At 70.4% G+C, this 57,671-nt stretch carries 51 protein-coding genes (2 of these 51 cut by a window edge); 24 read left to right on the forward strand and 27 right to left on the reverse strand.

Features of this window, described 5'->3' with window-relative positions; genetic code table 11:
• The 8 genes from rsfS to ACGF7Y_RS19290 form a co-directional block, all read right to left on the reverse strand.
• Window positions 1–167, reverse strand: the start of a protein-coding gene (rsfS, locus tag ACGF7Y_RS19255) for a ribosome silencing factor (RefSeq protein WP_393235573.1). Its footprint begins 244 nt before the window's first position; 167 of the gene's 411 nt are visible here — the first part of the coding sequence; it begins with the start codon at window positions 165–167; the stop codon falls past the left edge of the window.
• Window positions 168–195: 28 nt separating this feature from the next.
• Complete coding sequence (gene nadD, locus ACGF7Y_RS19260; RefSeq protein ID WP_084499312.1) at window positions 196–837, reverse strand: nicotinate-nucleotide adenylyltransferase; 642 nt, start codon at window positions 835–837, stop codon at window positions 196–198.
• Between the two features lie 103 nt (window positions 838–940).
• Window positions 941–2,902, reverse strand: a complete 1,962-nt coding sequence (locus tag ACGF7Y_RS19265; RefSeq protein ID WP_393235577.1) for a hypothetical protein — start codon at window positions 2,900–2,902, stop codon at window positions 941–943.
• Between the two features lie 2 nt (window positions 2,903–2,904).
• Window positions 2,905–4,755, reverse strand: coding sequence for an HSP90 family protein (locus tag ACGF7Y_RS19270; protein WP_393235580.1), 1,851 nt, complete (start codon window positions 4,753–4,755; stop codon window positions 2,905–2,907).
• 53 nt (window positions 4,756–4,808) lie between these two features.
• Window positions 4,809–5,150 (reverse strand): MmcQ/YjbR family DNA-binding protein, encoded by a 342-nt coding sequence (locus ACGF7Y_RS19275; protein ID WP_040865518.1) that lies wholly within the window; start codon window positions 5,148–5,150, stop codon window positions 4,809–4,811.
• Window positions 5,151–5,159: 9 nt separating this feature from the next.
• Complete coding sequence (locus ACGF7Y_RS19280) at window positions 5,160–6,587, reverse strand: VWA domain-containing protein (RefSeq protein ID WP_393235583.1); 1,428 nt, start codon at window positions 6,585–6,587, stop codon at window positions 5,160–5,162.
• 3 nt (window positions 6,588–6,590) lie between these two features.
• Window positions 6,591–7,472 carry a MoxR family ATPase gene (locus ACGF7Y_RS19285; protein ID WP_040865516.1) on the reverse strand — a complete coding sequence of 294 codons (882 nt, stop codon included), beginning with the start codon at window positions 7,470–7,472 and terminating at the stop codon, window positions 6,591–6,593.
• A gap of 90 nt (window positions 7,473–7,562) precedes the next feature.
• Window positions 7,563–8,828: a glutamate-5-semialdehyde dehydrogenase gene (locus ACGF7Y_RS19290; RefSeq protein WP_393235587.1), complete on the reverse strand. Its 1,266-nt coding sequence runs from the start codon at window positions 8,826–8,828 to the stop codon at window positions 7,563–7,565.
• Window positions 8,829–8,937: 109 nt separating this feature from the next.
• Here ACGF7Y_RS19290 and ACGF7Y_RS19295 point away from each other — a divergent pair, with 109 nt between their 5' ends.
• From ACGF7Y_RS19295 to ACGF7Y_RS19325, 7 genes are all read left to right on the forward strand, one after another.
• The gene (locus ACGF7Y_RS19295; protein WP_393235589.1) at window positions 8,938–9,816 is read left to right on the forward strand and encodes a ribokinase; all 879 of its coding nucleotides are present in this window, start codon (window positions 8,938–8,940) and stop codon (window positions 9,814–9,816) included.
• A 51-nt stretch (window positions 9,817–9,867) separates the two neighbouring features.
• Window positions 9,868–11,238, forward strand: coding sequence for a glutamine synthetase (locus tag ACGF7Y_RS19300; RefSeq protein ID WP_393235591.1), 1,371 nt, complete (start codon window positions 9,868–9,870; stop codon window positions 11,236–11,238).
• 1 nt (window position 11,239) lies between these two features.
• On the forward strand, window positions 11,240–12,319 hold the full coding sequence (locus tag ACGF7Y_RS19305) for an amidohydrolase family protein (protein ID WP_393235593.1): 1,080 nt from the start codon (window positions 11,240–11,242) through the stop codon (window positions 12,317–12,319).
• A 93-nt stretch (window positions 12,320–12,412) separates the two neighbouring features.
• The gene (locus tag ACGF7Y_RS19310; RefSeq protein ID WP_393235595.1) at window positions 12,413–13,636 is read left to right on the forward strand and encodes an RtcB family protein; all 1,224 of its coding nucleotides are present in this window, start codon (window positions 12,413–12,415) and stop codon (window positions 13,634–13,636) included.
• A gap of 335 nt (window positions 13,637–13,971) precedes the next feature.
• Window positions 13,972–14,904 (forward strand): alpha/beta fold hydrolase, encoded by a 933-nt coding sequence (locus ACGF7Y_RS19315; protein ID WP_393235597.1) that lies wholly within the window; start codon window positions 13,972–13,974, stop codon window positions 14,902–14,904.
• A gap of 128 nt (window positions 14,905–15,032) precedes the next feature.
• Window positions 15,033–15,518 carry a hypothetical protein gene (locus tag ACGF7Y_RS19320; RefSeq protein WP_393235599.1) on the forward strand — a complete coding sequence of 162 codons (486 nt, stop codon included), beginning with the start codon at window positions 15,033–15,035 and terminating at the stop codon, window positions 15,516–15,518.
• Window positions 15,519–15,588: 70 nt separating this feature from the next.
• Window positions 15,589–17,712, forward strand: coding sequence for a RecQ family ATP-dependent DNA helicase (locus ACGF7Y_RS19325; RefSeq protein WP_393235601.1), 2,124 nt, complete (start codon window positions 15,589–15,591; stop codon window positions 17,710–17,712).
• Window positions 17,713–18,110: 398 nt separating this feature from the next.
• On the opposite strand, the gene ACGF7Y_RS19330 is transcribed toward ACGF7Y_RS19325, so the two are convergent.
• Window positions 18,111–18,419 carry a hypothetical protein gene (locus ACGF7Y_RS19330; protein WP_393235603.1) on the reverse strand — a complete coding sequence of 103 codons (309 nt, stop codon included), beginning with the start codon at window positions 18,417–18,419 and terminating at the stop codon, window positions 18,111–18,113.
• Entirely contained in the window at window positions 18,416–18,655 is a 240-nt protein-coding gene (locus ACGF7Y_RS19335) for a DUF6364 family protein (protein ID WP_393235605.1), read from the reverse strand. The genes ACGF7Y_RS19330 and ACGF7Y_RS19335 overlap by 4 nt, the downstream gene beginning before the upstream one ends.
• A 111-nt stretch (window positions 18,656–18,766) precedes the next feature.
• Here ACGF7Y_RS19335 and ligD point away from each other — a divergent pair, with 111 nt between their 5' ends.
• Window positions 18,767–19,735 carry a non-homologous end-joining DNA ligase gene (gene ligD / locus ACGF7Y_RS19340; protein WP_393235607.1) on the forward strand — a complete coding sequence of 323 codons (969 nt, stop codon included), beginning with the start codon at window positions 18,767–18,769 and terminating at the stop codon, window positions 19,733–19,735.
• A 110-nt stretch (window positions 19,736–19,845) separates the two neighbouring features.
• Window positions 19,846–20,796: a D-isomer specific 2-hydroxyacid dehydrogenase family protein gene (locus tag ACGF7Y_RS19345; RefSeq protein WP_393235609.1), complete on the forward strand. Its 951-nt coding sequence runs from the start codon at window positions 19,846–19,848 to the stop codon at window positions 20,794–20,796.
• A 190-nt stretch (window positions 20,797–20,986) separates the two neighbouring features.
• Here the strand turns inward: ACGF7Y_RS19345 and ACGF7Y_RS19350 are convergent, their stop codons facing one another.
• Window positions 20,987–21,568, reverse strand: coding sequence for a GrpB family protein (locus tag ACGF7Y_RS19350; RefSeq protein ID WP_393235611.1), 582 nt, complete (start codon window positions 21,566–21,568; stop codon window positions 20,987–20,989).
• Between the two features lie 79 nt (window positions 21,569–21,647).
• Here ACGF7Y_RS19350 and ACGF7Y_RS19355 point away from each other — a divergent pair, with 79 nt between their 5' ends.
• The 6 genes from ACGF7Y_RS19355 to ACGF7Y_RS19380 all read left to right on the forward strand — a co-directional run bounded on the left by ACGF7Y_RS19355 (window position 21,648) and on the right by ACGF7Y_RS19380 (window position 27,996).
• Window positions 21,648–22,634 (forward strand): alpha/beta hydrolase, encoded by a 987-nt coding sequence (locus ACGF7Y_RS19355; RefSeq protein WP_393235613.1) that lies wholly within the window; start codon window positions 21,648–21,650, stop codon window positions 22,632–22,634.
• A gap of 1 nt (window position 22,635) precedes the next feature.
• Window positions 22,636–23,538 carry an SDR family NAD(P)-dependent oxidoreductase gene (locus ACGF7Y_RS19360; RefSeq protein ID WP_393235615.1) on the forward strand — a complete coding sequence of 301 codons (903 nt, stop codon included), beginning with the start codon at window positions 22,636–22,638 and terminating at the stop codon, window positions 23,536–23,538.
• A gap of 10 nt (window positions 23,539–23,548) precedes the next feature.
• Window positions 23,549–24,469 (forward strand): hypothetical protein, encoded by a 921-nt coding sequence (locus ACGF7Y_RS19365; protein ID WP_062977520.1) that lies wholly within the window; start codon window positions 23,549–23,551, stop codon window positions 24,467–24,469.
• An 11-nt stretch (window positions 24,470–24,480) separates the two neighbouring features.
• On the forward strand, window positions 24,481–25,986 hold the full coding sequence (locus ACGF7Y_RS19370) for a flavin-containing monooxygenase (protein ID WP_393235617.1): 1,506 nt from the start codon (window positions 24,481–24,483) through the stop codon (window positions 25,984–25,986).
• Between the two features lie 93 nt (window positions 25,987–26,079).
• Window positions 26,080–26,862, forward strand: coding sequence for a MerR family transcriptional regulator (locus tag ACGF7Y_RS19375; protein WP_062977487.1), 783 nt, complete (start codon window positions 26,080–26,082; stop codon window positions 26,860–26,862).
• Between the two features lie 39 nt (window positions 26,863–26,901).
• A complete protein-coding gene (locus ACGF7Y_RS19380) occupies window positions 26,902–27,996 on the forward strand; it encodes a methyltransferase (RefSeq protein WP_393235620.1) in 1,095 nt (364 codons plus the stop codon).
• Between the two features lie 52 nt (window positions 27,997–28,048).
• Here ACGF7Y_RS19380 and ACGF7Y_RS19385 read toward each other — a convergent pair whose 3' ends face one another.
• On the reverse strand, window positions 28,049–28,402 hold the full coding sequence (locus ACGF7Y_RS19385) for a hypothetical protein (RefSeq protein WP_393235622.1): 354 nt from the start codon (window positions 28,400–28,402) through the stop codon (window positions 28,049–28,051).
• Window positions 28,403–28,664: 262 nt separating this feature from the next.
• Between ACGF7Y_RS19385 and ACGF7Y_RS19390 the strand changes: the two genes are divergently transcribed.
• From ACGF7Y_RS19390 to ACGF7Y_RS19400, 3 genes are all read left to right on the forward strand, one after another.
• On the forward strand, window positions 28,665–29,369 hold the full coding sequence (locus tag ACGF7Y_RS19390; RefSeq protein WP_393235624.1) for an ESX secretion-associated protein EspG: 705 nt from the start codon (window positions 28,665–28,667) through the stop codon (window positions 29,367–29,369).
• A 93-nt stretch (window positions 29,370–29,462) separates the two neighbouring features.
• On the forward strand, window positions 29,463–29,837 hold the full coding sequence (locus ACGF7Y_RS19395) for a hypothetical protein (protein ID WP_040865501.1): 375 nt from the start codon (window positions 29,463–29,465) through the stop codon (window positions 29,835–29,837).
• Window positions 29,834–31,165 (forward strand): hypothetical protein, encoded by a 1,332-nt coding sequence (locus ACGF7Y_RS19400; protein WP_393235626.1) that lies wholly within the window; start codon window positions 29,834–29,836, stop codon window positions 31,163–31,165. Before ACGF7Y_RS19395 ends, ACGF7Y_RS19400 begins: the two co-directional genes overlap by 4 nt.
• 350 nt (window positions 31,166–31,515) lie before the next feature.
• Here the strand turns inward: ACGF7Y_RS19400 and proB are convergent, their stop codons facing one another.
• The 11 genes from proB to ACGF7Y_RS19455 form a co-directional block, all read right to left on the reverse strand.
• Entirely contained in the window at window positions 31,516–32,616 is a 1,101-nt protein-coding gene (gene proB / locus ACGF7Y_RS19405; protein WP_357045326.1) for a glutamate 5-kinase, read from the reverse strand.
• Between the two features lie 175 nt (window positions 32,617–32,791).
• The gene (gene obgE / locus ACGF7Y_RS19410; protein ID WP_393235628.1) at window positions 32,792–34,246 is read right to left on the reverse strand and encodes a GTPase ObgE; all 1,455 of its coding nucleotides are present in this window, start codon (window positions 34,244–34,246) and stop codon (window positions 32,792–32,794) included.
• Between the two features lie 121 nt (window positions 34,247–34,367).
• Entirely contained in the window at window positions 34,368–34,634 is a 267-nt protein-coding gene (rpmA, locus tag ACGF7Y_RS19415; protein WP_043688634.1) for a 50S ribosomal protein L27, read from the reverse strand.
• A 22-nt stretch (window positions 34,635–34,656) separates the two neighbouring features.
• The gene (gene rplU / locus ACGF7Y_RS19420) at window positions 34,657–34,968 is read right to left on the reverse strand and encodes a 50S ribosomal protein L21 (RefSeq protein WP_062977502.1); all 312 of its coding nucleotides are present in this window, start codon (window positions 34,966–34,968) and stop codon (window positions 34,657–34,659) included.
• 330 nt (window positions 34,969–35,298) lie between these two features.
• Entirely contained in the window at window positions 35,299–38,535 is a 3,237-nt protein-coding gene (locus tag ACGF7Y_RS19425; protein WP_393235631.1) for a translation initiation factor IF-2 N-terminal domain-containing protein, read from the reverse strand.
• Between the two features lie 469 nt (window positions 38,536–39,004).
• On the reverse strand, window positions 39,005–39,421 hold the full coding sequence (ndk, locus tag ACGF7Y_RS19430) for a nucleoside-diphosphate kinase (RefSeq protein ID WP_062977506.1): 417 nt from the start codon (window positions 39,419–39,421) through the stop codon (window positions 39,005–39,007).
• Window positions 39,422–39,519: 98 nt separating this feature from the next.
• A complete protein-coding gene (locus ACGF7Y_RS19435) occupies window positions 39,520–39,936 on the reverse strand; it encodes a DUF4233 domain-containing protein (RefSeq protein WP_040865495.1) in 417 nt (138 codons plus the stop codon).
• The gene (locus tag ACGF7Y_RS19440; RefSeq protein WP_393235634.1) at window positions 39,933–40,055 is read right to left on the reverse strand and encodes a hypothetical protein; all 123 of its coding nucleotides are present in this window, start codon (window positions 40,053–40,055) and stop codon (window positions 39,933–39,935) included. Before ACGF7Y_RS19440 ends, ACGF7Y_RS19435 begins: the two co-directional genes overlap by 4 nt.
• Window positions 40,052–41,422: a bifunctional folylpolyglutamate synthase/dihydrofolate synthase gene (locus ACGF7Y_RS19445; protein ID WP_393235747.1), complete on the reverse strand. Its 1,371-nt coding sequence runs from the start codon at window positions 41,420–41,422 to the stop codon at window positions 40,052–40,054. Before ACGF7Y_RS19445 ends, ACGF7Y_RS19440 begins: the two co-directional genes overlap by 4 nt.
• 92 nt (window positions 41,423–41,514) lie before the next feature.
• Entirely contained in the window at window positions 41,515–44,193 is a 2,679-nt protein-coding gene (locus tag ACGF7Y_RS19450) for a valine--tRNA ligase (RefSeq protein WP_393235636.1), read from the reverse strand.
• Window positions 44,194–44,507: 314 nt separating this feature from the next.
• A complete protein-coding gene (locus ACGF7Y_RS19455) occupies window positions 44,508–45,434 on the reverse strand; it encodes an NAD(P)/FAD-dependent oxidoreductase (protein WP_393235638.1) in 927 nt (308 codons plus the stop codon).
• A gap of 90 nt (window positions 45,435–45,524) precedes the next feature.
• Here ACGF7Y_RS19455 and ACGF7Y_RS19460 point away from each other — a divergent pair, with 90 nt between their 5' ends.
• Complete coding sequence (locus ACGF7Y_RS19460) at window positions 45,525–46,118, forward strand: helix-turn-helix domain-containing protein (protein ID WP_393235640.1); 594 nt, start codon at window positions 45,525–45,527, stop codon at window positions 46,116–46,118.
• Between the two features lie 156 nt (window positions 46,119–46,274).
• Window positions 46,275–46,943: an AAA family ATPase gene (locus ACGF7Y_RS19465; protein WP_391467470.1), complete on the forward strand. Its 669-nt coding sequence runs from the start codon at window positions 46,275–46,277 to the stop codon at window positions 46,941–46,943.
• A gap of 10 nt (window positions 46,944–46,953) precedes the next feature.
• On the opposite strand, the gene ACGF7Y_RS19470 is transcribed toward ACGF7Y_RS19465, so the two are convergent.
• Together ACGF7Y_RS19470 and ACGF7Y_RS19475 are read right to left on the reverse strand one after the other, a co-directional pair.
• Window positions 46,954–47,895: a YegS/Rv2252/BmrU family lipid kinase gene (locus tag ACGF7Y_RS19470; protein ID WP_393235642.1), complete on the reverse strand. Its 942-nt coding sequence runs from the start codon at window positions 47,893–47,895 to the stop codon at window positions 46,954–46,956.
• The gene (locus tag ACGF7Y_RS19475) at window positions 47,892–49,469 is read right to left on the reverse strand and encodes an FAD-binding oxidoreductase (RefSeq protein ID WP_393235749.1); all 1,578 of its coding nucleotides are present in this window, start codon (window positions 49,467–49,469) and stop codon (window positions 47,892–47,894) included. The genes ACGF7Y_RS19470 and ACGF7Y_RS19475 overlap by 4 nt, the downstream gene beginning before the upstream one ends.
• 176 nt (window positions 49,470–49,645) lie before the next feature.
• On the opposite strand from ACGF7Y_RS19475, the gene ACGF7Y_RS19480 reads away from it, so the two are divergent.
• Together ACGF7Y_RS19480 and ACGF7Y_RS19485 are read left to right on the forward strand one after the other, a co-directional pair.
• The gene (locus tag ACGF7Y_RS19480; protein ID WP_393235644.1) at window positions 49,646–50,275 is read left to right on the forward strand and encodes a TetR/AcrR family transcriptional regulator; all 630 of its coding nucleotides are present in this window, start codon (window positions 49,646–49,648) and stop codon (window positions 50,273–50,275) included.
• A gap of 42 nt (window positions 50,276–50,317) precedes the next feature.
• Window positions 50,318–51,859 (forward strand): glycerol-3-phosphate dehydrogenase/oxidase, encoded by a 1,542-nt coding sequence (locus ACGF7Y_RS19485; RefSeq protein ID WP_393235645.1) that lies wholly within the window; start codon window positions 50,318–50,320, stop codon window positions 51,857–51,859.
• A gap of 13 nt (window positions 51,860–51,872) precedes the next feature.
• Here the strand turns inward: ACGF7Y_RS19485 and ACGF7Y_RS19490 are convergent, their stop codons facing one another.
• Entirely contained in the window at window positions 51,873–52,391 is a 519-nt protein-coding gene (locus ACGF7Y_RS19490; protein WP_393235647.1) for a GNAT family N-acetyltransferase, read from the reverse strand.
• Window positions 52,392–52,434: 43 nt separating this feature from the next.
• On the reverse strand, window positions 52,435–53,106 hold the full coding sequence (locus tag ACGF7Y_RS19495; RefSeq protein WP_393235649.1) for a TetR/AcrR family transcriptional regulator: 672 nt from the start codon (window positions 53,104–53,106) through the stop codon (window positions 52,435–52,437).
• Window positions 53,107–53,805: 699 nt separating this feature from the next.
• Here ACGF7Y_RS19495 and ACGF7Y_RS19500 point away from each other — a divergent pair.
• Entirely contained in the window at window positions 53,806–54,996 is a 1,191-nt protein-coding gene (locus ACGF7Y_RS19500; RefSeq protein ID WP_393235652.1) for an FHA domain-containing protein, read from the forward strand.
• 543 nt (window positions 54,997–55,539) lie between these two features.
• Window positions 55,540–57,671 carry the 5' portion of an FdhF/YdeP family oxidoreductase gene (locus ACGF7Y_RS19505; protein WP_393235653.1) on the forward strand. Its footprint extends 166 nt past the window's final position, so 2,132 of the gene's 2,298 nt are visible here — the first part of the coding sequence; the start codon lies at window positions 55,540–55,542; the stop codon falls past the right edge of the window.

Here is a 57,671-nt window from a genome sequence, read left to right on the forward strand (position 1 = left end):
ACGATGGCGTTGACCTGGCGTTCGTTGGGCGCCGACGCGATCACGAAGCAGTCGGTGATCACCAGCTGCTCGGACACGTCGAGCACCACCACGTCCGACGCCAGCTTCTCGTCCGCGGCCAGCGCGGCCACCTGCGCGATCTCCACCGACTCGGTCGACGCCGTCATGCCCGCACCTCGCTGCGCTCGCTCACGCTCAGCTACCTTCCGCTGCTCCGGGCACATACAGGTGCCGCTTCGATATGTACTGCACCACGCCGTCGGGGACGAGGTACCACACCGGCCGGTTCTCGGCGGCGCGGCGACGGCATTCACTCGACGAGATCGCCAGCGCGGGGACCTCGATCATGGTCACCGCATCCGCCGGAAGATCCCGCAGGTGCTCTTGAAGGTGATCGATGTTCAGCTCGTACCCCGGACGGCTCACCCCGACGAACTTCGCCAGGTCGAACAGTTCCGCCCAATCCTGCCATGTCAGGATGCTGGCCAACGCGTCCGCACCGGTGATGAAGTACAGCTCGGCACCGGGATGCGCCGATTGCATCTCCCGCAGGGTGTCGACGGTGTAGGTCATCTTGCCGCGATCGATGTCCGCGCGGCTCACCGAGAATCGCGGATTGGACGCGGTCGCGATGACGGTCATCAGATACCGGTCCTCGGCCGGGCTGACCTGTTTGTGCGATTTCTGCCACGGTTGCCCGGTCGGGACGAAGATCACTTCGTCCAGGTCGAACCGGTGCGCGACCTCGCTGGCGGCGACCAGATGCCCGTGGTGGATGGGGTCGAACGTGCCGCCCATCACCCCGAGCTTGCGGCCGCGCCGACCTCTCTCGTGCATGACTGCCGAGCTTAACGGGTCCCGCACGGCCCGCACGGGCCGGTCAGTGAGGGGCGGGCACCGAACTGTGGACACCCGCCCGCAGTCCGGTCCGCCGCAAGCCTCAGGCGCTGGTTTCCGGGACGCCGCCGATTCTCAGCATGCGAGCCAGTTGTTCGCGGGTATGCGCGAGTTCCTCCGCCGCCTCGGCCGACCGTTCGGCCAGCACGGCCAGCTCGGCGGTCAGCGTCCGCATGGAGGTGAGCCAGGGTTCGGGATCTGCTCCGGGGGACACCTGGAGCCATGCGGCCGACCGTAGGCAAGCCGCCCGCGCCGCTACCGCGTCCAGCCGGGCCCACAGCTCGGCGGCGCGGTGGTAGGCCGCCACCGCCTCGTCGTCCTGCCCGCAGTGCTCGAGCGCGCCTGCGGCCGACGACGCCAGCTCGGCGTGCAGCTTCGTCCGTTCCGGATCGTGCTCGACCAGACGCGCCCCCTCGAGGAACTGCCGCGCGGCTTCGCGAGGGCGGTCGAGCGCGTCCAGGGAGCGGCCGAACTGCGCGCGTACCACCGCCAGTTCGCCGGACGGATACGGGAGGGCACCGCCGGCCAGCGCCTGTTCGAAGAGGGCGACCGCCTCGCCGTGGCGCTCGGCGCGGTGGAACGCGCGCGCGGCGACCACGGTGTGGTGCAGCACGTCCGGTTCGGACAGTCCCTCCCAGCGCGCGGCGGCGCGCACCGCGACGTCGGCCAGATCGAGCTCGCGGTCCGGCTGGCTCGCGATGGCGATGACCAGCTGCGCGCCGAGTTGGGCGGCCTCCTCCCCGGTCAGCACCGGCGTGCCCAGCGCCAGCGCTTCCCGTAGATGCGCTTCCGCCTCCTCGGGCGTATCGGCGAGCCGGGCGGCGCCGAGTTCGGCCAGCCTGCGCACTTCACCGGCTCGATCGCCGGAGAAGTCGTCGGCCGCCGGACCGCTGTCCGGCATGTGCGCAGCGCGGGGCAGCGTGCTGCGGACACCGAGCGGCAGCCGCTCGAGCAGCGGCTCGGCGGCGAGCCGGGCGGCCGTGCGCAGGCTGACCGCGCTGTTGCCGTTGCGGGCGTCGTAGCGGGCGCACAGCGCGCCGATCTCGGTTTCCAGCCTCGCGCGCACCGATTCCACCGTCCCGTCCGCCAGCGGAAGATCGCCCAGCCGCAGCGCGACCAGCCTGCGCAGCAGCACGCACACACCGGTCGCGAACGCGAGCCGCGCGCCCGCGTCGGCGCCGGAATCGGCCAGCCAGCTCGCGTGTTCGGCGAGGATCTCGAGCCCGCGCGCCTCGTTGCCGGTCAGCGCGCAGAATTCCACGTGCAACGCCACCGAAGGACGCAGGTCCTCCGTGTGCCGGACCAGTGGGTACCCGGTCAGGTGCGCGCCGCGCGCGGCCGCGACGCGCCCGGTGCGCACCAGCGGGAGTAATGCCTCGGCCAGCACGCGGTGCGGTTCCTCGGCACACGACCGGTCGCCGTCGAGCACGGGTTTCCACTGCGCCAGCCCGGCCTCGTCGTCACCGAGGTGCACGCTCGTCACACCCCACTCGCTGCGCTCACAGGCATCGCAGTCGGACATGCTGTCGCGCGCGGCGGCCCTGGCCTGCGCCAGCCACGCGGCGGCGGCCGCGGTGTCACCGATCTCGCGTGCGAGTTCGGAGCGCAGCGCCAGCACCGGGCGAAGGCTGTAGCCGCGCTGCCGATAGCGGTTGTCCAGCTCGTCGAACCAGCGATCGATCGTGGACAGCGGTATCGAGGGGTTGTCGATCATGCCCCAGGTCATCCATTTCAGGTACCAGTGCACCGAATGCGTCATCGGGCCCAATTCGGCGGGATGATCGTCGTAGACGCGCAGCAACCTGCCGTAGACGACGGGCACCAGATCGCGTTCGCCCGCGTAGGTGTAGGACTGCGCCAGCTCCAGCAGGACCCTGCCTTCGAGCGCGCGATCCGGACCTGTTTTCGCGGCCGCGGCCAGGGTCTCCAGTCGCTCGGTCCGCGTCCGGCCGTGCGGCAGCGCGTAGATGTGCGCCAGTGCGGCATTGATCTCGGCGGCGTCCATGCTCACTCCGTCTCTTCGCCGCGGTCGGCGGCGCGTTGGGTGGCCCAGCCGAGGAATTCGCCGAAGGCGCGGTTGAGCAACGCCGTGTCGGCCGCGCTCAGCGGACGGTGGGTCATCAGCAGCGCTTGGCCGTAGAGCGATTCGACCGCGGTTCTCAGGAAGGCCGGGTCGCCGATGCGGGACAACCTGCGCACGATCGGGCTGTGATGGTTGAGCACGAGCTGAGCACGCGGCGTCGTGACCGCCAACGCGCCGAGGATCTCGGCCCACAATTCGTCGGCGTCCTCGGCGGTCTGCGCCCTGGCGCGTTCGTTGCGGGCGGCGCGGCCGTCGAGGTAGAGCGCGGGCACCGTGACCGGGTGGAAGGCGCGCACGATCACATCGCACGCGAGCGGGTCGAGCACGGTCCGCGCCAGCGCCAGCACCGGGGCCAGGGCCAATTCCTCGCCGGGGTCGACCGGGTCGAGCGCCGCGGTGATCGCGCCGACGTCCAGGTCCACCACCTCGACGCCGGGTAGCAGCCGGGGTAGCTGCGCGACCAGCTCGCGGTCGTAGGCGTAGCCACCGTTGACGACGCCGATCCCCTGCGCGGCGGCGGTGGCCGCCACCTGACGGAACTCCTCGACCGTCGCGGTCACCCGCACGGTGCGGTGGTTGCGGGTGAACTCGGTGAGCGGCACGCGCCCGTCGGTGGTCTCGAAATGCAGATGCGGCAGCATGATCCGCAGCAGGTCGGCCGAATGCCTGGCCATCGCCTTCACTCCGAGCGCGTGTACGGACAGGAACGCGGCCAGCCGCTGGGGCTGTTCGGCGGCGATCTCGGTGAGCCAGTCACGGATCCGATCGCCGAGCACCTCACGCACCACGGCGAGCCGCTCGTCCTCGTAGAGCCCCTCCCGCGACGCGGTGGGCCGCAGCGTGTCGGTGTCGATCACCCCGCGCACGAAGAACGCCCAGTCCGGCAGTACGCCGCGCACCGCGTCGCCGAGCAACATTCCCTTCAGGTACACCCGGTGCGCACTGCTGTCGGACGGGTTTCCCGGCTGGGACAGCACATAGGCGACACCGCTGACCCCGGCCGCACCGGCCTCGAGTTCGATGACGTCGAGCGGGGGGAAGCCCAGCGTCCGGCGTCCGTATTCGAGCAGGGCGGCCCTGCGCTGGTCCGCCGACGCGAACACGCGCCGCCAGACCGGGACACCCTCGGTGACCGTCGTCACCCCTGCGTCCGACTCCACCGTCACCTCGTAGGGCAGCAGCGACCCGAACTCACGCGCCAGATCGGTCACCCGCCGTGGCTGGAACCACTCCTGCGCTCCCCCACGCGCGGTGAGCCATACGGAGGTGCCCGGCTCGGCGTAGTCCGCCGGGTCGAGCGCGCGCACCGAATAGGTACCATCGGCCGAGGCCAGCCACTCGACGGGCGGCGCCGTCGGGTCGATGGCCGATCGGCTGACCACTCGGATGGTCTCGGCGACGGTGAAGCAGGCCAGCAGGCCGATCCCGAACTGCCCGAGGAATTCCCGTCGAGCGCCTTCGATGTCGTCGCGCTTGGACGAGCGGCCGATGGTGGCGAGGAACCGGTGGACGTCGCTCTCGGTCAAGCCGATGCCGGGATCGCTCATCCGCAGGCCGGTTTCGCCTACGGTGAGCCGAATCGCGGTGGGCGCCAGCGGATCCAGTCGGTTGCGAGCGGTGACCGCGTCCACAGCGTTCTGCAACAGCTCGCGGAGAAAGACCCGAGGGCCGGAGTAGAGGTGATGCGAGAGCAGATCGACTATCCCGCGCAGGTCGACCTGGAACGAATAGTTGTTGTGCACCGCCGCCGGATCGCGCGGCGTTCTGTTCACCATGGCCGCCGATCTTGTCGGCGCACGCCAAAGGTTCGCTTAACGAACCCTTTCGGTCAGAGGGTCGGGCGCTTGCTCTTCGGCAGCTTGCGCACGACGGCCTCGTAGGAGAGATCGACCAGCTCGTACAGTTCGTTATCCGAGACGGCGCCGCCGAACTGGATGACGTTCCAGCCGTATCGCCCGATATAGGCCGAGGCCGTCACGTCGTCCGGATACACCCGGACCAGCTCGTCGGCCTCCTCACGAGTCCGTCCGCATTTGAGGCCGACCGACGTCGCACCGAGAAAAGCGAAGATCTTGTCGCCGACCTTGGCGACCACGTCGCCTTCCCACGGCTCGTCCTGCCAGGCTCCCGGCTTCGCCAGGCAGTAGCTCAGCAGCGCGGAATCGTCCATGCCGGTCTTCTACACCGGCAGCAGCCGCGAGACAACCGCGGTGAGCTGTTTGGCCGAGCGGCATTCGTGCATCTCGATCACATCGCGATATCTGTCGGCGGCGGAATCGCCGGAGCCCCACTGGCTGCGCGGTTCCGGATTGAGCCAGTGCGCGTGTTTGGCGACCTCGACCAGCGACCGTAGCGTGTTCAACTCGGGGTCACGATAGTTCGTGCGGGCGTCGCCGAGGATCAGCAGCGAGCTGCGGCTGGTGACGGCATCCGGGTAATCCCTGGCGAACCCGGCAAGCGCGTTGCCGTAGTCGGAGTGCCCGTCCAGCCCGACGACGCTCGCCTCACCGAAGATCCTGGCCATCGACCGATCCAGCTGGGTGTGCGGGTCGAAGAATCGGGTCACCTCGTCGATCTGGTCGACGAACGCGAAGATGCGCACCCGGGAGAACTGTTCGCGCAGCGCGCTCACCAGCAGCAGCGTGAAGTTGCTGAAGCCGGCCACCGAACCGGAGACGTCGCACAGCAGAACCAGTTCCGGGCGGCCCGGTCGCGGCTTGCGGTGCACCAGATCGATGGGGACCCCGCCGGTGGACATGGACGCGCGCAGGGTCCGGCGCAGGTCGATGGCACCGCGGCGGGCGTGCCTGCGGCGCGCGGCGAGACGCGCGGCCAAGATGCGAGCCAAACGCTGGGTGCTGCGCTTGAGTTCGGAGAGTTCGGCTTCGGAGGCGCGCAGGAAATCGACTTCTTCGGCCTGGCGGGCCACGCCGTAGCTCGCCACACGTTCGCGGCCGATCCGCTCGGCGACCCGCCGCCTGGTCTCGGCCTCGACGGTCGCGCGGAAACCGGCGATGCGCTGCCGGGCCGCGCGGCGGGCGATCTCGGCGTCGAACTCGCTCGCGTCCGGCCCGAGGGCCATACCCGCGAGGATCTTCGCCAGCAACGTCTGCGGCTGCACTTCTTTCAGCGCCTGATACGACGAGAAAGACGGGCCGCGGGCGGATTGGTACTGGCCCAGCTGCTCGACCAGCTGCGCGGCCAGCGCCTCCAGCTGCGGGGTCGCCGACTCCTGCGCCAGCAGTTGCGCGAGCAGTTCGCGCAGGGCAGGGATGTCCACATCACCCGAGCGGGTGTGCGGGATCTCGAGCTCGTCCCCGGCCGCGGCGCGTTCCCCGACGGCGACCGGGAACCACAGGTCGAACAGGCCGTCGAAGGTCGCCCGGTGGGTGGTGCGCCGCAGCAACGAGCACGCCAGCCCTTCGCGCAGGACCTCGCGGTCCATCAGGTCGAGCACGGTCACCACACGGCCCGCGTCGACCGTCTCCGAGGGGCCGACCGGTATGCCGCGCGCCCGCAGCGCCTCCACGAAGCCGACCAGATGCCCCGGAATACCGTGCGGCGCGCTCAGCGACGCGACCTCGGCGGGGACCGACCCGGCCGCCACGGCTCAGGCCAGCTTCAGTTCGGCCAGCGCGCGCTGGTGGTCGCTCTGGTGTTTGAGGACCACACCGAGAGTGGCGCGAACGGTGGTGTCGTCCAGGTCACGCAGGCCCAGCGCCAGCAGCGTGCGGCCCCAGTCGATCGATTCCGCGACCGAGGGCAGCTTCTTCAACTGCATGCCGCGCAGTACGTGCACGATCCGCACCAGCTGCGCGGCGACGGCCGCCGACAGCTCCGGGACCCGGCTGGCCAGGATGCGCCGCTCCAGCTCCTCGTCCGGGAAGTCCAGGTGCAGATACAGGCAGCGGCGCTTGAGCGCCTCGGACAGCTCGCGCGTGGCGTTCGAGGTGAGTACCACGAACGGCTTGCGGCTGGCGGTGATCGTGCCCAGCTCCGGCACCGTCACCGCGAAATCGCTGAGCACCTCGAGCAACAGGCCCTCGATCTCGACGTCGGCCTTGTCGGTCTCGTCGATCAGCAGCACCGTGGGATCGGTGCGCCGGATCGCGGTCAGCAGCGGGCGCGACAGCAGGAATTCCTCGGTGAAGACGTCGGCCTTCGTCTCCTGCCAGTCGTTCTCACTGGAGGCCTGGATGCGCAGGATCTGCTTGGCGTGGTTCCACTCGTACAGCGCGCGGGCCTCGTCGACGCCCTCGTAGCACTGCAACCGCACCAGCTCCGCGCCCGAGGTCTGCGCGACAGCGCGCGCCAGCTCGGTCTTGCCCACACCCGCCGGTCCCTCGATCAGCAGCGGCTTGCCCAGACGATCGGCCAGGAACACCGAGGTGGCGGTGGCCTTGTCCGCCAGGTAGCCCGTGCTCGCCAACCGTTCGAGCACGTCTTCCACCGACGAGAAGACCGGCTCCTGTACTGCGCTCTCCGACACCACCCGGCACCTTTCTTCCGAACCATCCCCCACGCTACGGCAGCGCGGCGCGGACACCGACTCGGCATCGTCCGCGGCCGCCGCGCATACCGGTCAGACCGGCCGGATCTGCCCCTCGCCCCAGACGATCCACTTCGTCGAGGTCAGTTCCGGCAGGGCCATCGGACCGCGCGCGTGCAGTTTCTGGGTGGAGATGCCGATCTCGGCGCCGAAGCCGAACTGCTCGCCGTCGGTGAAAGCGGTGGAGGCGTTCACCATCACGGCGGCGGCGTCGACCCGGCCGGTGAACTCGCGCGCCGCGGCGAGGTCGCCGGTGACGATGGCCTCGGTGTGGCCGGTGCCCCAGGTGTTGATGTGCTCCACCGCCGCGTCCAGGCCGTCGACGACCTTGAGCGCGATGTCCAGGGTGAGGTACTCCTCGCCCCAGTCCGCGTCGGTGGCCGGAACCTGGCCGGGGAGATCACCGTGGATGGTGACCCCGGCCCGCTCCAGCGCGTCGGTGAGCCGCGGCAGCGCGGTGTCCGCGATGGCGGCGTCGATCAGCACGGTCTCGGCCGCGTTGCACACGCTGGGACGGCGGGTCTTGGCGTTGATCAGGATCCGCTCGGCCATGGCGAGATCGGCGGCGGCGTGCACGTAGACGTGGCAGTTGCCGGTGCCGGTCTCGATGGTGGGCACCTGCGCGTCGCGGACGACCGCGTTGATCAACCCGGCGCCCCCGCGCGGAATGACGACGTCGACCAGTCCGCGGGCCTGGATCAGATGGGTGACGCTGGACCGGTCCTCGCTCGGCAGCAACTGCACGGCGTCGGCCGGGATATCTTGCGTGACAAGCGATTCGCGCAGCACCGCGACGAGCGCGGCGTTGGACCGCGCCGCCGAGGACGAGCCGCGCAGCAGGGCGGCGTTACCGGACTTGAGCGCGAGACCGAACGCGTCGACGGTGACGTTCGGCCGGGCCTCGTACACCATGCCCAGCACGCCGAGCGGCACGCGCACCTGCCTGATCTCCAGCCCGTTCGGCAGGGTCGAGCCGCGCACCACCACACCGACCGGATCGGGCAGCCCGGCCACCTGACGCAACCCCGAGGCGATCCCGTCGATGCGGGGCTTGGTCAGCCGCAGCCGATCCAGCAGCGACTCCTCGGTGCCCGCGGCCCGCGCCGCGGCGATGTCCTCGGCGTTGGCGGCCAGCACCCGATCGGCGGCGGCGAGCAGCGCGTCGGCGGCGGCGTGCAGCGCGTCGTTCTTCTGCGCGGTCGTCAGCTGGGCCAACGCCCGCGACGCGACCCTGGCCTTGCGCGCGGCCTCGTGCACCACCGCACGGACATCCGGTTGGGTGGTCGTTCCTACCGTCATGGGTACAGCCTACGCAAGGGGCGCAGCGCCGATTCCACCCGCTGGGCCGCGCCGACGCGGGCGCTCGGTCACGTGCGCGGCCCGGGCCGGGCGGCTACCGTCCGGCGATATGACGGTCGAACCGGACGCTCCCGCGATCGTGGTGCTCGGCAGCATCAACATGGATCTGGTGACCACGACGGCGCGCAGGCCCGTCCCCGGCGAGACGGTCCTCGGCAGCGGCTTCGCCATGGTGCCGGGCGGGAAAGGTGCCGATCAGGCCATTGCCGCGCAGCGAGCGGGTGGCGCGGTCCGCTTCCTCGGAGCGGTCGGCGACGACGTCTTCGCGGGCGAACTGCGCGGCGCGCTCACCGCCGCGGGGGTGGCGGCCGACCGGCTGCACACCGTCGCCGGGCCGAGCGGCATCGCCACCATCGTGGTGGACGACGACGGCGAGAACAGCATCATCGTCGTCGGGGGCGCCGACGCGCGGGTCACCGAGCTGACCGAGGACGACCTGACGGCGATCGCGGCCGCCGATATCTTGCTGTGCCAGTTGGAGATTCCGGTCGAAACGGTCGCCGCCGCGGCCCGCCACGCCCGTGCGCACGACACGAAGGTGCTGCTGAACCCTTCGCCGGTGCGCCCCTCGCCCGCCGAACTATGGGCGAATGTCGATGTCGCCGTGGTGAATTCGGGTGAGGCCGAAAAACCGGGGGCGGCTGTCGGCGCCGTCGCGCATGTGGTCGTCACCCGCGGGGCGGCGGGCGCGGACTATCGCGGACCGGATGGCGCTCGCCAGTCCCGGCCCAGCCCGCGGGTGGAGGTCGTCGACACCACCGGGGCGGGCGACGCGTTCACCGGTGCGTTGGCCGCGGCCTGGCAGCGCGGCCCCGAATGGGCGCTGAGCTGGGCGTGCGCAGCCGGAGCGCTGGCGACGACCCGGTTGGGCGCGAGCAGTTCGATCCCCGCCCGCGAGGAGATCACCGCCGCCCTGGCCGCGGAGTAGGGGCGCGCGCCACGACGGCTCCCGCTGCGCCCGAGCCGATATCGTGAGGGCATGGCCACCACGCCGGATCGTATCCCCGCCGACGGCGACACCGCTCCGATCCAAGGGGTCGACGCGTCCATGGTCGCCCTGAGCTTCGTGGACAACGCGGGCATCACGCGCGTGAAAGCCGTACCGGGGAAGCGGCTGGATCGCGCGTCCCGGTACGGCGTCGGGGTGTCGCCGTGCTTCGAGACCTTCGCCTTCGACGACGTGATGGCGGTCGGGCGCTATCTCGGCGGCCCCGACGGCGATCTGCGGCTCATCCCGGATCTGGCCGGGCTGACCGAACTGGCCTGCCAGCCCGGCTGGGCGTGGGCGCCCACCGACAAATACACCCAGGACGGCACCCGTTTCGTCGCCTGCCAGCGCCACTTCGCGACACGCCAGACGGCTGCGGCGCAGGCCGCCGGACTGCGGTTGGCCATGGCCTTCGAAACCGAATGGGCAGTGGGCCGCGCCGACGGCACCGAGGGCTTCACACCCGCGATCCACGGCCCGGCGTACGGCATGGTGCGGCTCGGGCAGGTCGCCGAATACGCCGCCGACCTGGTCGCCGCGCTCGAACGGCAGGGTGTGGCGGTAGCGCAGTTCCATCCGGAATACGCGCTCGCGCAACTGGAGTTGTCGGTCGAACCGTCCGAGCCGGTCGCCGCCGCGGACCAGGCGGTGCTGGTCCGGCATACGATCCGTCAGATTAGCGCGCGGCACGGCTGGCGGGCGCTGCTCGCCCCATGTATCGAGCCGGGCGGCGCGGGTTCCGGAGCGCACCTGCACCTGTCGGTGACCGACGAGGAGGGCCCCCTGTTCGCGGGCGGCGACGGCCCGCACGGCATGCGGCGGACCGGTGAGGCGTTCCTGGCGGGAGTGTTGCGGGAACTGCCCGCGCTGGTCGCGGTCGGTGCGGGCAATCCGGCGAGCTTCCTGCGGCTGGCGCCGTCGCGCTGGGCGGGGGTCTGGCAGTGCTGGGGCCGCGAGACCAGAGAGGCCGCGCTGCGCTTCGTCACCGGAGTCCGCGGCACCGAGGGGTGGGCCGCCAACGCCGAGATCAAATGTCTCGACGCGACCGGTAATCCGTACCTGATCGTCGGGTCGGTGATCGCGGCCGGGCTCGCCGGTGTGGCCGAACGCTTACGCCTTCCGGCCGAGATCACCGGAGATCCCGCGACTTTCGACGCCGAAGCACGCATGATGTCGGATGTGCGCCGCCTACCCACCACACCGGCCGAAGCCGCCGACCACCTCGCCGCGTCCGAGGTGCTGGCCGACGCCATGGGCGCCGAACTGCACGACGCGCTGCTCACCGTGCGCCGCGCGGAGAACGAGCGGTACGCCGCCGCGAGCGCCGAAGAGCTGGTCGCCCTGACACGGTGGCGGTTCTGACATGCTCACCGACGGGGTGCGGCTCACCGATCACCACTGCCACGGCGTCCGCACCGAGAACCTGGACCGGCGCGGGTTCGAGCGCCTGCTCGGCGAGGGCGCGCACGGAAGTTTCGATTCCGCGATCGGGCTCGCGGTGCGCCGCTGGTGCGCCCCCGCGCTCGACCTGCCCGCCCATGTCAGCCCGGATGTCTACCTACGTCATCGCACCCGGCTCGGCGCGAGGGAGGTCGCCGCGCGACTGCTGCGCGCCACCGGGGTGACCCGGTGGTGCCTGGACACCGGAATCGGCGGCAGCACCGCGGATTTCGCCGCCCTGGTGGACGGCGAGGTACGCGAGGTGGTCCGGTTGGAGGAGGTGGCCGAGCGGGTCGTCGCACAGGTCGGCGCGGTGTCCGGAGTCTACGAACGGATCGAGGCGGAACTGCGCGCGCGGGCCGCCCATGCCGTCGGGTTGAAGACGATCGTCGCCTACCGGTGCGGTCTGGATTTCCCGGTGCGGGATCACCCGCCGACCAGCTTCGCGCCCGAACACCGGCTCACCGATCCGCACGTGCTCGGCTGGCTGGTCGGTCTCGGGGCGCGGATCGGCGCCGAGTTCGGTCTGCCCCTGCAATTCCACACCGGGTTCGGCGACCCCGATCTGCGCCTCCGGCACAGTGACCCGCTGCTGCTCACCGATTTCCTGCGCCGGACCGCGGGCACCGGGCTGTCGGTGATGCTGCTGCACTGCTGGCCCTTCCATCGCCATGCCGCCTACCTCGCGCACGTCTTCGATCACGTCCACCTGGATCTCGGCCTGACCATTCCCTACGTCGGACAGCGGGCCGGAGCCGTGCTCGCCGAGACGCTGGAACTCGCCCCGTTCCGGGCGCTGTGCTACTCCTCGGACGGCTACGGGCTCCCGGAGTTGCACTACCTCGGCGCCCTGCTCTGGCGGCGCGGGCTGGGCAAGCTCGTCGACGAGTGGATCGCCGACGACGCGATCACCACCGCCGACGCCGAAGTGCTGGTCAACGCCATTGCCCACGGGAATGCCGGACGCGTCTACCGGGCACGATTCGAACACCCCGTGGGCTGACCCTGCACCGTCCCGGTCGGTCGGATATTCGGGTGCGCCGGGTGCCGCCGGTCCCTACCGTTGACAGTGAAGACCAACGGAAGGATCGAGACCATGTTTCCCGTCGAGCTGCGCGGCACCAAGGCGCAGACGCTCATGTGGGCCCACGAGCACGAGGTCGAGCAGTCCGCGCTGCGGCAACTGCGCAACATCGCCGCGCTGAAATGGGTCCACGGCGTCCGCGTGATGCCCGACGTGCACCTCGGCAAGGGGGCCACGGTCGGATCGGTGATCGCGATGAAGGACGCGGTGTCGCCCGCCGCGGTCGGCGTGGACATCGGCTGCGGCATGGAGAGCGTGCGCACCGACCTCACCGCCGCGGATCTGCCCGACAACCTGCGGTCGCTGCGGTCGCGGATCGAGGCGGCGGTGCCGGTCGGCTTCCAGGCCCATCACGACGCCGTGGACGTCACCCGGCTCGGCTCCCAAGTCGCCGGGCTCGGCGCGAGCACTACGACGCTACGGGCGGGTTGGGAGCGTTTCTGGGGTTCGTTCGGCACGCTGGACGCCCGGGTACAGCCGCGCGAGTCCAAGGCGCACAAGCAGATGGGCACCCTCGGCGGCGGCAACCACTTCATCGAGGTCTGCCTGGATCAGGAGCAGCGGGTGTGGATCCTGCTGCACTCCGGCAGCCGCAACATCGGCAAGGAACTCGCCGAGCGGCACATGTCGATCGCGCGCACGCTGCCGCACAACATCGATCTGCCCGACCGCGACCTGGCGGTCTTCGTCTCCGGCACGCCGGAGATGGAGGCCTACCGCCGCGACCTCACCTGGGCGCAGGAGTACGCGACGCGCAACCGCGCGGTGATGCTCGCCCTGGTCTGCCGTGCGGTCGCCGCCGAATTCGCCGAGCGTGGAGTGCGTTTCGAGCAGCCGATCAGCTGCCACCACAATTATGTGGCGGAGGAGCTGATCGACGGCGTGCCGATGCTGGTCACCCGAAAGGGCGCCGTGCGCGCGGGCGCGGGTGATCTCGCGCTGATCCCCGGCTCGATGGGTACCCGCTCGTACGTGGTGCGCGGCAAAGGGAATCCGGCTTCGTTCCAGTCGGCTTCGCACGGCGCGGGACGGCGGATGAGCCGCACCGCGGCCAAGAAGCAGTTCACCGTGGCCGATCTCATCGCCCAGACCGAAGGCGTCGAGTCGCGCAAGGACGCGGGCGTGGTGGACGAGATCCCGGCCGCGTACAAGGACATCGATGAGGTCATCGAGGCACAGCGGGACCTGGTCGACGTGGTCGCGACGCTGCGCCAGGTGCTCTGCGTGAAGGGCTGACCGTCGCGCGGCCGATGTCGCGCCGGGCGAATCGCTCACCCGGTGCGACATCGCGTCGCCCGGCGCGACGTCGCGTTCGAGGCAGCCTCGAGATGGCAGCGAACCCGACGATCCGGCAACCACCCGTTCCTCTGGCACGACGCCGCGATCGGCGCGGCCCGAGAACGGCGCACTCGCAGATCCGGCGAGCACCAGTGCCCACCCCTGCTCACCCGGTCGCCAGGGGCCGGGCGCGGCTCCCATGACAGAACCGGCGCCCCCTCGACAGGCGCCGGACGCACTCCCCCGTGGCCGACGGTCTGGATCTCCCGGAGACTTCCTCGATACCATCGGGTATGCCCTGGCGGCCCTCCTTCTTCGCACCCGCTCCGGAATCCGATCCGGCGGCGGGGCCGCCGGAGATTCCCGGCGTGCGCCGGTCGGAGGTGACCGCCCGCGGCGTGCGTTTTCACGTCACCGAGGCCGGTCCGGCGGACGGACGCCCGGTGCTCGCGCTGCACGGCTGGCCCGAGCATCACTACGCCTACCGCGACCTGCTCGCCGATCCACCCGATGGGCTGCGGATCATCGCCCCCGATCTGCCCGGCTACGGCTGGTCGGGCCCCGCCCCGCACCGGTGGGCCAAGGACGACGTCGCCTCCGACCTGCTCGCGTTGCTGGACGCGCTCGGCCTGGACCGCGTCCTGCTGGTCGGCCACGACTGGGGCGGCTACATCGCCCACCTGCTCGTACTGCGCGAGCCGCAGCGCTTCGACGCGCTGCTGGCGCTCAACATCGCCCACCCGTGGCAGACGCCGCGGGATTTCCTCCCGCACGCGTGGCGGTTCCTGCTCTACCAGCCCGCCGTCGCGGCGTTCGGCACCTACCTGCACCGGCGTACCCGCTTCTTGGAGCAGTTCGTCTTCGCCGGCGCCGTACGCCATCGCGAGGCATTCGGACCCGAGGTGATCCGGGCATACGCGGACCGCTTCCGCGACCCCGTCTGCGCCCGCACGGCGACCGACACCTACCGCACATTCCTGCTGCGCGAAGTGCCTCGGTCGGCCAAGCGAGGCGAACAACGGCGAGCCCAGGTGCCGATCCTGGCCCTGTTCGGCGTCGAGGACGCGGCGGTCCATCCGTCGCTCGCGTCCGCCGAAACCGCCCGTGCCGACGACTACCGGCTGGAACTGGTCCAGAACTGCGGCCACTTCATCATCGAGGAACGCCCGGACCTGGTCCGTGCCCGGCTGGCCGAGCTGGCGGCGGCGACCGCGCGTCCCGCTTGAGTCCGACCGGCGGCGAGCCGGGCGCCGCCAGCGCGTGGGAAGGATGCTCACCCGGCGCGATGGCGAGTATGTGAAACTCGGGGCTGAGCTGCGAGACCGCGGGTGAAGACAGCATAGGAGAAGCCTGCATGGTGCGCATCGGGGTCACCGGGCACACGAACTTCACACCTGCCACCGAGCCGCTGGTGTGCGCCGTGATCGGTGAACGTCTCGCCGCGTACGCCGCCGCGGACCTGGTCGGCGTGAGCTGCCTCGCCCGCGGCGCCGACTCGATGTTCGCCAAGGCGGTCCTGGATGCCGGTGGGCGGCTGGAAGTGATCTTGCCGTCGCGGAACTACCGGGAAGCGCAGGTGCGGCCCGACCAGGCCGACCTTTTCGACGAACTCGTCGATCGCGCGGCGGCGGTACGAGTGATGGACTTCGACGACGCGGGGCTCGCGGCCTACGAAGCGGCGAACGAGACAATGCTGGCGTCGTGTGATCGGCTGATCGCGGTATGGGACGGCGCGGCCGGGCAGCGCGGCGGCACCGGATCGGTGGTCGCGCTCGCTCGTCGGCGTGACGTGCCGGTCGAGATCGTGTGGCCGGAAGGCGCCGCCCGGCTGATCCGGTAGTCGGCGAGCCCGGTGTGGCGGCGGTCGGGCGCGCGGCCACCTGTCGGAGTCGTCGGGCACGATGGAGCGCATGACCACGGCCACCGGCGCGTCTTCGATCGACCTCACCGCCCCCGACCTGCGCGAGCACGCCGAACAGCTGCTGCGTGAGCTGGCCGGTGCTGGCGCTCGGCTGCGGGAGGACCAGTGGACCGCGATCGAGGCGCTCGTCGTACGGAGGCGCAGGGCGCTGGTCGTGCAGCGCACCGGCTGGGGAAAGTCGGCGGTGTACTTCATCGCCGCGAAGCTGCTGCGCAGGGCGGGGCGCGGGCCGACGGTGATCGTGTCGCCACTGCTCGCCCTGATGCGCAACCAGGTGTCGGCGGCGCAGCGCGCGGGGGTGGTCGCGGCGACCATCAACTCCGGCAATGTCACCGAGTGGGACGAGATCCACGCCGACGTCGCCGCGGGCGCGGTCGACGTGTTGCTGGTCAGCCCGGAGCGGTTGAACAACCCGGACTTCCGCGATCAGGTCCTGCCCCGGCTCGCCGCCGACGCCGGGCTGGTGGTGATCGACGAAGCGCACTGCGTCTCGGACTGGGGCCACGACTTCCGGCCGGATTACCGGCGCATCCGGACGCTGATCGCCGACCTCGGCTCCGACGTCCCGGTACTCGCGACCACCGCGACCGCCAACGACCGGGTGGTCACCGACGTCGCCACCCAGATCGGCACCGACACACTGGTGCTGCGCGGCACGCTGGATCGCGAATCGCTGCACCTGTCGGTGGTCCGCTTCGACGACGCCGTGGAACGCACCGCCTGGCTCAGCGGCCATCTGCACCGGCTGCCCGGCTCCGGCATCGTCTACACGCTCACCGTCGCCGCCGCGCACGATCTCGCCGACGTACTGAACTCGCACGGCCACACCGTCGCCGCCTACACCGGGCAGACCGACCCCGCGGAGCGCGAGGCTCTGGAGGCGGCGCTGCTGAACAACGAGGTGAAGGCGCTCATCGCCACCTCCGCGCTGGGCATGGGCTTCGACAAACCCGACCTCGGCTTCGTGGTGCACGTCGGCGCGCCGTCCTCTCCCATCGCCTACTACCAGCAGGTGGGACGCGCCGGGCGCGGCACCGACCGGGCCGAGGTGATCCTGCTCCCCGGCCCCGAGGACGCGCGCATCTGGAGTTACTTCGCCTCCGTCGCGTTCCCCCGTGAGCACATCGTGCGCGCCGTGCTCGACGCGCTGGACTCCGACCGCGCGTTGTCCACCGCGGCATTGGAGCCGCTGGTGGAGCTGAATCGCTCCCGGCTGGAGATGGTGCTGAAGGTGCTCGACGTGGACGGTGCGGTGCGCCGCGTGCGCGGCGGCTGGATCGCCACCGGCCGTCCGTGGACCTACGACACCGAACGCTACGAGCGCCTGTCCATCGCCCGCGAGGCCGAACAGCAGGCCATGATCGACTACCAATCCACCACCGATTGCCGGATGGAATTCCTGCGCCGCCAGCTCGACGACCCGGGACTTTCCGCCGACGCGGCGGATTCGCCCGGCTGCGGGCGCTGCGACAACTGCACCGGCAGCCGCCCCGACCGCACCGTCGCCGCCGACGCGGTGGCCGCCACCAAGGCCCGGCTCGACCGCCCCGGCATCGATCTCGCGCCCCGCAAACAGTGGCCCACCGGCATGGCCAAGCTGGGAATCCCGTTGTCCGGCAAGATCACCGGCGGCGCCGAGACCGGCCGCGTCCTCGGCAGGCTCACCGACCTGGGCTGGGGGCAGCGACTGCGGGCGCTGCTCGACGGCCCGGATGATCCGGTCCCCGACGCGGTCTTCGACGCCTGCGTCGCCGTGCTGCGCGAATGGGATTGGGCCACCCGCCCGCGGTCGGTACTCGCCCTGGAATCCCCGCGCTATCCCGTGCTCACCGCCACCCTCGCCGCCCGGCTGGCCGAGATCGGCCGCCTGCGGGACCTCGGCACCCTGCGCACCCGCCCCGACCGCCCACCCGTCTCGGCGGCCAACTCAGCACACCGCGTAGCCGGACTGTTCGACTCCTGGGAGATCCCCGACCTCACCGACGTGCCGGGCCCGATCCTGCTGGTCGACACCATCACCGACACCGGCTGGACCTTCACCGTCGCCGCCCACGCACTCCGCGCGGCCGGCGCCGACGCCATCCTCCCGTTCGCCCTGGCTACGCCGACATAGCGACGCCGGTCGGCGGACGGGGGGGCCGAGGCTTCCCCGGTCATGGAGGGTCGACTCCACGCCGTGCGGCACGCTCACCGGCGTGGGTCGGTGTCGGTCCAATCAAAAGCCTCGAACGAAGGAAGAGACCGAGTTACCCGGTACCTGAAGCGCCGGGCCCGCTGTGTCAGCCGAGAAGCCGTCAGCGGTGGTCCCGAGGCCGCGCAGCTCTTGCCTTACGCCTCACACCGGCGCGTCTCCTTGTTCCGGGTGAAGTCCGACGCGCTGGACGAAGTGCTCGGCCGCCGCGACTTCGGCCAGGGCTGGGACTACTTCATCGGAGCGCAGACCCAGCATGCGCCCTACTCGGCCCCGGCGCCCCGCAAGATGCGCGAACCCGCCGCTCGAAGGCGCGGCGCCTACAAACTCAGCGTCGCCCGCAGGCGGGCGTCGAGGGACTCCGTCTCCTCCGGGGAGAGCATGCCGAGATGTTGGGTGAGCCAGGGGCGATAGGCGCGGTGCAGTTTCAGGGTGTCGGCCCAGCCGTGTTCGGTGAGAGTGGCCAGCACATGCCCGGGGTCGGCGTCGCGCAACGGGACGACTTGCAGCCAGCGATAGCGCGAGGTGATCACCGCCGAGTCGGAGACCAGCACGACCGTCATGCGCCGCGGGAAAGGGGTGCCGTCACTGAGCGTCGGGGCGTAGCGCCAGATCTCGCCGCGTCTCATGCGGCGCCGGCGGCATCGTCTTCGGCGGCCTGGGTGAGCGTCACGTCGTCGTAGGCCGCGGCCAGCTCGGCCTCATCGTCGATGGCCAGTTCGGTCAGGCTGTCGTGCACGAGCGTGGAGCGCAGCGCGGCGTTGATCACCGCCGACAGGCTGCGGTTCTGGCGATCGGCGACCTCCCTGGCCCACTCGGCCACCTGCCGATCCAGCGTGACGGTCACGCGCGTCGCCTTGCTCATACCGGTATGCATACCAGAGCGGTGCAACGCCGGGAACCCGGCCGCGGCAAAGCTCGCGCCGGTTCGAAGTCGCGCGGGGCTTTCCTCCGCTTCGCCCACTACAGTCGATCCGTGGCCAGCAAATCCACCAGGTCGGCGATCGAGCTCGAGGTCGGCGACCATACGATCCGCGTCTCCAACCCCGACCGCGTCTACTTTCCGGAGAGCGGCGCCACCAAGCTGGATCTGGTGCGGTACTACCTGAGCGTCGGGGACGGCATCGTCAACGCGCTGCGCGACCGGCCCTGCATGCTGCACCGGTTTCCCAAAGGACTCGCGGGCGACAAGGTGCATCAGAAGCGGCTTCCCGCCGGCGCGCCGGACTGGATTCCGACTGTGCGGGTGTACTTCCCGCGCTATGGGAGGCATGCCGACGAGCTGTGCGTCGAGAAGCTCGCCGACGTCCTGTGGGCGGTGCAGATGTCCACGGTCGAGTTCCATCCGTGGAATTCGCGCGCCGCCGATACCGAGCGTCCGGACGAGTGGCGCATCGACCTCGACCCGATGCCGGATTGCCCGTGGTCACGAGTGCAACGGGTCGCCGGGGTCGTGCACGAGGTTCTCGACGAGATCGGCGCCGTCGGGTGGCCGAAGACCTCTGGCGGCAACGGCATGCACGTGTACGTGCGGATCGTGCCGGATCAGGGATTCCAGGACGTGCGCCGCGCGGCGCTCGCGTTCGCCCGGGAAGTCGAGCGGCGGGCGCCCGACGACGTGACCACCACCTGGTGGCGGCGCGACCGCGATCCGAAGATGCTGTTCGTCGACTACAACCAGAACGCCCGCGATCACACCATCGCCGCCGCCTACTCGGTGCGCGGCGTCCCCGCCGCCACGGTCTCCACACCGGTACGCTGGGACGAAATTCCCGACATCGATCCACGCGACTTCACCATGGCCTCCGTTCCCGCTCGCTTCGCCGAACTCGGCGATCTGCACGCGGGCATGGATGACGCGGTGTTCCACCTGGATCCTCTCCTGGAGTGGGCCGAGCGGGACAAGGTGGACGTGGAGCTCGACGAGGAGCAGAGCGAGGCCTAGCGCCGCGCCGAACGCACACCCTGTGACCGGTCGGCGCACGCCGGGCGGTGTTACGGTCGCAACGTCCCCGCTCGCGACCACGTTCCTACTGCTCCGAAGGAGGTCCGTCCATGAACCGACCGGCAGTGACGATCGCGATCGGCCCCGCCGACCCACCTCCCACGCTGTTGGAGAAGGCCGTCGTGGGGGCGGGCGCCACCCTCTCCGATCTCGGCGATGCGCGCGGGCTGATCTGGGCCGGCGACGCCGGCGAGTTCCCGGACGAATTGCCCGCCGGTGTGGAGTGGGTGCAGCTTCCGGCCGCAGGCGTCGAGGACTGGTTCGCCGCGGGTGTCATCGCCAGGCATCCCGGTGTGCGATTCACCTCCGCCGCAGGCGCTTTCGCGGCGAGCGTGGCCGAGCACGCGCTCATGCTGCTGCTCGCGGGTGTCCGCTACCTGCCCGAGCATCTGCGCGCGTCGGACTGGCGGCAACAGGACTTCTTTCCGCACGTCGGCACGCTGCGCGGCAAGACGGTGACGATCGTGGGCGCGGGCGGCATCGGCCGCGCGCTGATCCCGATGCTGGTTCCGCTCGGCGCGCACATCATCGCGGTGAATCGCAGCGGGCGTCCAGTCACCGGCCCCGGCATTCCCTCTTCGGTCGAGACGATTTCCGCCGATCATCTGGGCCGGGTCTGGCCGCACACCGATCACGTGGTGATCGCCGCGCCCGCCACACCCGCCACCAGGCATCTCGTCGGCGCGGACGAACTCGCGCGGCTCAAGCCGTCCTCGTGGATCATCAACGTCGCGCGCGGCAGCCTCATCGACACCGACGCGCTGGTGGCCGCGCTGGCCTCAGGCGCGATCGGCGGCGCGGGCCTCGACGTCACCGACCCGGAGCCGCTCCCGGCCGGTCATCCCCTCTGGTCGCTGCCGAATGCCATTGTCACTCCCCATGATTCGAATCCGCCGCAGCTGCGGTTGGCGGCCTTCGCCGACCACGTCGAAGCGAACGTCTCGCGGTTCCTCGAAGGACGCCCGCTGCTGGCGCCGATCGACCCCGCGCGCGGGTACTGAGAGCGTTCGCGCACAACAGAATTCGAGCCGAGAGGGCGTCGGCATTCGGCGGCGGTGGACGCGCCGGGCATGATCCGCGCGACCCCGTCCGCTGGCAGGCGCAGCGTGCCCGCCACTGCGGAAAGCGCTCGGCGGTGCCGGGCGGGCGGGCGTTGTCCGGTGACGAGTCGGGTGGCTCGCCCGATCGGCATCAGCCGGACAGCGCTCGGCCGAGGATCTCCTCGATGACCTCGCTCTTGGCGTTCGCGTAGTGCTGCACGAACTTCCAGTCCCGCCGCGCGAGAGCTCTTTTCGTACGCTCGTAGTACTCCCGGTCTTCGTCGTGCGTGCGCAACCAGTCGCGGAAGGCGAGGATCCGCTCGATCTCCGGCGCGCCCGACTCCGGCGCGAACACATGCAGATTCACGTTTCGGCGCGCACCACTCTCCACCCGGCGGACAAGACAGCGATGCTGATACCAGTCCGGTTGCCGGACGCGCAGCGCGTACCCGGCAGCTTCGAGAGCCGGTAGATAGGCGGCTTCGTCGTCGGCGTCGGGAACCAGCAGCAGGATGTCGATCAGCGGCTTGGCCGCGAGACCGGGAACCGACGTGGAACCCGTGTGCTCGATCCGCAGCGCCACATCGCCGAGTGCCGCGCGTATCACGGCTTCTTCCTCGGCATACCAGTCCGGCCACGCGGGGTTGTGGTCCTCCAGAACCACCTTGACCGCATAGGGCCGCACCTCGCCGACCGTCGCCGCCGCGATCTCGTCGTCGTCCAAGGTAGCCACACGTCACGGTAACCGGTTCGGATTACCTTTTCTAAATGTGCCATTGACAACTGGCACATTGATGGCTGATTCTTAGCGCATGACAAGGTCAACGAGGACCTCGGTCCCCGGCGTTCCCACCACGCCCTCGACCCGCGCCACCGTGGCCGCGGCGGCCACCAGGCTGACGCTTCGGCCGGTGAACTGCGCGGTGCCGATGAACGCGCCGGGCGTCTGGTTCGCACGCAAGCTCATCGCCACGCTGATGGCCGTCGGCGGTCCCGTGCCGCCCGGTACGTCCGTCACCCAGGTCCGGTCGGGCGCGGTGCGCGGGGAATGGGTGCGGGCGGCGGGCGTGCCGTTCGGGACGCGAGCCGTCTACTACATCCACGGCAGCGGGTACGTGATCTGCTCGGCGCGCACGCATCGCGCTCTCGCGGCTCGGCTGTCGGCGAAGACCGGGCTTCCGGTCTTCCTCACCGACTATCGCCTCGCGCCCGAACACCGGTTCCCCGCCGCCGCCGACGACGTCGAGGCGGGTTACCGCTGGCTGCTCGGCCGGGGCATCGCCGCGGAAGACCTGGTGATCGCCTGCGACTCCGCGGGCGGGCATCTCGCATTGGATCTGCTCGTCGAGAACGGACGACACCGCCGCCCGCAGCCCGCGGCCGTCGCGATGTTCTCCCCGCTGCTGGATCTGACCCTCGGCTTGGCGGCCGAGCGGGAACGCGTCCGGACCGATCCGCTGATCTCGGCCGCCGCCGCGAGCAGGCTGCCCGCGGCCTACACCAACGGTCACCCGGCCGACGCCGCGCGCCTGCGGCTGACCATCCCGCAGGGTCTCGCGCTGCCGCCGATCCTGGTGCAGGTCGGCGGCACCGAGATGCTCGCCGCCGACGCACGGGCGCTGTGCGAGATGGTCCGGCGCGCGGGCGGCAGCTGCGAACTCGAGATCTGGCCTGGGCAACTACACGTCTTCCAGGCCCTTCCCCTGGTGGTGCCCGAGGCCGACCAAGCCCTCGCACGCGCCGCCGACTTCCTGCGCGCGGCGCTGGTCGCTACCTCCGGTACGGAAAAGGTGAGCTGAGATGTTCGGATTGGACAAGCTGGTGGCCCTGGGCCGGGCCCGGCGCACGCACGGTGCGCGAGCCGTGGTCACCGGCGCGGGCAGCGGCATCGGCCGCGCGTTCGCGCTGGAGATCGCCGCCCGCGGCGGCCGGGTGATCTGCGCCGACATCGATGAGGCGCGCGCCGACGAAACGGTCGCCCTGATCGAACGCGCCCACCCGGGCGCAGCGCACGCCTTCCGCTGCGACGTGGCGCAACGCGAGGACGTGGAGTTGCTCGCCCGCTTCGCCGAAACGCTGTTCGAGCGCCCGGTCGACCTGGTGATCAACAACGCGGGCGTCGGGATCGGCGGAAAACCCGTGGGGCACATCGGCTTCGACGACTGGCAGTGGGCACTGGGCATCAACCTGTGGGGAGTCGTGCACGGCTGCGAGGTCTTCGCCCCGCGCCTGCGGGCGGCCGGACGCGGCGGCATCATCAACGTCGCCTCGGCCGCCGGATTCGCCGCAGCGCCTTCCATGGCCGCCTACAACGTGTCCAAGGCCGGCGTGCTGTCGCTGTCGGAGACCATGGCCGCCGAATTGAGCGGCACCGGTGTCGCGGTGACGGTGTTGTGCCCGACGTTCGTCCGCACGAACGTCGCGCGTGACGGCCGGATCACCAAGGAATCGGCGCAACTGGCCGACTTCCTCATGCGCTGGACCGGCTTCTCCCCCGAGCGCGTCGCGCGCACCGCCCTCGACGCGCACGACCGCGGCCAGCTCTATGTGCTCCCCCAACTGGACGCGCACGCCGTATGGCTGCTCAAGCGGTGCTTCCCCGCGCAGTACACCTACGTTCTCGGTCTCCTGGAGCGGCTGCTGCCCCAGGACCACTCGACCACCACCGACCGCACTCCGGTCACCGACAAGACAGGAGTCTGACATGGCTGCCATCGCGATGGACTTCGACGACATGCTCCGCAAGATCAAGGACCGCCAGTGGGCGCTGGCCGACATCGATTGGGACGCGCCGGGCCGCGAGACCATCACGCCCGAACTGCACGCCAAGCTCAAGCCGTTCATGGCCGATCTGATGTGGATCGAGAACGTCGGCGCGCGCGGCTTCGCGGCAATGGCCAAGAAAGCGCCCACCGAGACGTTGCGCGAGATCTACCGCTACTTCCATGCCGAGGAGCAGAAGCACGCCAACGCCGAGCTCGCGCTGATGCGCCGGTGGGGCATGCTCGACGGCGACGAGATCCCGCAGCCGAACGTCAACGTCAAGCTGGTGATCGACTTCCTGGACAAGTACTCCGACGACATGTCGCTGTCGTTCCTCGGCACCGTGATCCCGATGCTGGAGGTCGCGCTGGACGGCGCATTGATCAAGTTCATCATGGACGAGATCGAGGACCCGGTCTGCCAGGAGGCGTTCAAGAAGATCAACTCCGACGAATCCCGGCACCTGGCCGTCGATTTCGCCGTGATGGATCTGCTCGGGCACGCGGAGATGCGCAAGCTGTTCATCGACCTGGTCGGCGGCTGGGCCAAGCCCTCGCTGATCATCGGCGTGCTGAGCTATGTGCCGCTGCTGAACAAGATGCGCGACAACATCGTCGCGATGGGTGTCGACGAGGAGAAGCTCTACGGCGCGCTCAAGCGGTACGCGAACGTCGGCGAGCGCAGCGAATTCGCGCGCAGGCTGCCGATGTACCAGATCGTGAAGACGCACGGCGGCTGGGTGATCGACCGCGGTCACCCCTACCACCTGGTGGCCGACGCGCTGGTGAAGATCACCGGGTTGCTGCCGAGGGCACTGCTGCGCAACAACCCGACCTGGTCGAAGGAACTGACCTACGAGCCCGCGGCATGACAGGGAACCCGATGAGCACGCACACCCTGGACGTCGCCGTGATCGGCGGCGGGTTCGCCGGAATCGGCACGGCCATCCGGCTCAAGCAGCGCGGCATCCACGATTTCGCGATCTTCGAGCGCGGCGCCGCGATCGGCGGCACGTGGCGCGACAACACCTATCCCGGTGCGGCGTGCGACATTCCGTCGCGGTTGTACTCCTACAGTTTCGCGCCGAACCCGGATTGGTCGCGCACCTACTCCGGGAGCAACGAGATCCTCGGCTACATCGAGGCGATGGCCACGGAATTCCGGCTCGGTCCACACCTGCGCTTCGGGCACAACGTCACCGGCATCGTGTTCGACGAGCAGGCCGGAGTCTGGCACATCACGATCGAGGGCCACGCCGAGTCGATCCTCGCCCGCGCCGTGGTGCTGGCGTCCGGGCCGCTGGCCAACGCGAGTCTCCCGGACATCCGCGGCATCGAGACGTATCAGGGTCACAAGATCCACAGCGCCCGCTGGGATCACGACTACGACTTCACCGGCAAGCGAGTGGCGGTCGTCGGCACCGGGGCCAGCGCGGTCCAGATCATCCCGGAACTGGTCGACAAGGCCGCCTCGGTGAAGGTGTTCCAGCGCACGCCCGGCTGGGTGCTGCCGCGGGTCAACCGGCAGACCAACGGCCTGACCAAGGAGCTCTACCGCCGCGTGCCCGCCGCCGAACAGCTGGCCCGCCGCGCCTGGTTCTACGGCCATGAGTCGGTGGCGCTGGGCGTGGTGTGGAATACGCCGCTGACCAGGGTGGTCGAGCTGGTCGGCAAGGCACAGCTGCGCAGGCAGGTCAAGGACCCCTGGCTGCGCCGTCAACTCACCCCGGACTTCCGGGCGGGCTGCAAACGCCTGCTGATGACCGACGACTACTACCCCGCCTTGCAGCGGGATAACTGCAAGCTGATCACCTGGCCGATCGCCCGGATCTCCGAGCACGGCATCCGCACCGCCGAAGGCATCGAGCACCAGGCGGATTGCATTGTCTTCGCGACGGGGTTCGACGTCTCCAAGACCGGGACGCCCATTCCGGTGGCCGGGCGCGACGGCCGGATTCTCGCGGACGAATGGGCGCGTGGCGCCTACGCCTTCAAGAGCGTCGCCGTCTCCGGGTATCCCAATCTGTATTTCACCTTCGGACCCAATTCCGGGCCGGGGCACAACTCGGCGCTGGTGTACATGGAAGCCCAGATCGACTACCTCGTCGGCGCGATCGGCGTCATCCTCGACCGGGACCTGCGCATGCTCGACGTGCGCCAGGATCGGCAGGACCGCTACAACGCCGCCATCCAGCGCAAGCTTTCCGCCACCACCTGGAATTCGGGATGCCGCAGCTGGTATCTGACCGAGGACGGCTTCAACGCGACGATGTATCCGGGCTTCGCCACGCAGTACGTCCATCAGCTGCGCGCGGTCGATCTCGACGACTACCTCGTGGTCGAGCAGACCGCCGACCAGCGGCGACAACGGGTGGCACCGGTTTCGTAGGTGCCGGGAGACCGGCGGTGCGGACGATAGACTCGGTCCGCAGGGAGTTCAGCGGCGCGCCGCCGGTCCATCGGCGCCTGGTCAGCGAGGGAGGTGAGGTCGACGCCGGAGTACCGGATCGATGACCTCGCGCGCGCCGCGGGCACCACCACCCGCAACGTGCGCGCTTACCAGGAACGCGGACTGCTGCCGCCGCCGGTCGGCAAGGACGGCAGGGCCAGCATCTACGACGACGCGCACCTCGAGCGGCTGCGCCTGATCGACGCGCTGCTGCAGCGCGGCTTCACCACCGCGCACATCGCCGACTTCATCACCAGCTGGGAGACCGGCAAGGACCTCACCGAAGTGCTCGGCCTGCAGCACGCCGTGACGGCGTCCTGGGCCAAGGACGAGACCTTCGAGGTGCCCCGCGAGCTGATCGGCACCATCCTCGGCGCCGATGCCGACGAACTGGTCGATCGGTTGCGCGAGATGAAGCTGGTCCGGCTGGAGGGCGACACGGTGGTGTTCACCGAGACCCAGCTACTCACCTCGTTCGCCGAGTTGCACGAGTACGGCCTGGAACTGCGCACGCTCATCGAGATCTACGCGAAGGTGGCCGACCGCATCGATGACATCACGCACATCATGATCACCGCGGCCAAGCAGCACATCATCGATGAGCACGGGCCCGGCTGGATGCCCGACACCAGCGGCGAAATCGCCGAGACCACAACGATGCTCAACAAGATGCGCGAACTGGCGGTGGCCTCGGTGCACGCCACGCTCGCCCGCTCACTGGACGTCACGCTGCGCCGCGAACTCGGCGATTATCTCGCCACGGCGGCCGAGCGAGAGAAACAGCGCAGCGAATCCGGCCGCGACGTACCCTCCTAGACAAGCGCAGAGTGCCGACCTTCGACGGATGGAGTCGCAGTGGCGTCCGACCGACCGAGAATCCCTCCGCTTCCGCTGGTACGGGCCGTCGAGTCGGTGCGCGGCGCCTTGGCTCTGGCGTTTCGCAAGCTGGTGCCCGGACACGTCGCACTGATGGAACTGATCGCCGCCGGGTGGATCACGCAGGCCATCCACGCCGCCGCGGTGCTCGGCGTTGCCGACGAACTCGCGGCGGGACCGCGCTCGGGTGCGGAGCTCGCGGCGGCGGTCGGCGCCGACGAGGGCGCCCTGCGTCGATTGCTGCGACTGCTGATCAGTCACGGCATCTTCACCCAGCGGCGCGACGGGCGCTACGCGCTGACGCCGATGGCACGAGCCCTGCGCCGCGATGCCGACGTGTCGTTGCGCGACGCGGTGCTGTTCTTCGGTTCGCCCGGGCACCGCAATCACTGGTCGCATCTGGTCGACGCGGTGCGCACCGGCGAGCCGGTCGGCGAGAAACTCGACGGGATGCCGTTCTTCGACTACGTCCAGCACGATCGCGAACTCGGCGAATTGTTCGACCGCGCGATGACCAGCATCGGCACCTTGGCGATGGAACCGCTGTTCGCGGCCTACGATTTCGGCCGCTTCGAGACCCTGGTCGACGTAGGCGGGGGCGAAGGGACGCTGCTCACCGAAATCCTGCGCCGCGCACCCCGATCGCGCGGCATCCTGTTCGACCTGCCGGAGGTGGTGGCCGACGCGCCCGCTCGGCTCGCCGAGCTCGGTCTCGCCGATCGCTGCGCGGTGCACAGCGGATCGTTCTTCGACAGCGTCCCCAAGGGGGGCGATGCCTACCTCCTCAAGCACATTCTGCACGACTGGGCCGACGCGGACGCCGGGCGCATTCTGCGCACGCTGCGTGCGGCCATGGACCCCGACGCCCGGTTGCTGATCGTCGAACTGGTCGTCCCCGAGCACACCGCCCCGCATCCGAGCAAGTACATCGACTTGGAGATGCTGGTCAACGCGGGCGGCCGGGAACGCACCGAGGCCGAGTACCGCGAGTTCCTCGCCCGGCACGGATTCACGCTGACCAGGCGCGTGCCGACGGCCTCGCCGGACAACGTGCTGGAGGCGCGGCCGAGCTGACCGCCGCGAGCCCAGAAACGCCGACAGCCGAAACGTTTTCGCTGATCGTCGGCTACGGCACCGTAGCGGGGACGAGGAACGCGAGGGTGGCGATCCCCACGGCGCCGTCGGCCACGCAGGTGACGCGCATCGGCTTGCCGACCGGCGTCTGTTGCGATTCGAAGCCGCTGTAGTAGCCGAACGCCGGCCCGGACCGCCCCGACGGCTGGAAGAAACCGAGACATTCGGCCTCCAGCACCGAGGCTCCCTCGCCGCTGTGGCACAGCGCGGCCGCGTCGGTGACGCCTCGGTCGACATAGCAACCGGCCGGCTCCGCTCCCGCGGGCCCGGCTCCGGCCCAGACGAAGCCGCCCGCGAGGAACAGCAGAACGGTTCCCGCGCCCACTCGCCGTATCGTGGTGTGCACCGCAATCCCTCCTCGGCAGATCTCAGCCATACCCGGTTGTTGCCGTGCGGGGTAATCGCTTCGCCCCCGCGTCGCGAACCCTTTCTGATATTCCAGCAGAACCGGAGCGGACGGTCGAGCACGACACCGCCTCGAAATCGCGGTTTTTCAGGACGGATGCCGGAAGGCCGTGGCATCCCCGTGCGGTACATCTCTTGTCCCGGCGTCGGGACCGCTAGGCTACGAGCAGCATTGGCGGGTTCGGTGAGGATGTGATTCGGCCGTGGAATGGACCTTCACTCCGGACGAGTTCGCCTATATCTGGCGCGAGACCGACCTGGACCGCCACCCTTACCCGCTGCGCATCCTGGAGACGCCCCGCACCGAGGACGAGGCCGAGAAGTTGCGCATCGCCCTCGCCGAGCGGCTGCCGCTGCGCTCCGACCCCGACCTATCGGCCTGCCTGCGCATTCTGGCCAAACCGCACACCAGGATCGTGGCGATCGGCGGCGCGCATCAACCGGGCAGTGAACTACGGTTGCTCGCCGCCGCCATCTACGATCGCGCCGTGCTCGCCGTGCAGGAACCCGGCGCGGGCTCGGATTTCGGTGGCCGCGTGCGTATTTCGATCGGCCACAGCACCAAACTGGGCCGGCGGATCGCGGCGCTGCTGCCGAGGACGCCCGCGGGCCGCGAACCCGCTCGGGTCGCGTCCGGTGACGCGGTACGCGACCAGGAGACCGTGCGTGCGCGGCAACAGGCGGCGCCCCGAATCCGCAAGCTGCTGCTCGAACCGCATACCGCCGAGGGCCACATCAGAATCGAACCGCGATTGGATCGTCCCACCCCGCCCCCACCGATCCACTACACCTGGATCGATGTACGCGATGACGGAAGATACCTGATCAAAGCGGGCGACGAAGTGCGGATCGCCCCCGCTTCCGCCGAGCAGATCGCCCTCCAATTACAAAAGCGCATACCGATATAGCTCGTTTTCGCGGCCGTGGCCGCCGACTAATGCTGACCGGGCACCGAGCTTCCGGTTAGTCTGAGGCGGACCGACCGATCTCAGGGGTGAGCGATGACGATCGAGACCAGCCGAGCCGATATCGCCCGATTCAAGGAGGCCGCGCAGAGCGGGACCGTCCAGTTCGATCCGGCGGCGGCTCGGCAGTGCGCTGAAATGTACGAGCGGCAGGCCGATCGGCTGCTCCACCTACAGCAGCGCCTCCAATCCGCCGCGGACCTCGGCGGTTTCGGTGGATTCGTCTCCGCACAGCAATTGCAGGCCGGTTTCAGCCACAAGGCGCGGGACGCGGCGGCACTGCTCGACCACTACATCGAAGCGGCCTACCGCATGAAGGAAGCATTCTTGATCAGCGGAGGACTGTTCGAAGAGGCCGACGCCGCGAGCGCCGCCGCCCTGCGCGCGGTCCAGACGAGGTTGCCCCGATGAGCGGCTCCGATCCCACCTACATCAGCTCGATGGAGCATTTCGAGTCCCTGCGGCACGAGGAGATCTACGCGAAGGCGCAGCAGATCGACGCCGCGCAGGTATTGCGCGCCTCGACGATCTGGCTCGAGGCGGCAGGGGCGCTCACCACGTCGTTCCCACTCACTCGGGGCAGTGTGGACCGCGTGATGGACACGGCCGGATGGAAAGGCGCCGCCGCCGACGCCGCGCAGGCATGCGCGCGCAGTTTCGCGGCGTCGGCCGACGAGCTGGCCGCGGTGCTCGGTCAAGTGGGCGCCCGGCTCGGCGGGGTCGCCGCGGCCGCCGAGGCGGTGAAACTCGCGGTGGTGCCGCCGGGCGCTTCCGGGCCGGTCGGCGCGATCGCGCGACTGCTGGAAGCGGCGCACGTCATCAACGCGCAGATGGCGCAGGAGGCGCTGCGCCAGGAAGCCGTGCTCGCGATGAACATGGTCTACAAGCCCGCCTACTCCGCGGCGGGAACCGCCGTGCCCGCGCTGCCCGAACCACCCGCTGTGACGGCGCCGGCCGCACCACAGGCGCTCTCCCCCGGCACGCCGAGGTACTCGACACCCGAGCCGGTGCTGCCGGATGACGAATCATCGCCGAGCACCACGCAACCCACACCTGATACCACGCAACCCACACCCGACGCTCCCGAATCGTCCGCGCCGTCCCACCCGCCGTCATCGCCGACACAACCGGCGCCGGACGCACAGCAGACTCCCTCGGCGCCGCCCGCCCAGCAGACGCCACCACCGCAGCAGTCCCCCACCGAGACCCCGGCACCGCAGCAAGCTCCGTCCACCCAGACACCGACGCCACAACCCACGCCGTCGCCGTCCCCCGAGCCCGCACCGCAGACACAGCAGGCGCCCTCGACCACACCTCCGCAGCCGAGTCCTGCTCCCACACCGGACATTCCGGAGCCCGTGCAACCGCCGAGCTCGTCGGCGCCGCCACCGCCTACCGAACCACCCGCACAGGTTCCCGAACCGGCACAACCGCCGAGCTCGTCAGCACCTCCACCGCCTCCGCCCGCACCGCAAACTCCGGAACCGGCGCAACCACCGAGCTCGTCGGCACCGCCACCGCCCGCACCGCAACCCCCGGAACCCGTGCAACCGCCGAGCTCATCGGCTCCCCCACCACCACCGCCCGCACCGAGCCCACCACCGCCCCCGCAACCCCCAGCTCCGGGCCCCGGGGTTCCACTGCCCGATCCGGGTGGCCAACCCGGCGTCACCGGCCCGGTGGAAGGCAACCAGCAGCAGATACCGACGACCAACCAACCGGGCGTCGTCCCGTCCTGAGGCCGGTCCGCCGCCTCGGTCACCACGCCGGGGCGGCGGGGAGTTCCCGGCAGCATCGCGCCGGGCGCTCAGCGCATCTCGGATGCGGACGGTGCCACCACGCCGTCTGTACAGCTCCCAGCCGTCACCGCACACCCTGATGTCGACCGGTTGCGAACCCAGAACCGCTTCGTGTCGCCGCGACGGCCACCGGCGGACAGAGTTCGGCCGAGCCGCGATCGACCCGCCCGTACTCGCGAACTACTCACCTGGGGTGCACGAGCAGATGAGTTCTCAGGTTGGGCCCGGGGCGTCAGGTCGGGACGAAAGAGCGCATGGCTGTGCCCGACATGCCCGCAGCCAGTGCGAAATCAGACCTTGACCAGGTCGTCGGCGTGGATCACGGGGCGTTGCATCGTGTCGGGGAGTTCGGCGGTGGAGCGGCCGAGCATGCCCGCCAGTTCGGTGCTGTCGTATTCGACGACGCCACGGGCGACGACGCGGCTGTCGGGGGCCACCAGGTCCACCACGTCACCGCCGTAGAAGCGGCCCCGCACGCCGACGATTCCGGCCGCGAGCAGCGATCGGCGCCGGTGCGCCACCGCTTGGACGGCGCCGTCGTCGATGAGCAGGGCGCCGCGGCTGTCGGCGGCGTGCCGGACCCAGAACTTGCGGGCGGACAGGCGCACCGGGCGGGCGGCGAACGCGGTGCCGACGGTGCCGGTGGTCAGAGCGGTGGCGGCCGACGAGGCGGCGGCCAGCAGCACCGGCACGCCCGCGTCCGCGGCCAGGCGCGCCGCCGACAACTTCGACGCCATGCCGCCGGTGCCGAGCGCGCCGCCGCTGCCCGCGATGACGCCGTCCAGGTCGGCACTGCTGCGCACCTCGGGAATCAGCGTGGCCGCGCCCTTGCGTGGGTCGCCGTCGTAGAGGCCCGCCACGTCCGACAGCAGTACCAGCGCGTCGGCGCCGACCAGGTGGGCGACCAGCGCGGCGAGCCGGTCGTTGTCGCCGAAGCGGATCTCTTCCGTTGCCACGGTGTCGTTCTCGTTCACCACGGCCACCGCGCCGAGCGAGCGCAGGCGGTCGAGGGTGCGCTGGGCGTTGCGGTGATGCTCGCGGCGGGCGAAGTCGTCGGCGCTCAGGAGCACCTGCCCGACCGTGCGGTGGTACCGGGCGAACGACGTGCCCCAGGCGTGCGCGAGGGCCAGCTGCCCGACGCTCGCCGCGGCCTGCTTGGTCGCCAGATCACGCGGGCGGCTGGTCAAGCCGAGTGGCGCGATGCCCGCGCCGATCGCACCCGAGGACACCACCACCACATCGGATCCGGCGCGCATCCGCGCCTCCACCGCGTCGGCGAGCAGATCCAGCCGCGCGGTGTCCAAGCCGCCTTTCAGACTGGTCAGCGCCGACGAACCGATCTTCACCACGACCCGGCGCGCCGCCGCGATCGCCCGCCGCGCCTCGCTCAGGCCCGACGAATCCGCCTCGGCAGTCATGGATTTCATCTGTATCGCCACCGAACTCCCTGCGCCACAATCGAATCCACGTTAGCCGGGACCGTTGCCCCGACCATACCCGGACCGCCCGCGGTCGAGCCCGCCGAACGCGGCATCCGCCGCGAGCGCACGACTCGACCGTCCACGTCTACTCCTCGTCTTCCCGCACCAGACCACGGCGCACGCGGGACGCGTGCTTGCGCTCGGCCGCGCTGACCCGGTCGGTCTGCTCCAGCCGGATGTCGGTGCCGCGCCCGGTGGGCACCATGTCGATACCCGCCGAGATCTGGGGTTCCCACTCGAATGTCACGTCGCCGATGGTCACCGGCGCTCCCGGCTCCGCGCCCAGCCGCACCAGCTCGTCTTCCACGCCCAGGCGGGCCAAACGGTCGGCCAGGTAGCCGACGGCCTCGTCGTTGTCGAACTGGGTCTGCCGCACCCAGCGCTCCGGCCGGGTGCCGCGCACGATGAAGCCACCCGGCTCCTCCGGGTCGGCGAGCACGCTGAACCCGGCGTCGTCCACCGCGATCGGGCGGATGACCGGGCGCTTGGGCGCGGCCTGCGGATGCTCCTCGCGGTACCGGCGCACCAGGTCGGCGAGGGCGAAGGTCAGGGGGCGCAGGCCCGCCCGGCTCACCGCGGAGATCTCGAACACCGGCCAGCCGCGCTCGGTGAACTCCGCGGTCACCATCTCGGCCAGTTCGGCCGCGTCTGGCACATCGATCTTGTTCAAGATCACCACACGCGGCCGGCCCGCCAGGTCGCCGAGTTCGGCGTCCGCGCTCAGCGCGGGCTTGTAAGCGGCGAGTTCGGCCTCGAGCGCGTCGACGTCGGACACCGGGTCGCGGCCCGGCTCCAGCGTCGCGCAGTCCACCACGTGGGCGAGCACCGCGCAGCGCTCGAGGTGCCGCAGGAAGTCCAGGCCCAGACCGCGCCCCTCGCTGGCCCCAGGGATCAATCCGGGCACATCGGCGACGGTGAAGGTGGTGTCGCCGCTGGCGACGACGCCGAGATTGGGCACCAGTGTGGTGAAGGGGTAGTCGGCGATCTTCGGCTTGGCCGCCGACAGCACCGAGACCAGCGAGGACTTGCCTGCCGAAGGGAACCCCACGAGCCCCACGTCGGCGACCGACTTCAGCTCCAGAACCAGGTCGAGTTCTTCGCCGTCTTCGCCGAGCAGCGCGAAACCCGGCGCCTTGCGGGCCTTCGAAGCCAGCGCGGCGTTGCCGAGCCCGCCGCGACCGCCACGCGCGACGATGAAGCGGTTGCCCGAACCGACCAGGTCGACGAGCACCTTGCCGTCGTCGTCGAGTACGACGGTGCCGTCGGGCACCTTGAGCACAAGATCGGCGCCCTGCTTGCCGTCGCGGTTGCCGCCCTCACCCGGCTTGCCGTTGCCCGCCTTCGCGTGCGGGTGGAAATGGAAGTCCAACAAGGTGTGCACGTTGGCGTCGACCTCGAGGATGACGTCGCCGCCGTTGCCGCCGTTGCCGCCGTCCGGCCCGCCGAGCGGCTTGAACTTCTCACGGTGCACCGAGGCGCAACCGTGGCCGCCTTTACCCGCACGCACATGCAGTACGACACGGTCGATGAACTTGGACATACGCCGAATCATCCTCCTTCGGGACTGGTCGTACTGGGACTGTTCGTTCGAGAACACGAAAAACGGGCCAGGGTTTCGAGACCCTGACCCGCTCGCTGTGTATCCGGAAGTGGTTCGGCGGTCAGGCCTGAACCGGCTCCGGGGCCACGATGTTGACGGTCTTGCGTCCACGCTTGGTGCCGAACTCGACCGCGCCCGCCGACAGGGCGAACAGGGTGTCGTCACCGCCACGGCCGACGTTCACGCCGGGGTGGAAGTGGGTGCCGCGCTGACGCACGAGGATCTCGCCCGCCTTGACGGTCTGGCCGCCGAAGCGCTTGACGCCGAGTCGCTGGGCGTTGGAATCACGCCCGTTGCGGGAGCTGGACGCACCCTTCTTGTGTGCCATAGCTGGTTCTCCTCGGGATGTCTTACTTGATGCCGGTGACCTTGAGGACCGTCAGCGGCTGACGGTGACCCTGGCGCTTGTGGTAGCCGGTCTTGTTCTTGAACTTGTGGATGCGGATCTTCGGGCCCTTGGTCTGCTCGACCACCTCGGCGGCCACGGAGATGTCGGCCAGCTTCGCGGCGTCGGTGGTCAGCTCGGCGCCGTCGACGACGAGGACCGGATTCAGCGCCACGGCGGTGCCCGGCGCGCCCTCGATCTTCTCGACCTTCACCAGGTCACCGACCGCGACCTTGTACTGCTTTCCGCCGGTCTTGACGATCGCGTACGTTGCCATCGGTCGGCTGCCCTTCTTCCTGTAGTGCTCGGCACTCGTTCACGCGGCGACACCTCCGGTTTGATGCCACCGGAAACCGCCACACGACTGGTCTGGTAATCGCCACCGCCTCGGCATCTGGTGGCTCTCGGTACTGAACTGTCGAGAACCGGGCCACGGAGACAAAATATGTTGTCACCGGGCAGCGACTGTCCAAGATTACAGGACGGCCACCGCCACGACCAAACCGGCGCCCACCCCCGCTGCCGAGCGATGCCACCGGTTCGCTGCCGAGACGCACGTGGCCCCCGCCGGAGACGCCGGCGGGGGCCACGGAACGTGCGCGACGACTCAGTGCGACGCGTCCGGCGCGCCTGCCGGGCGGCCGACCGCCCGCCTGCGCGGCCGACCGCGCTGCGGCAATTCGACCGGTTCCGGCTGGGAGTAGTCGATCGCGGGCGCGGGCGCCTGCTCCCCGGTGGGCAGCACGAACACCGCTCCCGAACTGTCCGCGGCGGGCGCCGCGGCCGAACGGGCAACCCTCCGGCGACGAGACGGACGGCCCGCTCCCGGTTGTGCGACACCGTTGGCGGCGGCACCGTTCTCCGATGCCGGGACGGACTCGGCAGCCGGGACCGGCTCGGCGACGCGCTCGGCCTCGCGAGCCGGAACCGACTTCTCGACGGCGGCGGGCTCCTGCGCCTGTACCGGCTCGACCCGCTCGACTTCCTCGATGACCTCGACCACTTCGGCGGGCTCTGTCTCCGGCTCCTCGGCGGGCACCGCCACGGCGGCCTCGACGGTCTCGACGGTCTCGGCGACCACTCGCTCGTCGGCGGGCTGCTCGGCGCTCCCGGCCCGCGGCTCGGCGGCGGTCTCCTCGGCCGGTTCCGGCTCCTCGTCGGTCTCCTCCGAGTGGTGCGCGGCCATCGCGAGCGCGACCGGATGCGCCCGTTTGACGGCCGCGTCTTCCTCGGGCTCGATCGCGGGTCCGGACCCGTTGGCGGGCTGTGCCGGTGCCTGCGCGCTCTTGTCCCGGCCACGACGCCTGCGCGAACCGCTCTCCTTGGTGCGCCCGGCGGCCTCTTCGCCGGAACCGGGCTCCACCGGATAGGCGTGCACGAGGATGCCGCGTCCGTGGCAGTGCTCGCAGGTGGTGGAGAACGCCTCGACCAGGCCGGTGCCCAGCTTCTTGCGGGTCATCTGCACCAGGCCGAGCGAGGTGACCTCGGAGACCTGGTGGCGGGTGCGGTCCCGGCCCAGCGCCTCGGTGAGGCGGCGCAGCACCAGGTCGCGGTTGGACTCGAGCACCATGTCGATGAAGTCGACGACGATCATGCCGCCGATGTCGCGCAGCCGCATTTGGCGCACGATCTCCTCGGCCGCCTCCAGGTTGTTCCTGGTGACGGTCTCCTCCAGGTTGCTGCCGCCGGAACCGGTGAACTTGCCGGTGTTCACGTCGATCACCGTCATGGCCTCGGTGCGGTCGATCACCAGGGTGCCGCCCGAGGGCAGCCACACCTTGCGATCCAGCGCCTTGGCCAGCTGTTCATCGATCCGATAGGTCTCGAACACGTCGACGCCGTTGTTCTCGTGCCGGTTGACCCGGGCGAGCAGGTCCGGCGCGACGGTGCCGATGTACTTCTCCACCGTGCTCCAGGCCCGGTCGCCCTCGATGACCAGCTTGGAGAAATCCTCGTTGAACAGGTCCCGGATGACCTTGACCAGCAGGTCCGGCTCTTCGTAGAGCGTCTTGGGCGCGTTGTTGTCCTTGCCGGTCTGCTGCTGGATCGTGCGCCAGGTGGCCTGCAGCCGCTCCACGTCGCGGGCCAGCTCGGTCTCGCTGACGCCTTCGGAGGCGGTGCGGATGATCACACCGGCGTCGGAGGGCACGATGTCGCGCAGGATCTCCTTCAGACGCTTGCGCTCGGTGTCGGGCAGCTTGCGGCTGATCCCGGTGGAGGTGCCGCCGGGCACGTACACCAGGAAACGCCCGGCCAGGCTGATCTGCGTGGTCAGACGGGCGCCCTTGTGGCCGACCGGGTCCTTGCTGACCTGGACCAGCACCTGGTCGCCCGGCTTGAGCGCCTGCTCGATCTTGCGCTCCTTGCCGCCGAGCCCGGCGGCCTCCCAATTGACCTCACCGGCGTAGAGCACGCCGTTGCGGCCGCGGCCGATGTCGACGAACGCGGCCTCCATGCTGGGCAGGACGTTCTGCACCCTGCCGAGGTAGACGTTGCCGACCATGGACGCCGAACCGGTGCTCGTCACGAAGTGCTCGACCAGGACGTTGTCCTCGAGCACGGCCACCTGCGTCGCGGTGGGGTGGTCGGGGAAGGACTTCTCGCGCACGACCATCACGCGATCGACGGCTTCGCGCCGGGCCAGGAACTCCGACTCGGTCAGGATCGGCGGACGGCGGCGGCCCGCCTCGCGTCCGTCGCGACGGCGCTGCCGCTTGGCTTCCAACCGGGTGGAGCCGGTGATGCCCTGGACCTCGTCGGCCGCGGCGGCGCGGCTGCGGGTCTTGTTGCGCGGTTCGCGCTCGTGCACGACCGTGTTCGGCGGATCGTCGTCGGCCGATTCGCTATCGCCCGACTCGCCGGCCACCTTGCGGCGACGGCGGCGACGGCGGCGACGGGTGGAGCCTTCCGGCGTACCGTCCTCGTCCTCCCCCTCGCCCTCGCCCTCGGCAGTCTCCGTGGACTCTGCGGACTCCGTGGACTCCGTGGACTCCGTGGACTCCGCAGCCTCGGCGGACTCGGGAGCCGATTCGTCCTCGTTCTCGGACTCGTTCTCGTCGCCATCGCCATCGGACTGCTGCTCGCCGCGGCCACGGCCGCGTCCGCGGCGACCACGGCGCCTGCGGCGGGGCTGTCCTTCGTCATCCTGCTGGTCGGCCGACTCGCGCTCGTCCTCGGCGGGCTCGGTCTCGTCCTCGGCGGGCTCGGGCGCCCGCTCCTCGGTACGCCGAGTGTCGCGCTCGGCGCGACGCTGCTTACGCGCCTGCTCGGCCGCCGCGGCGTCCGGCGACAGGAACAGCGGCGCCTGCACTGCGGCGGCGGCCTCGAACACCGCCGGGGCCACCGGCTCGGGCTCCGGTCGCTCCGAGTGCGTGAACAGTTGCGTGTGCTGGGTAGCCGAAGTGCCGGTCGGCACGGGCGTGGCGCCCGGCACCTCCGGCGCGGAGAAGAGGACCCCGGCCCCGGTGAAGGGCGTCTCGGCGGGCGCTTCCCGCCCGGATCCAGCCGATTGTCCGCCCGCGACCGGGGCGTTCGCCGCATCCGCTGTGGCGTCCTCGGGAGGCTCGGCGGGCTGCGCCGGTGCAGAGGCGTCTACCTGGCCCGCGGCGGGCTGCGCGGGCGCGACGTCCGCCTCGACCGTCACCAAGGCGTCGCGCACCGACTCCGCGACGGCCCGGTCGACGTTCGACTGGGCGCTGCGCGCGTCCGCCCCCATCTCGGTCAGCTTGGCCAGGATGCGCTTGCTCGTTACCCCCAGCAGCTTGGCGAGTGCATGAACTCGGATTCGCTCCGGCAATTGTTCGGCATCCTGTGATGTTGTTTCCAGCGGCTCTTGATCGGCCACGAAGTCTCCTCGGGCCCCCGGGCGCGTCCCTCCCGGCGGGAGTGACGCGGCCGACGCGGGGGCGCTGTCCGTTCGACCCGCACCCGGTGGGCGCGAGTTCAAGTGGTCTCGCCCCGCGTGCCCGGTTATCTCTCGGTTTTTCGTCGTTCGGGCTAACTGGTCACGCGGCGCCTGGCTGTATGGCTGAACTCCGCGGTACGAGCGCTCATCCAGCGTGCCTGCGCGGACAGCCGACCCTGTAACCAGGCCGTTTGTCCATGGCAGCGATGATCGGCATCGAACCGTGGTGTCATCCGGCTGCGCTCTTCACGTCTCGTTCGCGCACCTGCACGAACAGTCGGTATCGAAAGCAGCCGATGCCAGTATCCCACACCGCGCGCCGGGCGTTCGCCATCGGCGCTCGAACCGGTCCGGCCCGCGGCGCGAACACGCCGGTCGCGGCGGCGCGGGCACGGCGCTCGAGACTCGGTCAGGCGGGCCGATCGGGGAACCAGAGCGCGATCTCACGCTTGGCCGATTCGGGTGAATCCGAGCCGTGGACCAGGTTCTCCTGGGTCTCCAGAGCGAAGTCTCCGCGAATGCTGCCGGGCACGGCCTTCTCCACCGGGTCGGTGCCGCCCGCGATCTGGCGGAAGGCGGCGATGGCCCGGGGGCCTTCCAGGATGGCCGCGACGACCGGGCCCGAGGTGATGAACTCGATCAGGGAACCGAAGAACGGCTTCTCGGCGTGCTCGGCGTAGTGGCCCTCGGCCAGTTCCGCGGATACGTGCTTCAGTTCGAGGGCGGCGATCTTCAGGCCCTTGCGCTCGATACGTGCCAGCACCTCGCCGACAAGGCCACGGGCCACACCGTCCGGCTTGATGAGTACCAACGTCTGCTCAGTCACGGCGCACAGCCTATCCGGCCCACTTTCCGGGCACCGCACCAGCGGTCGGACTGACCGGCGTCCCGGTGGCGCGGCAGCCGCGCCCGCGTGCCCTGCGGTTACGACCGCTGGATGCGCTGACTGGGCAGCAGGCCCTTCTCCATCCGGCCGCGCACGTCGGCGCGCAGCACCAGCAGGAAGCCCCAGACCACGCCGAACACCACGCCTATGACGCCGATGGACACGTGGATGAACGCGCCGAGCAGGACGAGCACCTGGAGTCCGAGGTTGAACGGCAGCGCCCAGGACCGCCGCTGCACCCCCGCCCCGAGGAACATCACCACCGCGAGAACCACGAGGTAGGTGCCGGACAACCAGGTCACCCCGCCGCCGACGTCGGCGACCACCGGCAGCGCCAGCAGCACCACGATCGCCTCGAGCACCAACGTTCCCGCCATCACCCCGCGGAAACCCTTCCACGGGTCGGTCGCGGGCGCGGGTACCGCTTGCTCGCCTCGGTCGGCCGGTTCGCTCATGCTGTGCCCTCCTCGGCATCCGCCGGGCTCTCGGGATGTCCGGCGTTCGTGCGGCGGTTCTCGACGAGCGCGGGCCCGCCGAGGTCACCCAGGCTGCCGTCGGTGAGCCCGGCGCTCACGCCGGGTCCTTCCCGAACAGCGCGCGGGCCGCCCCGGCCGTGACCACCGACCCCGTCACCACCACTCCCGCGCCGGAGACCATCTCGCCCGCCTCGCCCACCTCTTCGGCGATCGCGATAGCGGTCTCCAGCGCGTCGGGCAGGGTGGCGGCGGAGACCACGCGCTCGTCGCCGAACCGCTGCACCGCGAGGTCGGCGAGGGTCTCCACGTCCAGCGCGCGAGGCGAACCGTTGCTGGTGACGACGATCTCGTCGAACACCGGCTCCAGTGCGGCGAGGATGCCCTCGGCGTCCTTGTCGCCGAGCACCGCGACCACACCGACCAGCTTGCGGAAGTCGAACTCCTCGGTCAGCGTCGCGGCCAGCGCTCGCGCGCCCGCCGGATTGTGCGCGGCGTCGATGAAGATGGTCGGCGCGCTGCGCATCCGCTCCAGCCGCCCGGGGCTGGTGACGCTCGCGAAACCGGCGCGCACGGCGTCGATGTCCAGTTTGCGCTGCGCGCCCGCGCCGAAGAACGCCTCCACCGCCGCGAGCGCGAGCACCGCGTTGCGCGCTTGGTGCTCGCCGTGCAGCGGCAGGAAGATCTCGTCGTACGCCCCGCCCAGGCCCTGCAACTCGAGTTGCTGCCCACCCACCGCGATCTGCCGGGCGAGCACGCGGAACTCGGCGCCCTCGCGCGCGACCGCGGCGTCCATCGCCACGGCGCGGCGCAGCAGCACCTCCATCGCCTCGGGGTCCTGTTCCGCGATCACCGCGACGTTGTCGCGCGGTACCAGGCTCTCGGGTGCCCGCTTGATGATCCCGGCCTTCTCCCCCGCGATCGAGGTCAGATCCGGGCCGAGGTAGTCGGTGTGGTCCAAGCCGATCGGTGTGATCACCGCGACCTGCCCGTCGACGACGTTCGTGGCGTCCCAGGTGCCGCCCATCCCCGTCTCGACGACCGCGACGTCGATCGGCGCCTCGGCGAAGGCCGCGAAGGCCATGCCGGTGAGCACCTCGAACTTGCTCATCGCAGGCCCGCCCGCGGCCGCCGACTGCTTGTCGATCATCTCGACGAAAGGCAGCAGTTCGCGGTAGAGCTCCACGTACCGGGCCGGGGTGATCGGCGCGTTGTCGATGCTGATGCGCTCGGTGGCCAGCTGCAGATGCGGGCTGGTGATCCGGCCGGTGCGCCGATGCAGCGCGGTGAGCAGCGCGTCGATCATCCTGGTCACCGAGGTTTTGCCGTTGGTGCCCGCGATGTGGATCGCGGGGTAATTCTGCTGCGGCGAACCGAGCAGGTCCATCAGCGTGGCGATCCTGGTGAGCGACGGCTCGATCTTGGTCTCCGGCCAGCGCCGGTCGAGTTCGGCCTCGACCAGCGCCATCTCGGCCAATTCCACCGGCGACGGGCCGGAGCCCAGTCGCGCTCCGCCGCCACGGCGCTCGTCGTCGCCGTATTGCGGTTCCGGCTCGTGGTTCACTTGCCGCTCAACTCCGCCAGTCGCGCCCCGATGCGTGCCACCTCGTCGGAAGCGACCTGCTGCCTGCCGCGGATCTTGTCGACCACGTGCTCGGGCGCCTTCGCCAGGAACGCCTCGTTGCCGAGCTTGGCCGCGGTGCTCTGCAATTCCTTCTGCGCGGCGGCCAGATCTTTCTCCAGCCTGCGGCGTTCGGCGTCCAGGTCGACCGCGCCCGAGGTGTCGAGCTCCACGGTGACCGTCCCTGCGCTCAGGCGGACCTCCACCGACGCGGTCGCGGCGAAGTCGGCGCCGGGCTCGGTCAGCCGCGCCAGATTCGCCACCGACGCCGCCTGCTCGCCGAGCCCCGCCTCGTCCACGCCGATCAGCTTGGCCGCGACCTTCTGCTTGTCGGCCAGGCCCTGATCGCTGCGGAACCGCCGGATCTCCGTGATCAACCGCTGGGTGTCCGAGACGCGTTGCGCCGCTTCCTGATCCGCCGGCACCCCGGAGGCCTGCGGCCACGGCGCGATCACCACCGACGCACCGCCGGTCAGCGCCTGCCACAACGACTCGGTGACGAACGGGATGACCGGGTGCAGCAGGCGCAGCACGGCGTCGAGCACCGACCCGAGCACCAGCTGGGTGGCCTCGGCGCGGGCGCCGTCGGCGGCGAACTGCACCTTGGCCAGCTCCAGGTACCAGTCGCACAGCTCGTCCCAGGCGAAGTGGTAGAGCGCCTCGCACGCCTTGCCGAACTCGTAGGCGTCGAACGCGGCGTCCGCTTCGGCGCGCACCGCGTCCAGCCGGTCCAGGATCCAGCGGTCGGCGTCGGTGAGCTGCGCGCGATCGGGCAGATCGCCCACCCGCGCGCCGTTCATCAGCGCGAACTTGGTCGCGTTGAACAGCTTCGTCACGAAGCTGCGCGAGGCGAGCACGTGCGGCTCGCCGACCGACAGGTCACCGCCGGGCTGCGCGCCGCGCGCGAGGGTGAACCGGGTGGCGTCGGCGCCGAAGGTGTTGATCCAGTCCAGCGGGTCGATGCCGTTGCCGCGCGATTTGGACATCTTCTTGCCGAACTGGTCGCGGATCAGGCCGTGCAGGAACACGTCCTTGAACGGCACCTGCCGCTCGCCGCTCTTGCCCGCGGTCAGCGCGGCGTCCTCGGCGACGTAGGTGCCGAACATCATCATCCGCGCCACCCAGAAGAACAGGATGTCGTAACCGGTGACGAGCACGCTGGTGGGATAGAACTTCTCCAGTTCGGCGGTGGCGTGCGGCCAGCCCATCGTGGAGAACGGCCACAGGCCGGAGGAGAACCAGGTGTCGAGCACGTCCGGGTCCTGCACCCAGCCCTCGGGCGCCTGCTCGTCGGGCCCGACGCAGACCACTTCGCCCTCGGGGCCGTACCAGATCGGGATGCGGTGGCCCCACCACAGCTGACGCGAGATGCACCAGTCGTGCATGTCGTCGACCCAGCCGAACCAGCGCGGCTCCTGGCTCTTGGGGTGGATCACGGTGTCGCCGCTGCGCACGGCGTCACCGGCCGCCTTGGCCAGCGACTCGACCTTGACCCACCACTGCATGGACAGGCGCGGCTCGATCGGCTCGCCGGTGCGCTCGGAGTGCCCGACACTGTGCAGGTACGGCCGCTTCTCGGCGACCACCCGGCCCTCCCGCGCGAGCCGCTCACGCACCTTGACGCGCGCCTCGAACCGGTCCATGCCGTCGAATTCGGTTCCGGTGCCGGTGATCCGGCCGCGCTCGTCCATGATCGTCGGCATCGGCAGGCCGTGCCGCAGACCCATCTCGAAGTCGTTGGGGTCGTGCGCCGGTGTGATCTTCACCGCGCCCGAGCCGAATTCGGGATCGACGTAGTCGTCGGCGATGATCGGAATCTGCCGCCCGGTGATCGGATGTTCCAGGGTGGTGCCGATCAAGTCCCGGTACCGCGGGTCCTCCGGATGCACGGCCACCGCCGTGTCGCCGAGCATGGTCTCCACCCGGGTGGTGGCCACGACGACGTGCGGCTGGTCGTCGTCCAGCGACCCGTAGCGCAGCGAGACCAGCTCGCCTTCCACGTCCTCGTACTTGACCTCGATGTCGGAGATGGCGGTGCGCAGCTCCGGCGACCAGTTCACCAGCCGCTCCGCGCGGTAGATCAGGCCCGCGTCGTAGAGCCGCTTGAACATGGTCTGCACGGCGCGCGAGAGGCCCTCGTCCATGGTGAAGCGGTCCCGGCTCCAGTCCACGCCGTCGCCGAGCGCACGCATCTGCCACTGGATGGCGCCGCCGGACTCCCGCTTCCAGTCCCAGACCTTCTGCACGAACAGTTCGCGGCCGAAGTCTTCCTTGGTCTTGCCGTCCACCGCGAGCTGCTTCTCCACCACGGTCTGGGTGGCGATGCCCGCGTGGTCCATCCCGGGCAGCCAGAGCACCTCGTAGCCCTGCATGCGCTTGCGGCGCGACAGCGTGTCCATCAGGGTGTGGTCGAGCGCGTGGCCCATATGCAGGGTGCCGGTGACGTTCGGCGGTGGCAGCACGATCGAGTAGGCCGGCTTGCCGCTGCCCGGGTCGGCGGTGAAATAGCCCGCGGCTACCCAGCGCTCGTACATCTCGGCCTCCACCTCGCTGGGAGTCCAGCTCTTGGGGAGGGCATCGGCACGATTACGCGTGTTGTCAGGGGCTGCGCTGGTCACCCCGCGATTCTAGAGCGCTTCGATCCGCCGACTTCGGGTCGGTCGGCCCCGGTCACCGCTCACGCGGATCCGCCGGTCGGCGCCACGCCGGAAATCGCGAGGCATATCCGCCTGCCGATTCCGCCTGCCGAGTGGCGCTCGATACGAACCGTACGGAGCTAATTACGTGACGGAGACAAAGGAAGGCGGAGTCTTCGGTGGATGAGGGACACCGAACACTCCGCCTATGTCAGTAGCTTACCGGCGATCCGAGGCCGGGCCTGGAATCCATAAGTAATTCTCAGCTTCCGCGTTTCGTACCTCGATATTCCCCCTCAACGGGCGAGCACGGTGACGTCGGCCGACACCAAGTCACCGTTGATCGCGATCGCGGCGGTGGAACCCGCCCCGGCGGCGGAGATCACCTGAGCTGCCGGATTGGCGACGTTGCCCGCGGCCCAGACGCCCGGCACGCTCGTGCGCCCCGTCGCGTCGGTCACCACCCAGCCATCGGCGTCGAACGCGCAGCCGAGCCCGACCAGCACGTCGTCGTTGCTACGGAAGGTCGGCGTGACGAACATCGCCGTCCTCGGCACCGCTCGCCCGTCGGCCAGTTCCACGCCGCGCAGCCGGTCGTCCACCACGAACCGGGCCACCTCGCCCTCGATCAGCCGGACCCCGCGCGTGTCCAGGTGAGCGCGATCACTCTCGGACAGGGGCATCGTGTTCGGGAAGAAGACGACGTCGTCCGACCACTGCGGCAGCAGCAGCGCCAGATGAACCGCGCGGGCCAGGGCGCCGGATTCCGTACCGCCCAGCACCCCGATCGGCTGGTCCCGGACCTCGTAACCGTGGCAGTAGGGGCAGTGCAGCACGTCACGGCCCCAGCGCTCACGTACTCCGGGCAACTCCGGGAGTTCGTCGCGCAGCCCGGTGGCCACGAGCACGCGGCGAGCCCGCAACGCCCCGCCGCCGCGCAGCCGCAGCGTGTAGTCCGACTCCGCCGTCCGTTCCGCGCCGACGACGACGTCATCGATCAATTCCGCGCCGTAGCTCGTGACCTCGGCGGCCCCGGTCGCCAGCAGCTCGGCCGGCGGCATCCCGTCCCGGGACAGGAACCCGTGCATGTGCTCGGCCGGGGCGTTGCGCGGCGCACCGCCCCTGACCACCGCGACTCGCCGCCGCGCTCGGGCCAGGACCAGCGCCCCGGACAGTCCCGCCGCACCGCCACCCACGATCACTACGTCGTATGTCTCGCTCATTCGCGATCACCTCCACGGCTACCGTGCCGTCCCCGTCCCGATTCAGCAACTAAAATTGCCAAATTAGGGAAATCGGAGTGCACTGGGGACATGTCCACACCCCCGGCCGTCACCCAGGCCCTCGCCGACATAGGCCCACGGCTGAAAGCGCTGCGCACCCGCCGCAACGTCACGCTCACCGCGCTGGCGGAGAGCACCGGAATCTCCAAGAGCACGCTCTCGCGGCTGGAGTCCGGCCAGCGAAAAGCCAGTCTGGAACTGCTGCTGCCGATCGCGATGGCCCACCAGGTTCCGCTGGACGAACTGGTGGCCGCGCCCAAGATCGCCGATCCCCGGGTCAACTCCACGGCGCGAAAGCTGAACGGAATCACCATCCTTCCGCTCACCCGGCAGCCGGGACCGCTACAGGCGTTCAAGATCGTCATTCCGCCCGAGCGCTGCGACCCCGACCCGAAGGTGCACGAGGGTTTCGAGTGGCTCTACGTGCTTTCCGGACGACTGCGGCTGGTACTCGGCGAGCACGATCTGGTGCTCGGCCCCGGCGAGGCCGCGGAATTCGACACGCGCCAACCGCATTGGTTCGGCAGCGCGGGCCGGGGCCCGGTGGAAATCCTGAGCCTTTTCGGGTCGCAGGGTGAACGAATGCATCTGCGCGCACGGTCGGCGGGTCGCAAACCGGGGTGATCACACTGTCTGAAATGTCCGATATTGCCGAAACGGTGAAAACGAAGGACCCTGGAGAGGGTGAATACCCCAGGCGTCCCACCTCCGGTGAATCCCCAAGAAAAACCAGGGTTTTCCCGGTTGCCGAACACGTGTCGGCTGCGGACCCTGGGAGAGGTGAACCCCCCGCTGGAATCCGTGCACGCGTACGCCCCCGAACCCCGGCTGCCGATCCTGGTCCCGGACGCGCTGCACGATCTGCGCGGTCGCGCGATCGCGGAGATCCGGTACCCCGCCGCGGCGGCGCTGATCGTCGCGGGCGTCCCCGGCGCGGGCAAGAGTACCGCGCTGCGCAAGTTCTTCGGCGCCGATGCCGCGGCCACCGCGCCGTCGCGCAGCGCCGCCGGGGTACTGGTGCTCGACTCGATGCAGGCACGCAATCGCTGGCGGCCCAAGCTGTGGTGGCTGCCCTACCTGTTGTGGCGCCCGCTGGTGCACGCCGCGCACTTCTTGGCCATTCGTACCGCGCTGCGCGAGGTCACCGGCCCGGTCGTCATCCACGACTGCGCCACCTTCCGCTGGGCGCGCACCCTGATCGAGCACTGGGCGGCGGATCGCGAACTGCACCTGCTCATGGTCGACGTGCCCGCGGCGGTAGCGCGCGCAGGCCAGCACAGCCGTGGCAGGCGGATCAACCATGTGGCGTTCCGGCTGCACGTGCGGCGCTGGCGGCGGCTGATGCGCGCGGTGTCGACGGAGCATCGCTCGGCCGCCCGCGCATCACGGTCGGTGGTCATCGTCGACCGCGCGACCGTGAACCACCTGCGCTGCGTGACTTTCGCCTGACCGGCGCCGATCAGGGCACCAGAACGGTCAACGCCGCGGGGACCGCCCGGACGGTGATCGGCAGGGTGCCCGCCGGTTCGCCGTCGGCGGTGGCGGGCGCGCCTGCCGCGGTGAGCGTGACCGCGGCGGCGCGGAACTGCTTGACCTCCGGGTGATCCTGGCGTTTGCCCGCGGACAACGCGGGCAGCAGGCGCAGCATCTCCCCGCGCGACAACGCGCCCACCACGGTCAGATCCAGTAGGCCATCATCCATGAGCGCGTCCGGGCAGATCAGCATGCCCCCGCCGTAGGTGCGGGTGTTGCCGACCGCGACCATGACCGCCTCGGTCTCCAGCACCGAGCCCGCGCCGGGGTTGGTCAGCCCTTCGGTCACCGCGTCCACCAGTTCGACCCGGTAGGGCACCGTGAAGCGCCCGGAGATCTCGGCCAGTGCGGCGGCGGTGTAGCGCAGTCTGCCTCTCGGCCAGCGCATCTCGTTGGCGCGCAGAGTGACCCGCGCGTCGAATCCGGTGCCGGCCACCGTGGCGAACCACATCGGCGGCACGGACGACTCGATCCGGCCGAGATCGATCGTCCTGGTCCGCCCGCGCAACACCAGCGCCGCGGCGGCGACCGGATCGTCGGTCGGCACCCCGAGTTCCCTGGCCAGATCGTTGCCGGTGCCCGCGGGGATCATGCCGAGCGGAACCCCGGTCTCCGCGACGGCCGGAAGGGTCACGTTGATCAGCCCGTCGCCGCCGATGCAGACCACGGCATCGGGTGCCGCGCCCGCGACCGAATCCCGCACCTGGCGGACCGTTTCGGGGGCCGAGGGAGCGCACACCTCGGTGACCTCGGCGCCGCCCGCGCGCAGGCGGGCGATGGCGGCGGTCGCCGCATCGCTTCCCTTGCCGTGCCGGGACCGCGGATTGGTCACCACCGTGACCTTGCGCACCGGGGAATAGTCGTTCACGGCACCAACTTTCCGGGATTCAGGATGCCGGCCGGGTCGAGTTCGGCCTTCACCGCCCGCAGGACACGCACACCGAGGTCGCCCACTTCGTCCGGGACCCAGGGACGGTGATCGGTGCCCACCGCGTGGTGGTGGGTGATGGTGCCGCCCGCCGCGACGATGGCGTCACCCGCGGCGCGCTTGGCGGCCTGCCACTGGGCCAGCGGGTCGTCCAACTGTTTGGCCACCACGGTGAAGTACAGCGACGCGCCGGTCGGATAGGTGTGCGAGATGTGACACATGACCAGGGGCGGCGTCCCCTGCGCCGCCAGCGACTCGGTCAGCGCCGCGGTCACCTTCGCCTTCAGCGCGCTCAGATTCGACCAGGTGGTGGCGGTCTCCAGCGTTTCACAGAGCACACCGACGTCCAGGAGCGCGTCACGCAGGTACGGCGCGGCGAAACGACCGTGCTCCCACTCCCGGGCCGGCGTCTCCCCCAGGGCCGAGCCGCCCGCCGCGGCCAGCACGGCACCCGCTTCGGCGCTGCGCGCGGTGACATGCGCCGCGCTGCCCTCATAGGTGGTGACGGCCAGGCACCCCGCCACCGGGTTGCCGCCGATATCGCCGGAGCGGGCGAGATTGATTCCGGTCTCCGCCTCGTCGGAGAGCCGGAGCACCGTCGGCGCCGCGCCCGCCTGCACCACCGCGCGCAACGCGGTGGCGCCGGTGGCGAAATCCGGGAACGACCATGCCTGGTAGGCAATGGTTTCCGGGACCGGGTGCACCCGCAGGGTGACCTCGGTGATCACACCGAGCGTTCCCTCCGATCCGACGAACAGCTCGCGCAGGTCCGGCCCGGCGGCCGAAGCGGGGGCGCGCCCGAGTTCGAGCGTGCCACCTGGCGTGGCGATCCTCAGCCGCTGCACCATGTCGTCGAAGCGGCCGTAGCCCGCCGAGGCCTGGCCCGACGACCGCGTCGCCGCGAAGCCGCCGATGGTGGCGAACTCGAAACTCTGCGGGAAGTGGCCGAGGGACAGTCCGTGCGCGCCGAGCAGTTCCTCCGCGCGCGGACCGGTGAGACCGGCGCCGAGCGTGGCGGTGCCGCTGATCGGGTCGATCTCGGTGACCCGGTCGAGCCTGCGCAGATCCAGGGCGATCACGGTGTCGAAGCGACCGCGCACGGGATCGACGCCGCCGACGACGCTGGTGCCGCCGCCGAACGGAACCACCGCGACGGCGTGCCGCGCGCAGTAGGCGAGCACGGCGAGAACCTCGTCGTGGTCGGCGGGGAAGACGACGGCGTCCGGCGCGTCCTGCGGCCCCTCGGCCCGGCGGCGCAGCAGATCGGGTGTGCTCTTCCCCCCGGCGTGCCGCAGCCGATCGCGGTGGTCGGCCGACACGTTCTCCGCACCGACCACCTCGACCAACCCGGCTCGCCGCGCGGGCGTCAACGCCGATTCGCGCAGTGGCACGTCGCCCTCATCGCGGCGCGCCACCGGATTGCCGGACACTCCGAACACCTGCGTCAGCAGACCACGGATCCGCTCCGAAAGTGGCTGGTGCCCAGCCGGGATACCCCAGGCATCCCAGACCATACTCGCGGCCGACCCGGCCGGGCCGGTCTTTGCCGACGGAGCCGGATCGCCGTCGGTCTGCTGCTGCGTGTCCACCATGCGTTACAGTTTGACATAGATTGTCAAGCAGTAACGCACGCACGCTCGGACCTCGCCGACGCATTCGCCGTCGGCCGACCTACCACCGGTGGTGATTTTTGACCGCTCCCGACGAGACCGCCCTCTCGGCGACCGACCTGGCGATTCTCGACGCCGCCCGCGCCTGCGTGGAGGAGTTCGGCGTGCGCCGCACCACGCTCACCGAGGTGGCGCGCCGGGCGGGCGTCAGCAGGCCGACCGTCTACCGTCGCTGGCCGGATACCGGTGCGCTGGTGGCCGAACTGCTGGTCCGCGAACTGCGCGGCATCGTGGCGGCCACCATGCCCTCCGCGGGCAGCGCACGCGTCAGGCTGGTCGAGGGCGTGGTCGCCGGAGCGGCGATGATCCGGTCGAATCCGTTGTTCGGCAAGATCTTCCGCACCGACACCGATCTGATGCTCACCTACGTCTTCGGCAGGCTGGGGCGTAACCAGCGCGCGCTGATCGAGCTGTTCGCGGCGGGCATCCGCGACGGGCAGCGGGACGGTTCCATCCGCGCGGGCGATCCGGAGCGGATGGCCACGATGCTGCTGCTGATCGCCCAGTCCGCGGTGCAGTCGGCGGGCACCGTCGCGCCGCTGCTGGCGGGTGAGCACCTCGACACCGAACTCCGTCGCGCCATCGACGGGTATCTCGACGATCACGCCCGCGAGGCGGTCGAAGACTCCACCCGAAAGCGGCCGTGCTGAGTACGCGTCAGCCCGGTTCCGCCGCATTCGAAAGGCATTGTGATGACTGTTGATTCGGGGCAAACCGGAGATTCCGCGTTGAACGCCGCGCGCCGCGCCGCGGATCTGTCCCGGCTCGGCGACAGCGCCGAGATCGACGTCCTGGTGATCGGCGGAGGCGTCACCGGCGCGGGCGCCGCCTTGGACGCCGCCGCCCGCGGACTGCGCACCGTGCTGGTCGAGCGCCGCGACCTGGCCTTCGGCACCAGCCGCTGGAGTTCCAAGCTGGTGCACGGCGGCCTGCGCTACCTGGCGAGCGGCCGGGTCGGCATCGCCCACGAGAGTGCGGTGGAACGCGGCATCCTCATGCGCACCACGGCCCCGCATCTGGTGCGCCCGCTGCCCCAACTGGTGCCGCTGCTGCCGAATGTCGATGCGGTGCAAGCGTCGCTGGTGCGCGCCGGTTTCCTGGCCGGTGACCTGCTGCGGCGGGGCGCGGGCACCCCCGCGGCGATCCTGCCCCGTTCCCGGCGCGTCGCCGCGGCGGAGGCCGTGCGGCTGGCGCCCACCGTGCGCCGTGCGGACCTGCGCGGCGGCCTCCAGGCATGGGACGGGCAACTAGTCGACGACGCGCGCCTGGTCGTCGCGCTGGCCCGCACCGCGGCGGCCCACGGCGCGCGGATCCTGACCCGCGTCGAAGCGAGCGAGGTGACCGGGAATTCGGCGACCCTACGCGACACCCGCACCGGCGAGACCCTCACGGTGCGGCCGCGCACCGTGGTGAACGCCACCGGCGTCTGGGCGGATCAGGTGGATCCGAGCATCCGGTTGCGCCCGAGCCGCGGCACCCATCTGGTGTTCTCCGCCGCGTCCTTCGGCGGCCTCACCGCGGCGCTGACCGTGCCGGTGCCCGGCAGCGTCGGCCGGTTCGTCTTCGCCTTTCCCGCCGCGCACGGCCGGGTGTATCTGGGCTTGACCGACGAGGACGCGCCGGGCCCGGTACCCGACGAGCCGAAGCCCACCGACGACGAGATCGGTTTCCTGCTCGACACCATCAATCCCGCCCTGCGTCAGCCGTTGACCCGCGACGATATTCGCGGCTCGTATGCCGGATTGCGTCCCCTGTTGCAGACCGCCGACGACAGCACGTCCGACATCTCCCGCAAGCACGCCGTGCTGCGTTCACCGACCGGGATCATCACCATCGTCGGGGGCAAGCTCACCACCTACCGGAAGATGGCCGAGGACGTGATCGACGCGGCGGTCGCGCACGGCGACCTCGCCGCGGGACCGTGCCGCACCCGGCGGCTGCCGCTGGTGGGTGCGGTCTCCGGCGCGGCGCGCGACCGCATCGACGCCCCGCCGGTGCTGATCGAGCGCTACGGCAGTGAGGCGGCCACCGTGCTGGCCGCCGCGCGCCGCGATCCGTCGCTCGCCGAGCCGGTGGCGCCCGGCATCGACGTGCTCGGCGCCGAATTCGCGTTCGCGGTCTCCCACGAGGGGGCGCTCGAGGCCGCCGATCTGCTGGATCGGCGCACGCGCATCGGCCTGATCGACGAGGACCGGGCCGCCGCGGCGGCCGCGGCCGCGCGCGCCGTCGCCTGACGGCCCAGCGGGCTCAGTCCATCGACCAGTCGCGCAGCTCCGCGCGCATGCACGCGCGCGGCCAGCGGTCGAGGCCGTGTGCCCGTTCGCCGGCACGCACGGCTACCAACCCCGGGGTCTCCTCGTCCGCCGACAGGTACCGGAAGCCGAGCCGCCGGTAGTACGGGCCGTTCCACGGCACTTCGGTGAACGTGGTCAACGTCATCGCGGGCAGCGCCGCGGCGGCGGCCCATCGGGCCGCCCGGTCGATCAACCGCTTGCCGATCCGGCGTCCCGCGTGGTCCGGGCGCACCGAGACCTGCTCGATATGCGCGTTTCCATCGATCACGCCCGCGACCAGGTAGCCGATCGGCAGGTCGTCCTCGGTCCACACCCAGGCCCGTCCGGCTCGCTGGAACTCGCGCAACGTGGCCACCGAAGGAGGTTCGTCGTCGGCCACGGCCGTCATCCCGATCTCCGCGAACGGTGCGCCCGCCGCGCGTTCGATGTCTTGCAGCACGGTGAGGTCTTCGGTTGTCGCGGCCCGGATCATCGGCCCATTGTGATCCGCCAACCGCGGCGCGGACCAGCGAATTTCACTCCGCCCGCGTGGCGAGGATGCCGTTGAGCAGCACTTGCACGGCCCAGGCCGCACGCGCGTCCCCCTCGCCCGACAACAAGGCGTCCCGCATGGCCACGACGGTCGGATAACGGTCGGCGGGCAACTCGGCGAAGCGCCGCTCGATCGCCGCGAGGTACTCCTGCTCGGTACCGCCGCCGGTATTGTGCGCGCTCTGTTCGGCCGCCGACGCGGTGATGTGCAGAAACAGCAGGTCCACCGCCCATGACGCGGTCCGATCGTCCAGTCCCGCCTCGATGAGCGAGCCGAGCATCAGTTCCATCAGCCGTAACGCGTTCGGACTGCTCGGAATCACCCCGAGCGCGACCAGCGCCAGCCCTTCGTGCCTGCTCATCGCCGCCACCATGGCGTCGGCCAGCGCGGTGAGCCGTTCCCGCCAGCCAGCCCCGGCGGGTTCCGGCACGGAACCGAGGACGTGGTCGAGCATGGCGGCCATCAGATCGTCGCGATTGGCGACGTACACGTACAGCGAGGCGGCGCCGGTATCCAGGTCCTGCGCCACCCGGCGCATGGTGAGCGCCGCCGCGCCATCCCGGTCCAGGACACGCAGGCCGGTCTCGACGATCACCTCGCGACTCAGCGGAGCTTTGGCCGGGCGGGCCCGGCGGCTGACGGCTGCTGCGCTCATCAGCCGAGCATAACCAGGGACGAACGCCGTTCGGGTGACCGGCGCAGGTCCGCCACGGCAAACCATGTCCCGGACACCGGGCCTGGAGTGTCACGGCGGCACGATCAGGCCACCAGGAACCTCGACACGCTGCTGCACGATCCGCGCGTCAAGGGCTGGTTCGGGTGCGCGACCAGAAGATCCGCGCCTTCACCCCCATAGGAAATGCGGTCCTATTCCATCGGGCCTGACTCCTCGACGAGCCGGAGCCGCCACGACATCGTCGTTATCGTGACGGCCATCTGACGTGACGGCGCAAGCACCCACCGTGGAGGGGCCCGGTTCCCCATGAACGCAGCTTCTCGGCGCGACGACGCCCACAAACGAATTCGCCGACGACTCGAAGCGCGGACGCGCGGCGAACCCTTTGTGGGCGTTTCGAGCATCTTCGCGTTGTGACTCACGACATAGTCATGATTCTCCGAGTATGAACCGCCGCCGACTGCGGAAAAGCCCACAACGCGCAGCTCACAGCCCCCCGGGATGGCGGCAGGGACCGCACGTGAGAACGCGCGCGACAGAATGCGATTCGGCGGCCGGGCAGCGCGGCGGACCATATCCGCATTCCACTTCGCGATGCTCGCACACCCCGGTTCGGCCGTCGCCGACGCTCTATGCTGGCTTCGGTATGCCGGTAGTGCGCCGGGAAGGAGGGCGCGGGTGCGCAGTAAACCGTCCACCGTGGGAGTCGCACCGGGCGACGGGCTCGTCGCCCGCTTCGGCGCGGTCGTCGCCTACCTCGGGCCCGAAACGACCTCCACGGACCGAATACTCGGCACCATCGAAGCCGTGGCCGAAGGGGAGCATCCCGGCGCCGCACTGGCGCAACGCTTGGCCGCGGTGATCTTCGGCAGCACGGTGCGGCCGCCGCCGTTCGGGGTGGTCGCGCCGACCGACGACGGCATGCTCATCCTGTTGCGCGGATCGGTGACCGCGGAAATCCAAGGCGCCGAGGGCACCCGCCTGCTCCACGGCGGCCGTGCGTTCACCTGGGTGGACGAGATCGTGCGCGAACCGGTGCGCCGCATCACGATCGGCGCGGACACCGGTACGCCGCCGACCGCGCTGCCGCGCACCGACTTGCGCGCCGGCGTGGTTCCCGGCGGCGGCTTCGTCTTACAGGCAGCGGTGCGAGGCGCCGGGAAGGCCGGCGAGCCGCGCACGTCCGCGCCCTCAGCGCAGGCCGAACCCGAGCCGACGGCGGCGGCCGGTTTCGCGGCGACACCCGAACCCACGAGTGCCGCCGACGCAATCGCGCAGGCGGCGTCGACCGGCATGGACGCGGCGCCGACCGTCCGTCCGGCCGAGTCGGCCAGGCCCCTCGCCAAACCACGACCGCCCCGGCCCGCCGCGGATCGACCGCTCGCGTGGTCCCAGGTGCAGCCCGCGCACGAATCGGTCGCCTTGCGCAATCCGCTCGAGTACAGCGGAACGCGAACTCCGCACCCGGCCACGTCGTCCGGCGAGGCGGCCGTCGGCGCGCTGGTCACCGAGGAGGGCGCGGCCTACCCGCTGAACCGCGCCTACGTGATCGGGCGCGGACCGCAGGTGGACGAATCGGTCCGCGCCGCCACCGCCACCCCGATCGTCATCCAGCGCGACCGCCACGTCTCGCGCGTGCACGCCTACGTATCGGTCGACGGCGGCAAGGTGTACGTCCGGGACGCCGCCGCGACCTCCGGCACCTTCATCGCCGGTCCCGGCACCGACCAGTGGACCCGGATCAGCACCGCCCCGACCGAACTCCCACCGGGCTGGCGCGTCCGCATCAGCGAACGAGTCCTCACCTACCGCGGCGACGAGCAGCGCACAGGCGCGACGGATATCGCCGGAGCGCGCCGCCGCTCCTGACCGCCGGATCCCTCGACCGACCGGTTCCGGCAACGGCCAGCGGAGCCGGATCGGCACCTCCCCACTGGACTCCCGCCGGACCGGCGCGTCCGCATCAGCCGCCGACTCCTCACCGGCGCCGAACAGCGCACAGGCGCGACCGATATCGCCGGAACGCGCCGCCGCTCCTGACCGCCGAACCCGGCACCGGCAGGCGGACCTCGATCCGCACCGCCACGACCGAACTCCCACCGGGCCCGCGCGTCCGCCTCAGCGAACGAGTTCTCACCCACCCCGGCGACGAGCAGCGCACAGGCGCGAGGGCTAACGCTGGAACAGCCCGGTCCGACATGCGCCGACAACGGCCCCGGCACAACCGACCCCATCGGGCCACGGCGATGGCTGTTCACCAGGGTCGACAAGTGTCAGGGCGGCCACGGCACCACCCCATCTCGCCGCTCCTGCGTGACGGGCGGCGTCACGGTATGCCACGGCTCGGGTGTGGCGACGGCCGGTCGGACGGCCCCCGCCCGGTTCGGGCCGCGCGGAGAGGAGAATGGCGGCATGCACCGAAACGGACCGAAGCGGGACATCGATGAGTCCGAGCTGACGGTGACACCGCCCGAAGAGCAGGCCGCGGGTGTCACCGCCGTGACGGTGGCGCTGAAGCGCTCGGTCGAGGAGATGGGTGTCATCCGGACCGCCCGCACCCTGGCGCGGGTCAATCAGGTGCACGGCTTCGACTGCCCCGGCTGCGCGTGGCCGGAGCCGACCGGTCACCGCAGGCCCGCCGAGTTCTGCGAGAACGGTGCGAAGGCAGTCGCCGAGGAAGCCACGCTGCGCACGGTGACCCCGGAGTTCTTCGCGACCCACTCCCTCGCCGAACTGAGCGAGAAGTCCGGTTACTGGCTCGGGCAGCAGGGCAGGCTGACCCACCCGATGGTGCTGCGGCCCGGCGACACCCACTACTCCCCCATCGCGTGGGACGAGGCCTACCGGTTGATCGCGGACACCCTGCGCAGCCTCGACTCGCCCGACGAGGCGGTGTTCTACACCTCCGGCCGCACCAGCAACGAGACCGCGTTCCTCTATCAGCTGCTGGTGCGCAGCTACGGCACCAACAACCTGCCGGACTGCTCCAACATGTGCCACGAGTCCTCCGGCGCGGCGCTGATCGGCTCGATCGGGATCGGGAAGGGCTCGGTCTCCATCGACGACTTCGCCAAGGCCGATCTGATCGTCGTCGCGGGACAGAATCCGGGCACCAACCATCCGCGCATGCTCAGCGCGCTCGCCGCCGCCAAGGCCGAGGGCGCTCGGATCATCGCGGTGAACCCGCTGCCGGAGACCGGACTGCTCGGGTTCCGGGACCCGCAGACGGTCAAGGGCGTCACCACCGGCGTACCGATCGCCGACGACTTCCTGCAGATCCGCCTCGGCGGCGATATGGCCCTGTTCCAGGCGCTCGGGCGCCTTCTGCTGGAAGCCGAAGATCGCGCGCCGGGCACGATCGTCGACCGCGAGTTCGTCGATGCCCACTGCGCGGGCTACGCCGAGTACGAAAAGCACGTGCGCGCGGTCGATCTGGCCACCGTGCTGGAGGCCACCGGGCTGAGCCGGGCCGAACTCGAGCGCACCGCCGAGGCGTTCGCTCGCTCCCGCAACATCATCCTGTGCTGGGCGATGGGCCTGACCCAGCAGACCCACGCCGTGGCCACCATCGAGGAGGCCACCAACCTGCTGCTGCTGCGCGGCATGATCGGCAAGCCGGGTGCGGGCGTGTGCCCGGTGCGCGGCCACTCCAACGTGCAAGGCGACCGCACCATGGGCATCTGGGAGAAGATGCCCGAGGCTTTCCTCGACGCCCTCGATCGCGAGTTCGGCATCACCAGTCCGCGCGAGCACGGCCTCGACACCGTCGCGGCCATCCGCGCCATGCGCGACGGACGCGCGAAGGTCTTCTTCGGCATGGGCGGCAACTTCGTCTCCGCCACCCCCGACACCGCCGTGACCGAGGCCGCGCTGCGCGGCTGCGCGCTCACCGTGCAGGTGTCCACCAAACTCAACCGCAGCCATATCGTGCACGGCCGCACCGCCCTCATCCTGCCCACCCTCGGTCGCACCGATCTCGACCTCGCCCCGGACGGCACCAAACGGCAGGTCTCGGTGGAGGATTCGATGTCGATGGTGCACCTGTCCACCGGACGGCTGAAGCCCGTCAGCGAGCATCTGCGCGGCGAGGTCGCGATCGTCTGTGAACTGGCCCGGGAACTCTTCGGCGCAGGCCATCCGGTGCCGTGGGCGCGCTTCGCCCGCGACTACGACAGCGTCCGCGACGCCATCGCCCGTGTCGTGCCCGGCTGCTCCGACTACAACTCGAAAGTCCGCCGACGCAACGGATTCCAGCTCCCCCATCCGCCGCGCGACGCCCGCGAATTCCGCACCGCCACCGGTAAGGCGAACTTCGCGGTCAACGAACTGACCTGGCTGCCGGTCCCGGCGGGCAGGTTGATCCTGCAAACCCTGCGCAGCCACGACCAGTACAACACCACCATCTACGGCCTCGACGACCGATACCGCGGCATCCACCACGGTCGCAAGGTGGTGCTTGTCCACCCCGACGACATCACCGCGTTCGGCTTCCGCGACGGCGATCCGGTCGACATCGTCTCCGAATGGACCGACGGCACCGAACG

Source organism: Nocardia sp. NPDC047654 (genome assembly GCF_043205035.1).
Lineage (GTDB): Bacteria > Actinomycetota > Actinomycetes > Mycobacteriales > Mycobacteriaceae > Nocardia.

Coding starts and splice junctions, on each gene's coding strand:
- nadD (WP_084499312.1), bottom strand. CDS start 837: ATGCACGAGAGAGGTCGGCGCGGCCGCAAGCTCGGGGTGATGGGCGGC.
- ACGF7Y_RS19265 (WP_393235577.1), bottom strand. CDS start 2,902: ATGGACGCCGCCGAGATCAATGCCGCACTGGCGCACATCTACGCGCTG.
- ACGF7Y_RS19270 (WP_393235580.1), bottom strand. CDS start 4,755: ATGGTGAACAGAACGCCGCGCGATCCGGCGGCGGTGCACAACAACTAT.
- ACGF7Y_RS19275 (WP_040865518.1), bottom strand. CDS start 5,150: ATGGACGATTCCGCGCTGCTGAGCTACTGCCTGGCGAAGCCGGGAGCC.
- ACGF7Y_RS19290 (WP_393235587.1), bottom strand. CDS start 8,828: ATGACGGTAGGAACGACCACCCAACCGGATGTCCGTGCGGTGGTGCAC.
- ACGF7Y_RS19295 (WP_393235589.1), top strand. CDS start 8,938: ATGACGGTCGAACCGGACGCTCCCGCGATCGTGGTGCTCGGCAGCATC.
- ACGF7Y_RS19300 (WP_393235591.1), top strand. CDS start 9,868: ATGGCCACCACGCCGGATCGTATCCCCGCCGACGGCGACACCGCTCCG.
- ACGF7Y_RS19305 (WP_393235593.1), top strand. CDS start 11,240: ATGCTCACCGACGGGGTGCGGCTCACCGATCACCACTGCCACGGCGTC.
- ACGF7Y_RS19310 (WP_393235595.1), top strand. CDS start 12,413: ATGTTTCCCGTCGAGCTGCGCGGCACCAAGGCGCAGACGCTCATGTGG.
- ACGF7Y_RS19315 (WP_393235597.1), top strand. CDS start 13,972: ATGCCCTGGCGGCCCTCCTTCTTCGCACCCGCTCCGGAATCCGATCCG.
- ACGF7Y_RS19320 (WP_393235599.1), top strand. CDS start 15,033: ATGGTGCGCATCGGGGTCACCGGGCACACGAACTTCACACCTGCCACC.
- ACGF7Y_RS19325 (WP_393235601.1), top strand. CDS start 15,589: ATGACCACGGCCACCGGCGCGTCTTCGATCGACCTCACCGCCCCCGAC.
- ACGF7Y_RS19330 (WP_393235603.1), bottom strand. CDS start 18,419: ATGAGACGCGGCGAGATCTGGCGCTACGCCCCGACGCTCAGTGACGGC.
- ACGF7Y_RS19335 (WP_393235605.1), bottom strand. CDS start 18,655: ATGAGCAAGGCGACGCGCGTGACCGTCACGCTGGATCGGCAGGTGGCC.
- ACGF7Y_RS19345 (WP_393235609.1), top strand. CDS start 19,846: ATGAACCGACCGGCAGTGACGATCGCGATCGGCCCCGCCGACCCACCT.
- ACGF7Y_RS19355 (WP_393235613.1), top strand. CDS start 21,648: ATGACAAGGTCAACGAGGACCTCGGTCCCCGGCGTTCCCACCACGCCC.
- ACGF7Y_RS19360 (WP_393235615.1), top strand. CDS start 22,636: ATGTTCGGATTGGACAAGCTGGTGGCCCTGGGCCGGGCCCGGCGCACG.
- ACGF7Y_RS19370 (WP_393235617.1), top strand. CDS start 24,481: ATGAGCACGCACACCCTGGACGTCGCCGTGATCGGCGGCGGGTTCGCC.
- ACGF7Y_RS19395 (WP_040865501.1), top strand. CDS start 29,463: ATGACGATCGAGACCAGCCGAGCCGATATCGCCCGATTCAAGGAGGCC.
- ACGF7Y_RS19400 (WP_393235626.1), top strand. CDS start 29,834: ATGAGCGGCTCCGATCCCACCTACATCAGCTCGATGGAGCATTTCGAG.
- obgE (WP_393235628.1), bottom strand. CDS start 34,246: ATGTCCAAGTTCATCGACCGTGTCGTACTGCATGTGCGTGCGGGTAAA.
- rpmA (WP_043688634.1), bottom strand. CDS start 34,634: ATGGCACACAAGAAGGGTGCGTCCAGCTCCCGCAACGGGCGTGATTCC.
- rplU (WP_062977502.1), bottom strand. CDS start 34,968: ATGGCAACGTACGCGATCGTCAAGACCGGCGGAAAGCAGTACAAGGTC.
- ACGF7Y_RS19435 (WP_040865495.1), bottom strand. CDS start 39,936: ATGAGCGAACCGGCCGACCGAGGCGAGCAAGCGGTACCCGCGCCCGCG.
- ACGF7Y_RS19445 (WP_393235747.1), bottom strand. CDS start 41,422: ATGGCGCTGGTCGAGGCCGAACTCGACCGGCGCTGGCCGGAGACCAAG.
- ACGF7Y_RS19455 (WP_393235638.1), bottom strand. CDS start 45,434: ATGAGCGAGACATACGACGTAGTGATCGTGGGTGGCGGTGCGGCGGGA.
- ACGF7Y_RS19460 (WP_393235640.1), top strand. CDS start 45,525: ATGTCCACACCCCCGGCCGTCACCCAGGCCCTCGCCGACATAGGCCCA.
- ACGF7Y_RS19475 (WP_393235749.1), bottom strand. CDS start 49,469: ATGGTCTGGGATGCCTGGGGTATCCCGGCTGGGCACCAGCCACTTTCG.
- ACGF7Y_RS19485 (WP_393235645.1), top strand. CDS start 50,318: ATGACTGTTGATTCGGGGCAAACCGGAGATTCCGCGTTGAACGCCGCG.
- ACGF7Y_RS19490 (WP_393235647.1), bottom strand. CDS start 52,391: ATGATCCGGGCCGCGACAACCGAAGACCTCACCGTGCTGCAAGACATC.
- ACGF7Y_RS19495 (WP_393235649.1), bottom strand. CDS start 53,106: ATGAGCGCAGCAGCCGTCAGCCGCCGGGCCCGCCCGGCCAAAGCTCCG.